Below are 55,326 nucleotides of genomic sequence, written 5' to 3' on the forward strand. Positions count from 1 at the left end.
GCGCAGGAAATCCTCGCCAAGCACGACGAGAATTACGAGCCCAAGGAAATCCGCGAGGCGCTCGAGGGCGCGCGCGGGGCAACGAACGGTGAGGCAGTCACGAATTAACCGTCATCAGGCAGGGTTGCCGCGGGTTTCAGCGGGGGCTGCCATGAAGACGGTACGGGACATTGCGGTCGAGATCGTGGCGCGGGAGGGCGGCTACGTGAACGACCCGGACGATCCGGGCGGGCCGACCAAGCACGGCGTGACGATCCACACGATGCGTCGCCTCGGGCTCGACCTCGACGGGGACGGCGCGATCACGGCAGGCGACGTGCGGCGTCTGACCCCGGAGCAGGCGGCGGAGATTTTCGAGCGGCACTATTTCCACGGGCCCCGGATCGGCGAGCTGCCCGGTCCACTTCAGGCCTCCGTGTTCGACATGTATGTCAATGCGGGTGCCAGCGCGGTGCGCATCCTGCAGCGCTTGTTCCGCCAGATGCGTATGGAGATCGCCATTGACGGCATCATCGGCCCCCAGACGATCAGGGCGGCGGCCCGGGCCATCGCGGCGGCGCCGGATCACCTTGTCGATGCCTACGGGATCGCGCGGCGCAACTACTACTACGGCCTCGCCGACAATCGCCCGGCCCTGCGCAAGTATGCGCGTCGGCGAGATGGCGGGAAGGGCGGCTGGATCCGCCGGGCGGAGGAGTTCATCTCGCCCCGGTTTCACCTGACGGACGCCCAGCACCGGGCGCGGGTGGCCGCATGGGACTGATATCGAAGGGCATGGACGTGATGTTCGGCGACGGGCGCAATGTCGTGGCCGACACCGTCGGCATCTTCCGCGAATCCGCCGAGAATGCCGGTGCCCGGGAGGCGGCGATGAAGGATGCCGCGCTCGGCCAGTTCGCCGCGGAGTTCGCACGTCCGCGCAAGGGGCTGTTCGACCGGGTGATCGACGGGCTCAACCGGCTGCCGCGTCCGCTTCTGGCCTTCGGGACGATCGGCCTTTTCATCGTCGCCATGGTCGATCCGATCTGGTTCTCCGGCCGGATGCAGGGGCTAGCGCTGGTGCCGGAGCCGCTCTGGTGGCTGATGGGCGCGATCGTCAGCTTCTATTTCGGCGCGCGCCACCAGGCGAAGGGGCAGGAGTTCCAGGCGTCCGTGGTCGAGAGCGCCGCCCGGGCGGGGACGGTTCAGCAGAGCATCCGCGCCCTGCGCCAGATGGAGGACGCGCCGGAGCAGCCTGCCACGCCGGGCGAGCCGAACCCGGCGCTCGAGGAATGGTGGCAGGCCCGATGACCGACTGGGCGACACAGGCCGAGCGGCGGATCGGGACGCTCGAGACGCGCAGCGCGGTCGAGGACGTCCACCGCGAGAATGTCGAGAAGCGCCTGACGGAGATCGAGGACACGCTCAAGTGGCTGGTCCGGCTGGTGATCGGCGCACTTCTGACCGCCGGAGTGGCGTTGATCGTCGGCGGGCCGCTGGCGGGCTGAGGCGATGCGTCTCGCCCGCTTGTGATTGCCGCCTGCCGTGCTGCTGCGGTAGGACGGGACCATGCTTACAGAACTCGGCCATTTCGCACTCGTCCTCGGTTTCGGCCTCGCGCTGGTGCAGATGGTCGTGCCCCTGATCGGCGCCCACAAGGGCTGGCGCGGCTGGATGGCGATCGGCGATCCGGCGGCGGTCAGCCAGCTGATCCTCGTCGGCTTCTCCTTCGCCACGCTGGTGCATGCCTTCGTCGTCTCCGACTTCTCGCTGCGGCTGGTCTACGAGAACAGCCACTCGGCCAAGCCGATGATTTACAAGATCGCGGGAACCTGGGGGAACCACGAGGGCTCGATGCTCCTGTGGCTGCTGATCCTCGTGCTGTTCGGCGGCGCGGCGTCGCTGTTCGGGGGCAACCTGCCGGCGACACTCAAGGCTAGGGTGCTGGCGGTGCAGGCGTCCGTCTCCGTCGCCTTCTATGCCTTCATCCTCTTCACTTCGAACCCGTTCCTGCGGCTGGCGGTGCCGCCGCTCGACGGGCAGGACCTGAACCCGCTGCTGCAGGACCCGGGGCTCGCGTTCCATCCGCCGTTCCTCTACCTCGGCTATGTCGGGCTATCGATGGCGTTCTCCTTCGCGGTCGCCGCCCTGATCGAGGGAAAGGTCGACGCCGCCTGGGCACGGTGGGTGCGGCCCTGGACCCTTGCGGCGTGGGTGTTCCTGACCGTTGGCATCGCGCTCGGCTCGTGGTGGGCCTACTATGAGCTCGGCTGGGGCGGTTTCTGGTTCTGGGATCCGGTCGAGAATGCCTCTTTCATGCCGTGGCTCCTGGCAGCGGCACTGCTTCATTCGGCAATCGTTGTCGAAAAGCGCGAGGCGTTGAAGAGCTGGACCATCCTGCTCGCCATCCTCGCCTTCGGGTTCTCGCTGCTCGGCACCTTCATCGTGCGCTCGGGGGTGCTGACCTCGGTCCATTCCTTCGCGTCCGACCCCACGCGCGGGGTCTTCATCCTCGCCATTCTCGGCGTCTTCACGGGTGGCAGCCTCGTGCTCTTCACGATGCGGGCCGGCGCAATGGAAGCGAAAGGCCTGTTCGGGATGGTCAGCCGGGAAAGCGCGCTGGTGCTGAACAACGTGCTGCTGGCGGTTGCGACCTTCGTCGTCTTCATCGGGACGATCTGGCCGCTGCTGGCGGAGATGGTGTTCCAGCGGACGCTCTCCGTCGGGCCGCCGTTCTTCGACGCGGCCTTCACGCCCTTCTTCGTGGGCCTCGCCGTGATCCTGCCGGTCGGCGGCATGCTGGCGTGGAAGCGGGGCAAGATCGGCCGGGCGATGCGTCCGCTGATCCCGGCGCTGGCGCTGGCGCTTGCGGCGCTGCTGCTTGGCTATGCGCTCGGGACCGGGCGGTCGGCGGTTGGCCCGATTGGCGTGATGCTCGGCACCTGGGTCGTCGCGGGCGCCGCGATCGACCTGTGGACCCGAACGGGACGCGGCCCTGTCGCGGGCCGCGTCGGCCGGTTGCGCCGCCTGCCGCGCGCGGACTGGGGCAAGGCGGTCGCGCATTCGGGCCTCGGGATCACCATCCTGGGCATCGCCGCGATCACCGCCTGGCAGCAGGAGGACATCCGCGTCGCCAACCTGGGCGAGCCGTTCGATGTCGGCGCCTACGAGGTGACCCTGCAAGCCGTCGATGAAGTCGAGGGCCCGAACTACCTCAGCACCATGGCCACCATCACGATGGACAGGGGCGGGCGCACCGTCGCCACCCTGACCCCCGAGCGTCGGCGCTACCCGGTCGCGGGCATGCCGACGACCGAGGCCGCGATTCATAACGGCTTCCTGCGCGATCTTTACGTCGTGATCGGGGAGCCGCAGGCGAGCGGCGGCTGGGCAGTGCGCACCTACATCAAGCCTTTCGCCAACTGGATCTGGGGTGGCGCCATCCTGATGGGGCTCGGCGGGATGATCTCGCTCTCCGACCGGCGGTTGCGAGTCGCAGCGGGGGCCGCGAAGTCGAAATCGACGGCGGTGCCGGCGGAATGACGCGGCTCCTGATCCTCGTGCTGCTGTTCCTGCCGATGGTCGCCGGCGCAGTCACTCCGGACGAGATGCTGGAGGATCCGGCCCTTGAGGCGCGGGCGCGCGAGATCAGCCAGGGACTGCGCTGCCCCGTCTGTCAGAACGAGAGTATCGACGAATCGAACGCCGAACTCGCCCATGACCTGCGCGTCCTGTTGCGGGAGCGCCTCGTCGCCGGAGATAGCGACGAGGAGGCGGTGCAATATATCGTTGACCGCTACGGCGAGTTCGTGCTGCTGCGACCCACCGCAAGCGGCATCAACCTGATCCTCTGGCTGGCCGGCCCGATCCTTCTTATCCTCGCCTTGTCAGTGGGTTACATGGCAGTCCGGGCGCGAAGCCGGTCCGCGCCACAGGCCGATCTGACGGACGAGGAACAGGCCCGCCTGAAAGAACTCACCGGCGGCTGATCGAGCACGCGCGTCGATTGACGTCCCGTTCCCCTTCCTTGAACTCAACGGTTCACTAAGTTCCCCTTGGGACCCGCAGGAAAGGGATGGTCATGGAGTACGAAACGATCCGCTACAACGTGGATGGCGGCATCGCTGTGATCCGGATGAACCGGACCAAGGTGATGAACGCGCTCAATTCACAGATGCGGGCCGAGATCACCCACGCGGTCGGCGCGGCCCAGAAAGAGGCGCGCGTCATCGTACTGACCGGGTCGGGCAACGCATTCTGCTCGGGTCAGGACCTCGGTGACGGACGGGCCTCGAACCTCGACCTCGAACGGACGCTGCGCGACGAATACATGCCGATGCTGCGCGCCATCATCGACAGCCAGGTGCCGGTGATTGCCGCCGTGAACGGCGCTGCTGCCGGGGCCGGGGCCAACCTCGCGCTGGTCGCCGACGTCGTGATCGCCACGGAATCCGCTTACTTCGTTCAGGCGTTCAGCCGCATCGGCCTGATCCCCGATGCCGGTGGCACCTGGTTTCTGCCGCGCCAGATCGGCCATGCCAAGGCGCTCGGCAGCATTCTCTTCGCAGAGCCGATCACCGCCCGGCAGGCGGCGGAGTGGGGCATGATCTGGGAAGCAGTCGAGGATGACCGCTTCAATGATCACTGGGCGACCCGGGCGGCGCAACTCGCCAGCGGACCGACCGAGGCCTACCGCCATGCCCGCACGGCACTGCGCGAATCCTTCGACAATACGCTGGACGAGCAACTCGCACTCGAATCGCGTCTTCAGGGGGCCTGCGGCCAGACCCGTGACTTCCGCGAGGGTGTGGTCGCATTCCTCGAAAAGCGTCCGGCGGTGTTCGAGGGCCGGTGAGAGCATTCGTTTCCATCGACCTCCCGCCTGAGGAGACGGCGATCCTCGCGGCTCTGCAGGAGCGGCTGCCTTTCGGGCGGCGCGCCGATCCGGATACCTTCCACGTCACGCTTGCCTTTCTGGGTGAGGACGTGGCGGAGGAGGCCGTCGAGACGCTGCATGAAGAGCTGATCGCTCTGCGCCTGCCGGATTTCCCGCTGGAGGTGCAGGGAGTCTCGACGCTCGGCGCGCCAGCGGTGCTGATGGCCGATGTCATCGCCTCCGATCCGCTGGTGACCTTGCACGCTCGTGTTGCCTCTGCCTGCCGGCGCGCGGGGATCACGCTGGACCGCCGGCGGTTCCGCCCGCACGTGACGCTTGCCCGGTTTCGGCGCGATCTGTCGGCCCACGACCTCGACCGGCTGACCCGGTTCCTCGAGTCCGAGGCGCGCTTCCGCCTCGACCCGTTCAACGCGGGCAGCTTCGCGCTCTGGCAGTCGATGCTGACCCATGATGGGCCGGTGCACGAGGAGCTCGCCCGCTACCCTCTGGCGCGCTGATCGGCCGGGCGGGGCAGGGCGAAATAGACCGAATCCGTCCAGACCCCATCGACGCAATAGGTGTTCCGCGCCGTGCCCGTCTCGCGAAAGCCGAGCGCACGCAGACACCCGACCGAGGCCTCGTTCTTCGGATCGGCATCCGCCGTCAGCATCGGTGCGTCGCTGACCTGCCAGATATGCGGGACGATCGCCATCATCGCCTCCCTGACATAGCCTTTCCGCCAGTGATCGGGATGCAGGATGAAGCCGATCTCGTAAGGTCGCCACATCCCCGCATTGCCGATGGCGACGCCATCTAGATCGAGCACGAAGTAGGTGAGAGGCGGTTCAGACGCGAGCTGCCTCTCCAGCCGCTCCAGCGTCTTGTCACGCGTCCGGTCGGGCGGCGAGGACCAGAATTCCATCGCGCGCGCATTGCCGTAGATCGCGTGAAGGTCGTCGAGATCGCCCGGCCGCGCCTTGCGCAGCAGCAGCCGGGCGGTCTTCAGCATCAGCGCTTTTCGATGTCCACGTAGTCGCGCGCCGTCTCACCGAGGTAGAGCTGGCGGGGACGACCGATCTTGAGCTGCGGATCGGCGAGTTGCTCTTTCCACTGGCTGACCCAGCCGACCGTGCGCGACAGCGCGAAGATCGGCGTGAACATGGCCGTCGGGAAGCCCATCGCTTCAAGGATGATGCCGGAGTAGAAGTCGACGTTCGGGAACAGCTTGCGCTGCACGAAGTAATCGTCCTCCAGCGCGGCCTTCTCGAGATCCTTGGCGACCTGCAGGATCGGGTTGTCCTCGACGCCGAGCAGGTCGAGCACCTCGTCGGCGCTCTCCTTCATCACCTTCGCGCGCGGGTCGAAGTTCTTGTAGACCCGGTGGCCGAAGCCCATCAGGCGGAACGGATCGTCCTTGTCCTTGGCGCGGGCGAGGTATTCCGGAATACGATCCGGTGTGCCGATCTCGCGCAGCATCTCGAGGCACGCCTGGTTGGCACCGCCATGCGCGGGCCCCCAGAGACAGGCAATACCGGCTGCGATGCAGGCGAAGGGGTTGGCACCGGAGGAGGAGGCAAGCCGCACCGTCGAGGTGGAAGCGTTCTGCTCGTGGTCGGCATGCAGGGTAAAGATCCGGTCCATCGCGCGGGCAAGGATCGGGTTCACCTTGTATTCCTCGGCCGGCACGCTGAAGCACATGTTCAGGAAGTTCTCGGCGTAGGTCAGGTCGTTCCTCGGATAGACGAAAGGCTGGCCGACCGAATACTTGTAGGCCCAGGCCGCGATCGTCGGCATCTTGGCGATCAGCCGGATCGAGGCGACCTCGCGCTGGTGCGAATCCGCGATGTCGGTGGAATCGTGGTAGAAGGCGGCCATCGCGCCGACCACGCCCACCATGATCGCCATCGGGTGCGCGTCCCGGCGGAAGCCACGGAAGAAGTAGACCATCTGTTCGTGCAGCATCGTGTGATGCGTGACGAGATATTCGAACTCTTCCATCTGCTCGGCCGAGGGGAGTTCCCCGTACAGCAGCAGGTAGCAGACCTCGAGGTAGTTGGACTTCGACGCGAGCTGGTCGATCGGGTAGCCGCGGTGCAGCAGCTCGCCCTTGTCACCGTCGATGAAGGTGATCGTGCTGTCGCACGACGCGGTCGAGGTGAAGCCCGGGTCATAGGTGAAGACACCCGCCTGCCCGTAGAGCTTGCGAATGTCGAGAACGTCGGGACCAGCGGTCGGCGAATGAATGGGCAGGTCGTACTCCTGCCCGTCGATCGTCAGTTTCGCTTGGCGGTTGTCGTCGGCCATGGTCATCCCCTTCCTGAGACGCCGCCGACGGTCGTCGGACGGCGGAGTTTTCTCCGTTCGAAACCGGCTATCGTCGTTATATGACGAAAAGGTTTCAGGCGGCCTGATCCTCGAGCCGGGATATGGTTTCTTCTTTCCCCAGCACCAGCATCATGTCGAAGACCGACGGCGAAACCGAACGCCCCGCCAGTGTCGCGCGCAGCGGCCCGGCAAGTTTGCCAAGCTTCAGCCCGTGGTCCTCGGCAACCGAGGACACAATGGCCTCCAATTCGTCCCGCGTCCAGCCGGCAGTTTGCAGTCGCGGCGTCAGATCAGCGATCATGGCGCGCGCCGTGTCGTCCAGTTGGGCGGCGGACTTCTCATCCGGTTCGATCGGCCTATTGCTAAGCACAAAATGCGCCTTTTCAATAAGTTCCGGGAAGGTCTTCGCGCGTTCCTTGAGGCAATACATCGCCCTCGCCAGCCCATCCCTCTGTGCGTCCGTCAACGGGGGAGCCTGCGTCGCCGCAAGATAGCCTTCGAGCTCTTGCAGCAGTGCAGCATCGTCGGCCACGGCGATATGCTGGCCGCAGATGTTCTCCAGCTTCTTGAAATCGAAGCGCGCGGGGCTCTTGCCGATGCCGTCGAGGTCGAACCACTCCCGCGCCTGCGCGTCCGTGAAGAACTCGTCGTCGCCGTGGCTCCAGCCGAGCCGCGTCAGGTAGTTGCGCATCCCCGCGGCCGGATAGCCGAGCGCCTGGTACTCCGCCGCGCCCGTCGCGCCATGGCGCTTGGACAGCTTCTTGCCGTCGGGGCCGAAGATCAGCGGAATGTGCGCCATCACCGGCACGTCCCACGCCATCGCCTTGTAGATCAGCGTCTGACGGATCGAGTTCGCGAGGTGATCGTCGCCCCGGATCACGTGCGTGACCTCCATGTCATGGTCATCGACCACCACCGCCAGCATATAGACCGGCGTCCCGTCGGAGCGCAGAAGCACGAGGTCGTCGACCTGATCGTTCTTCCAGGTCACGTCACCCTGCACGGCGTCGGGCACAGTCGTCTCACCGTCGCGCGGCACGCGGAGGCGGATCACGTAGGGCGCATCCGGATGTTGCGCCTCGGGAATGTCGCGCCAGGGCGAGCGGAACAGCGTCGACTTGCCGTCCGCCTTGGCCTGTTCGCGAAACGCCTCGATCTCGTCCTGGGTCGAGAAACACTTGAAGGCCCGGCCGTTCGCCAGCAGCTCTTCGGCGACCTCGCGGTGCCGCTCGGCGCGGCTGGCCTGGCTGACCGGCTCGCCGTCCCAGTCGAGGCCGAGCCACGTCAGCCCGTCGAGGATCGCCTGCGCGTTCTCGGGGGTGGAGCGTGCCTTGTCGGTATCTTCGATCCGCAGCAGGAACTTGCCGCCCTTGGCGCGGGCATAGAGCCAGTTGAACAGCGCCGTGCGGGCGCCGCCGATGTGCAGCGCACCGGTCGGAGAGGGGGCGAAGCGGGTGACGACCATCGGTTCCGTTTACCTTCCACTAGCATTTCTGTGGTTTCGAGGCGGGGATACTTGGGCCACGGGGCGAGGACAAGTGCGGGCCGTCGCGAGCATCGAAGCCGTTCTGCTGGCGCAGCGCGGCCACCTGTTCGGCTGGGTGCCGGTCTGCCTCGGCACCGGCATCGGCCTGTACTTCTGGCTGAAGGTCGAGCCGACCCTTGGCGTCTATCTCGTCCTTCTCGTCATCAGCGGGCTTGCCCTGCTTTTCTCGAAGGTCGTCGGGGCCGCCATCGGACCGATCGCTGTCGGCGCCGCTCTGATCGGGATCGGCGTCACGCTCGGCGGCGCGCGGGCGCATTTCGTGGCCGAACCGGTGCTCGGCTGGCGCTACTATGGACCGGTGGAGGGCAGGGTGGTCGCCATCGACCGCTCCGCCTCCGACGCGGTGCGGCTGACGCTGGATCAGGTTCGGCTCGAAGACATCGCGCGGGAGCGAACGCCGGCGCGGGTTCGGATGTCTCTTCATGGTGACCAGGGCTTTATCGAGCCCCGGCCCGGCATGGTCGTCATCCTGACCGGGCATCTCTCGCCGCCGGCCGGCCCGGTAGAACCCGGAGGCTTCGACTTCCGCCGCCACGCGTGGTTCGACCGGCTCGGCGGCATCGGCTACACCCGCACCCCCGTGCTGGAACTCAAGGACGCAGATCGGGTGCCGTGGGTCGCCCGACAGCGTACCCGCCTGTCCGCCGCGATCCGAGCGCGCGTCGATGGGGACGCCGGTGCCTTCGCTGCGGCGATCCTGACGGGTGACCGCTCGGCCATTCCCGAAGAGGTCGTGACGGACTTGCGACGCGCCAACCTCGCCCATCTCCTCGCCATCTCGGGGCTGCACATGGGGTTGCTGACCGGCGTGGTCTTCGGCCTCGTCCGGCTGGTCCTCGCGCTGATCCCCCGCGGCGCTCTCTACTGGCCGAACCGCAAGATCGCGGCCCTCGCCGCGCTGCTGATGGGCGCCTGTTACCTCGCGCTGTCGGGCGGAGCGGTCGCGACAGAGCGGGCCTACATCATGGTCGCCGTGATGTTCGTCGCGGTCCTGTTCGACCGTCGCGCGATCACTCTGCGCGCCGTCGCGGTCGCCGCGATCATCGTTCTGTGCCGAAGACCGGAAGAACTGACCGGGCCCGGATTCCAGATGTCGTTCGCGGCGACGGTGGCGCTTGTCGCGGTCTTCGCCGCCCTACGCTCCGCCGGCAGCCCGCCCGGCTGGGTGCGGCCGCTGCTTGCCGTGGTGCTGTCCTCGGTCGTTGCTGGCCTCGCCACAGCGCCCGTGGCAGCGGCACATTTCAACCAGGTCTCGCACTACGGTTATGTCGCCAACCTGCTTTCGGTGCCGGTCATGGGCACTGTCGTGATCCCGGCGGCGGTCGCGGCTGCGATCCTCTGGCCACTCGGGCTGGACTGGCTGGCGCTTGCGGTGATGGAGGCCGGCCTGCGCTGGATCCTCTGGGTGGCGGCGCAGGTGTCCGGTCTCGACGACGCGGTCGGCCACGTGCCGACGCCGCCTGTCGCGGTCCTCCCGTTACTGGCGATCGGAGCCGCTCTGCTGGTCCTCTGGCGCGGCCGGGGCAGGTGGATCGGGCTGCTCCCGGCGCTGCTGGCCGGCTGGCTCTGGCATGACGTGCGCCGCCCGGACATCCTGATTGCAGAGACTGGTGGCCTGATCGGCGTCATGACCGCCTCGGGTCGCGCCTTGTCCAAGCCGACGGGGGACGGCTTCGCTGCCATGGTCTGGCTCGAAAACGATGGCGCCCCGATCCAACAGGACCAGGCCGCCGCCAAGGGCTACGAGGTCGCCCGTGCGCGGGTCGGCCTGCTGCACCTCACCGGCAAACGCCGCGCGGAAGCGCTCACCGGATGCGGCGGAGCCCGCCTGCTGGTCCTGAACCTCCCCGATCCAGCCGTGCGCCCCTGCGTGGTCTACGACAGCGAACGCCTGAGCCGCACTGGTGCCATCGCTGGTTGGCTGGTGGAAGAGGGGCTGCGCCTGGAAACCGCAGCCTCCCGATCCGGCCGACGGCTCTGGACGCCTCTCACGAGCAAAACGGGGCCAGACGATGCAGGCCCCGTTCTGCTGGAGTGAATGGTCTTGTTCCACGCTCAGTAGGTGCGGATCAGCCCGACAAGCCGGCCCTGGACCTTCACATGGTCGGCCGGAAGCACGCGCGTCTCGAACGCCGGATTCGCGGCTTCGAGCGCGATCGCAGTCCCTTGACGGCGGAACCGCTTCAGCGTCGCTTCCTGATCTTCCACCAGCGCAACCACAACGTCGCCGTCATCCGCCGTCGTCGTCTCCCGGATGACCACGACATCGCCGTCGTTGATGCCGATTCCGATCATCGACTCACCGCGGACTTCCAGGGCGTAATGCGCCCCGCGCCCGATCATAGACTGCGGTACGGACACGCGCCCGGCTTCTTCCGAAATGGCAGCGATCGGCACACCGGCGGCGATCCGGCCCATGATCGGCAGATCGGTTGCGGCGCTGCTTTCGACCGACACCGCGGACGGAGGCGGCGGTCCATCGGGCCGGTCGCCTTCGATCACGCGGGGCGTAAAGCCCTTCTGCGCCATCGAGTCAGGCAGCTTCACGATTTCCAGCGCGCGCGCCCGGTGCGCGAGACGTCGGATAAAGCCCCGTTCCTCGAGCGCGGTAATCAGCCGGTGGATGCCCGACTTCGACCGGAGGTCAAGCGCTTCCTTCATCTCGTCGAAGGAGGGCGGGACACCGTCGCGCTGGACACGTTTGTGAATGAATTCAAGCAAGTCGAGCTGCTTCTTGGTCAGCATCCTGCACCATCCTCATCTTACCCGTCATACGGGAGTTTGGACAATGTTCTATGGATGTTCCCGTTTTGTGTCAACCACCTGTCGACAAGTCGATGTATTCGACAGTCTCGCCGGCCTGTCGCGCCGGGTCATGCGGCGGCCTCACCAGCAGGGCATTCGCATCGGCCAGCACGGTCAGCAGCGCGCTGTCCTGGCGCTCGAATGCCGCGATGCCATCCCCGTCACGGCGGGCTCGCATGTAATGCTCGCGGGGGCCGTTCTCGGGGAGCGGCGCAGTCAGGGTCGCACGGATTCGAGGCGCCGGCGCGGCCTTTCGGCCGAGGTAGCAAGCGATCATGGGCAAGATGAAGATATGCCCGCAAACCATTGCAGAGACGGGGTTTCCGGGAAGTCCGACCAGCGCCATGTCGCTAAGCCGACCCGCCATCAGCGGTTTTCCCGGACGCATCGCGATCTTGTAGAAGGACCGCTCGAGACCCAAGTTCGACGCCGCTTCGCCGACCAGATCATGATCGCCGACGGATGCACCGCCGATCGTCACCACAAGGTCCGCACCCTCGGCCAGCGTCAGTGCAGCTTCGAGCGAGCCGAGGGTGTCCTTCGCGATCGGCAACAACCTCGGCTCCGCACCGGCGCGTGCAAGCAGAGCGTGCAGACCATAGCTGTTCGAGGCGACAATCTGGTCGGGACCGGGGTCTTCTCCCGGTTGAACCAGCTCATCACCCGTCGGGAGTATGGCGACCACCGGCCGCTTTCTGACGGGGACCGTCGCATGGTTCATTGCAGCGATCAGAGCGATGTCGGACGGCGTGAGGAGGCGGGGCGACAGCTCATCCCCTGTGTGAAAGTCGCCTCCCAACGGTCTGACGTAAAACGCTTCGTCCAGAGAATGCCCTAACGTAATGGAGTCGCCGTCGCGTTCGGCATCCTCCTGGATCACGACGCGATCCGCTCCTTCGGGAACCGGGGCTCCGGTGAAGATGCGAACCGCTTCACCGCTTGAGACTGAGCCGGAGAACGCGCGTCCGGCCGCTGCTTCGCCGATCACCCGGAAGCTCGCACCGGGGCGCACTTCGGAGGCGATCACCGCGTAACCGTCCATCGAAGACGCCGCGAATGGAGGCTGATTACGACGGGCCGTGAGGGGCTCGGCAAGCTGGCGACCGCAGGCCGCTGTAAGGGGAACGGTCTCGATGTCGGTCGGCTCGACCAGCGCGAAGAGTTGGTCGAGCGCCTCGGCGACCGAAATCATCGCGTATACCGGCCCGACTTCCCGCCCTCTTTCAGAACGAGCTGCAAGCCACCGATTTCCATATCTTTCTGTGCGGCCTTCACCATGTCATAGATCGTCAAGGCCGCCGTCGAGACGGCGGTCAGCGCTTCCATCTCGACGCCCGTCTGGCCAGACGTCTTGACGGTCGCCGTGATGCGGATGCCGGGAAGCGCCGGATCAACCTCGAGCTCGATCGCGACCTTGCTCAGCGGCAGCGGATGACAAAGCGGGATCAGGTCGGCAGTCTTCTTGGCCCCCATGATCCCGGCCAGCCGCGCGACGCCGAGAACGTCCCCCTTGCCGGCCTCGCCGTCGCGGATCATGGCGAGCGTGCTGTCGGACATCTTCACCCATCCCTCGGCGACGGCGAGGCGGGCGGTGCTCGCCTTGTCGGACACATCGACCATGTGGGCCTGTCCGGACTCGTCGAAGTGGGTGAGCTTTGCCATCTAAAGCCCTGCAGGCATTAGGGGATTGCCGATCAGCTCTCGCGTTGCGGCAGCCACGTCTTCCTGCCGCATCAGGCTCTCGCCGATGAGGAAGGCGCGGGCGCCGTAGCGCGCGAGGGCGGACAGATCGTCGGGATTGAAGAGCCCGCTTTCGGAGATGATGAGCTTGCCCGGCGGCACCAGCCGCGCGAGCGTGCGCGTCGTGTCGAGCGTCGTCTCGAAGGTCTTCAGATCGCGGTTGTTGATCCCGACGAGCGGGGTTTCGAGGACACTGGCACGCTCCAGCTCCTCTTCGTTGTGCACTTCGACAAGCACATCCATGCCCCAGCCGAACGCAGCGTCCTCGAGCTCTTTCGCCTGAGTGTCGCTGACCGAAGCCATGATGATGAGGATGCAGTCGGCCCCGATGCTCCGCGACTCGGCGACCTGGTAGATGTCGTAGATGAAGTCCTTGCGCAGCACCGGCAGATCGACGGCGGCACGGGCCGCGACGAGGAAGTCCTCGTGCCCCTGGAAGGACGGGCCGTCGGTGAGGACGGACAGGCAGGCCGCACCGCCTTCGGCATAGGCGCGGGCATGGGCTGGCGGATCGAAATCCTCTCGAATCAGTCCCTTGGAGGGCGAAGCTTTCTTGATCTCGGCGATCAGGCCATAGCCGGTCTGGCACGCGTTGGTCAGCGCCTCGGCGAAGCCGCGTGGCGCATCGGCAGCGCGCGCGGCGGCCTCCACATCGGCGAGCGGCGTCGCCTCCTTGCGGGCCGCGACTTCCTCCAGCTTGTAAGCCTTGATGCGGTCGAGAACGGTGCTCATGCAGCCTCTTTCGTGATTTTCGCGAGGGTTTCGACAGCGCTAAGCGCCTTGCCGGAGTCGATACTTTCCGCAGCGATCTCAACCCCTTCGGGGAGAGTATTCGCGCGGTCCGCAATGACCAGTGCGGCAGCCGCGTTCAACAGGACCGCGTCGCGGTAGGCGCCCGCTTCGCCAGTCAGCAGCGCACGCAGGGCCGCGGCGTTGTCTTCGGGCGTGCCGCCGACAATGTCCTTGAACGGGTGGACCGGCAGCCCGGCGTCCTCGGGGTGGATCTCGCGGCTGGTGATCTTGCCATTCTCCAGCGCGGCGACGGCGGTGGGGCCGCAGATCGTGATCTCGTCCGTGCCGTCGCTGCCATGAACGAGCCAGGCCTTCTCGGACCCGAGCTGCTGGAGCGTCTCCGCCATCGGGTGGATGAGGTCGGGCGCGAAGGCACCGGTGAGCTGACGCTTCACGCCGGCGGGATTCGTCAACGGCCCCAAGATGTTGAAGATCGTCTTGCATCCGAGTTCGAGCCGGACGGGACCTACATGCTTCATCGCCGGATGGTGCATCGGGGCCATCATGAAACCGATCCCGGCTTCAACGAGGGACCGCTCGACCACCTCCGCGCCGACCATGACGTCGATGCCGAGCACACTCTGCACGTCGGCGGTGCCGGACTTCGACGACAGGTTGCGGTTGCCGTGCTTGGCGACCGGCACGCCCGAACCTGCGACGACGAAGGCCGTCGCAGTGGAGATATTCAGAGTGTGCTTGCCGTCACCGCCGGTGCCGACGATGTCCATTGCGCCGTCGGGCGCCTTCACCGGCACGCAATGGGCGCGCATCACGGCGGCGGCGGCGGCATATTCGGAGACGGATTCGCCGCGTGCCCGCAGCGCCATCAGGAAACCCCCGACCTGTGCGGGCGTCGCCGCGCCTTCGAACAGATAGCCGAACGCTTCCTCCGCCTGAGAGCGCGACAGCGGACCTTCCGAGGCCGCGAAGATCAGGGGCTTCATGGCGTCGGTCATGCGGGCACCGGGATGCGAGAGAGGAAGTTCTTCAGCATGTCATGCCCGTGCTGGGACGCGATGCTCTCCGGGTGGAACTGCACGCCCTCGATCGGCAGCTCCCGGTGGGCGAGACCCATGATCGTGCCGTCGTCGAGCTCTGCGGTGACTTCGAACTCCGCCGGGAGGGTCGCACGGTCGACAATCAGCGAATGATATCGCGTCGCCTCGAGCGGGCTCGGCAGGCCGGCGAAGACGCCTTTGCCCTCGTGCCGGATCGAGCCGAGCTTGCCGTGGACGATCTCGTGGCATCGCACGACATCGCCGCCGAAGGACTGGCCGATCGCCTGATGGCCAAGGCAGACGCCGAACAGCGGCGTGCGCGTCTCGGCGGCGGCCTCGATCAGGGAGAGGCAGATGCCGGCACTGTCCGGGGTGCCGGGACCGGGCGACAGCACGATCGCGGAGGGCGACATGGACATGGCCTGCTGCACGTCGAGCGCATCGTTGCGCTTGACCACGACAGACGCGCCGAGCTCCCCGAGATAATGCATCAGGTTGTAGGTAAAGCTGTCGTAATTATCGATGAGCAGCAGCATATCGGGCCGGTCGGAATTGGGGGCTACCGTAACCATGTGGAAAAACGGTATGATCGGGGCCATACATGGGCCGCAAAGCGCTCGCGCGTCAAGGTCCGCAGGCAGTTAAGGGCAGGTCGAACAGGTCATGTGGCAGGGCTTCTTTTCCGGTGCGCTGTGGGGCGTTCTCGTATCCGCGGTGGGCGTCTCGGTAAGCTCCCTCATGGGGCCGCCGCCCGGCTCGACCGAGCCGCCGCAGCCGCCCCAGGTCGAGGGGCCCGAGATGTCGGGCACCACCAGCGACGCACCAGAGGGTGCCGACGTCACCTCCGCCGATCTCGGCGAGGCGCCGGGCGGGATGGAGGCTCCTGCCGTCTCTTCGCCCGAGTCTGACGGCGCGCCGACCGCCAACACAGCCGACCCCGAACGCCCGGCCGCGGAGGCGGACATGGCAGAACTCAGCGCTCCGGCAGCCGGGGGCGAGACGGGTGTCGAGTCCGCCACCGAAGAGCCCGTCCTGCCGCCACCGCAAGCCTCCGGTCCGGAGGAGCCCGCCCCGGAGAGCGACATCGCCGTCTCGACCGAGCCCGCACCACCGCCACAGGCGGACGAACCGGAAGAGGTCGCTGAGGAAACTGTCGAGGACCCGGTCGAAGAATCCCCCCCGGCAGCGGTCGAAGGGCCGACTCAGCCCGAACAGGACCTCGCGGAGGCCGACGCCCCGGACGAGGAGGCACCGGAGGCTGCGACGTCCTCGGATGTGCCGCTCGTCGTGGACATCGTGCCTGATACGGACACGGCTCCGGAAAGTGACGACGACACGGACACATCTGAGGCCGATGCGGACGCGCCAGCGGCCACCGAGGCTGAGGAAGACGCCCCCGCATCCTCCCGCTTCGCGCTGTCGTCGGAAACCGGGAACACGCTTCCGGGTCAGGCCGTCGGCGAGGAGGAGGCGGTGACCGTCACGGTCGACGACGACATGCCAGCGCTCGAAGCGCACGCCATGCCGTTCAACGCGGACGGCCGTCCGATGATGTCGATCGTGCTGCTGGACGAAGGCGGGCTGCGCGACGCGATCCCGGCGCTCGGTCAGTTGCCGGTGCCGGTCACGGTGGTCGTCGATCCGACCCGCGACGGCGCGGCAGAAGCCGCCTCCGCCTACCGGGCCGCGGGGTTCGAAGTCGGCGTTCTGTCGCCCGTTCCCGAGGGCGCCACGCCGCAGGACGTCGAAGTGGCGATGCAGTCGGCGCTGTCGGAAGTGCCCGAGTCGGTGATCCTTCTCGACGCGGGGAGCGGCCTGCAATCCAACCGCGAAGCGAGCGACCAGGCAACCGAGATCCTCGCCACAGACGGTCGCGGCCTCGTCACCCTGTCGAGCGGTCTGAACGCGGGCGTGCGCTCCGCCGAGCAGGCCGGTGTGCCCGCCGCAGTGGTCTACCGCGACCTCGACGCCGACGACGAGGAAGCCCGCGTCGTGCGTCGCTTCCTGGAACAGGCGGCGTTCCGGGCACGGCAGGAAAGCGGGGTCGTTGTTCTTGCCCGGGTCCGCCCCGATACGGTGTCCGCTCTGATCCTGTGGGGGACGGAGGCAGCCTCGGGCGCAGTCCAGATCGTGCCGGTCTCGACCCTGCTGACCGCAGACGCCGCAGAGTAGGTGAGCTTCACCGCTCAACGCCCTGAAATCGCGATAGTTATCCGATAACATTCGCCTCGTCATGCGATAGCGAACCGTCGAGATTGGTTAGCTGTCGGCTTGTGTCCAGTTTGCCTCCCAGAAGGCCGCTGCCCCCTGCTCGGGCAGGCCGCCCCAACGGGAAGGATGTAGACATGAGCATAGGCTCGACTTCGGACCTCGGCGCTCGCCGCGCCGGCCCCCGCAACCGCCAACGCCTCGCTGCCGCCGTCGGTGTGTCGTCACCCCCCGTCCGCCGTGCGCCGGCCGACGCGGTGCAGGTGTCGGTCCGGGCCGGGCAGGAGGTGCGGCTCTGGTTTCCGGGTTGGGACCTGTTCGTGGGGGCACCGGGGCAGGCCGTCTCCGTCATCGGCGGCACCGCCGGGCGCGGGACACAGGTCCTTGTCGATCTCGATGCCGTTGCGCGGTTCGAGATCGTGCTGGTCAGTGGCGAGAGCGACCGTGACCTGCGCAAGGGGGATGTGATCCGCCTGCGACGGGTCGGCGGTCCTTCGGCGGGGGACGAGCTTTGCCTGTCGCGGGAGAGCTGGGACCACGCTGTTCACAGCGCGCCGTACCAGAAACAGCAGCACGATGCCTTCGCATGGCGGATTGCGGCCGCGCCGCGCGGCGCCGTGGACGGCTCCGTCGTGTTGGAGAGCGTCGCCGACCCGCGCTGGTCGCTGGCCCCCTACAAGGGTCTGCTGGAGGTCACCTCGAACGAGGCGGACCGCTCCGCCATCCGCTTTCGCGCGGACTGAGCTCTAGCGGTTGCCGTCGCCGCGGAAGACAGAGGCATCTTCCGCCGCGCGCCGGATGGCGTTCGACTTGTGCACCGTCTCCATATACTCGGCCTCCGGGTCGCTGTCGTAGACGACGCCGCCCCCGGCCTGGATATAGAGGGTTTCATCCTTCAGGACCGCCGTGCGCAGGGCGATGCACATGTCCATGTCGCCGCCCGCGCTGAAATAGCCGACGCCACCGCCGTAGACGCCGCGTTTCTCGGGCTCCAGCTCGTCGATGATCTCCATCGCGCGAACCTTGGGCGCACCGGAGACGGTGCCGGCGGGCAGGCCCGCGAGCAGGGCGGAGAGCGCGTCATGCTCCTCGTCCAACTCGCCGATGACGTTGGAGACGATGTGCATCACGTGGCTGTAGCGCTCGACGATGAACTGCTCGGTCGGCTCGACCGTGCCGATCTTGGCGACCCGGCCGACGTCGTTGCGGCCGAGGTCGAGAAGCATGAGGTGCTCCGCCAGTTCCTTCTTGTCGGCCATCAGGTCGACTTCGTTCGCCTTGTCCTGCGCGGGCGTGGCGCCGCGCGGACGGGTGCCGGCGATCGGGCGGATCGTCACCTCGCGCCCGAAGACCCGGACGAGGATCTCGGGGCTGGCCCCGATGACCTGGAAGCCACCGAAGTTGAAGAAGAACATGAATGGCGACGGGTTCGTCCGGCGCAGCGAGCGATAGAGCGCGAAGGGCGGCTCGCGGAAGTCCTGCGCCCAGCGCTGTGACGGGACGACCTGGAAGATGTCGCCGGCGCGGATATATTCCTTCGCCGTCTCGACCGCCGCCTTGTAGCCCTCTTTGGTGAAGTTCGACACCGGCGGCCCTGCCGGCGTCGTGTCTCCAAGGGACCGCCCGGCCAGAGCAGCAACCGGACGGTCCAGCGCGCGTTGCGCATCCATGACCCGCTCCGCCGCCTGCGCATAGGCGGCGCGCGCCGACAGGCCGGAGCCGGCCCAGGCGGGAGAGCAGAGAATGACTTCGCCCTTCACCCCGTCGAGAACCGCGACCACCGAGGGGCGCAGCATCATCGCGTCGGGCAGACCCAGCGTATCGGGCGGGCAGTTCGGCAGGCGTTCGACCAGCCGGATCATGTCGTAGCCGAGATACCCGAAAAGCCCGGCGGACGCCGCCGGCAGGCCGTCGGGAATGTCGATCCGGCTCTCGGCGAGGACGGCACGCAGCGTGTCGAGCGGTGAGCCCGAAAGGTCTTCCCACGCCTCGTCGTCGTAGCGGGCGGCCCGGTTGATCCGCGAGGTCTCGCCCCGGCATTCCCATAGCAGGTCGGGGTTCATCCCGATCATCGAGTAGCGGCCGCGGACTTCGCCGCCGGTCACGCTCTCCAGCATGAAGGAATGTTTGCCGGCCGCCGACAGCTTCAGCATCAGCGACACGGGCGTGTCGAGGTCGGCGGCGAGCCGGGTGTAGACCAGCTGGTTCGCACCGGCCTCGTAGCCGGCGCGGAAGGTCTCGAACTCGGGAACCAGCGCCATGGTCAGCGGAACGAGGCGTTGACGGAATTGACCGCCGCTTCGTCGATGCGGACGTCCGTGCGGGTCTGGACGGAGCGTGCGAAGGTCTCCATCACTTCCTGCTGGATGCCCTGCTGTGCCTGCTCCGCGAACTGCTGCACCTCGTTGTCGAGCGTGTCGTCCTCCGGGTCGGCAGGGGTCACGGCCGACAGCCGCACGACCACTGCGCCTTCGCCGTTCGGCAGCGCCTGCGTTTCGCCCTCGGCCATGTCGAACACTTCGCCGAGGAAGCCGGGCGGCGTGCCACCGACGACTCCGCGCCGGTCGAGGCCGGTCTCGGCGGCCGGGGCGGGCATGTCATCGGTAAAGCCCTCTTCAGCCACGCGGTCGGCCAGTTCCTCGGCATAGGTGATGACGCGTGCGGCGGTCTCCGTCGCGGTCCAGGCGGCGGCGACATCCTCGCGGGCCTCTTCGAACGGGATCGGCTCGGGCGCGCGGACCTCGTCGACGCGCAGCGCGAAGACACCGCCGTCGCTCAGCTCGAGAAGCTCGGGGAAGTCCTCGGGCGCGGCCTCGTCGGCGGCGTTGCGGAACTCGGCATAGGCGGCGATGCCGTCCTCGGTCCCTTCGGAATAGTCGATCGTTCCGAGTTCGAGGTCGGTGCGTTCCGCCAGGTCCTCCATCGAGGCGCCGCCGGCGATCAGGTCGGTGATGCCCTCGGCGGATCCCTCGATCACCTGACGCGCGCGGACACTGCCCAGCTCTTCCGACAGCTCCTCGCGGGCCTCCTCGAACGGGGTCTCCTGCGCGGCGAGCACGGCGTTGACGCGGAACAGCGCGGGGCCGAGATCGGTCTCGAACGGGCCGACGACTTCGCCGGTATCGGCGGCGAAGACACCTTCACCGGCCGCGCCGAGCTCATCCTCGCCCATGTCGCCGAGGTCGATGTCGGCGAGCGAGAGGCCACGCTCGGTCACCAGCCCGTCGAAGTCCACCTCGTCCCGCTCCAGTCGGTCGAACGCCGCCTGCGCGGCCTCGTCGTCGCGGAACACCAGCCGCTCCACCAGCCGGCGTTCGGGGCGGACGTAGTCGCTCATCCGCTGCTCGTACATGTCGCGCAGCGCCTCTTCATCGAGGTCCAGCTCGTCGGCGATCATGGCTGGCGTGAGCGAGACATAAGTGATCGACTTCGTCTCGGGACGCGTGAACTGGTCGATATTCTCGTCATAGAACGTCTGAAGCTGTTCGTCCGACGGTTCGGCCACCGGCTCTTCCAGGTCATCGGCGGTCACTTCGATCCACTCGAAGCTGCGGGTCTCGCCAAGGTAGGCGGCGACCGTATCCGCATAAGGTTCTGGTGCGGGAATACCGGTGGACACGGCGCGCTGCAGAAGCTCGCGGGAGAGCGTGTCGCGCAGGCCGTTCTCGTATTCCGTTTCGCTCAGGCCGTTGCTGTTGAGCGTCATGCGGTAAGCCTCGCGGTCGAAACTGCCGTCGAGGCCACGGAACGGCGCGGCGGAGCGGATCGCGGCGGCGACGCGGTCATCCCCGACGGAGATGCCGAGCTGCGCCGCCTCGTTCTCCAGCGTGCGCCGCTGGACGAGGGACGAAAGCACCATCCGGTCGAGGCCGAACGCCTCCACCTCGGCAAAGCCGAGCGATGTGCCGGTCTGCTGCTGAAGCTGGTTGATCTGGCGGTTCAGTTCCCGCGCATAGTCCTGGATCGGGATGTCCTTTTCGCCGGCGGAGCCGAGCGAGCGGGAGGTTCCCGAAAGGTTGGTCGCCCCGAAGCCGATCAGACCGAAGAACAACAGCGCGAGAATGACCCACGTCGCTACGGATTTCGCGGTTTTCTTGGCCATCTCTTCCTCTGGTTTCTCCTCGTGCCGGCCTTCCTATGGCGGGCACGGTCCGGGATCAAGTCGGGCGCGTCGCCGACAGGCGCTGCGCGAGCTCGGCGATGCCGGCCCGGTCGACGTTGGCGAAGGCGATGCGCATCTCGCGCGCGCCCGCCGGGTCGTTGTCGGGGCGGAACATGGTGCCCGGCAGCATCAGCACGCCGGCCGTCTCCACCAGCCACTTCGCGGCCTGGTCGGAGGGCATGTCATAGGGATGCTCGACATAGGCGAAATAGGCACCGCAGCCGAGAAGCCGCCAGCCGGACAGGGTGGTCAGCGCCGCTTCCATCGCCATGCGCCGGTCCAGCACCTCGTCCCGCTCGGAGGCGAGCCACTGGCCGAGGTTGCGCATCCCCCAGAGCGCGGCTTTCTGGCCGACCTGCGGCGCGCAGATCGACACGGTGTCGAGGAACTTCTCCACTTCCGAAAGCAGCTCGGGTCGGGCGACCATCGCGCCGGTGCGATGGCCGGTCAGCCGGAACGCCTTGGAGAAGGAGTAGAGCTGCACCAGCGTGTCGGGCCAGTCGGGGTCGGTGAACAGGTCGTGCGGCGGCGTCGGGCGGCTGTCGAAGTCACGGTAGGTCTCGTCCAGCACCAGCGTCAGCCCGCGAGAGCGCGCCAGCTCGAAGAAGGCGCGCACCAGTTCGGCGGGGTATTCCACGCCGCCGGGATTGTTCGGCGTGACCAGCACGATGGCCTTCGTGCGCTCGGTGATGAGGCTCGCCGCTTCCTCCGGATCGGGCAAGAGACCCGCGCGGCAGGGCAGCGGGACGAGGCCGAGCCCCTCCATCTGAAGCCACATCGCGTGGTTGAAGTAGAACGGCACAGGCAGCAGCACCTCGTCGCCCTCGTTGCAGAGCGCCGAGATCGCCGCAGTGAAGGCCTGGTTGCAGCCTGCGGTGATCGCCACCTGGTCCGGGCGGACGATACCGCCGTAGTCCCGCGTCCAGGTCTCTGCGATCTCGGTGCGCAAATCCGGGAGGCCAAGCACCGGACCGTAGAGATGCGAGGAGGTGTCGTTCATCACCATCTCCGCCATCGCCTGCCTAAGCGGTTCGGGCGGCGGCTCGACAGGCGCGGCCTGGCTGACGTTCAGGAGTGGCCGGTCTTCGGAGAAGACGGCGTCGAGGACCCAACGGCGGGCCTCCATCACGGGCGGGGCGAAGGTCTGTTCGGTGCGCGAGCTCATGTGGTCTTTTCAACTGCAAGGGCAGGCGGCGCAAGGGCATCCATTGCGCTCGTTTTCCTGACGGGCGACACCTTGGGCCGAATGGAGGGTCAGACATGGATCTGAAGCTGGATGCAGAAGCGCTCACCGCGTTCCTGGAGCGCCATTTCACCCAGGTCGCCGACCAGTTCGAGATCGTGAGCGTCGCGCCGATGGAGCTCGACCTGCGGCTCAACGTGACGGAGCAGCACCTGCGTCCGGGTGGCACCGTGTCGGGCCCGGCGATGTTCGCGCTCGCCGATGTCGCGGTCTATCTGTCCATACTGTCAATGATCGGCCCTGTGGGCCTTGCGGTCACGACCAACTGCTCGATCGACTTCATGCGAAAACCTGCGGCGGGGCAGGACCTCATCGCGTCGGTGCGCCTTTTGAAGCTCGGCCGGGCGCTGGCGGTCGGCGACGTGCTGATCCGATCGGTCGGGGTAGAGGATCCGGTCGCGCGGGCGAGCCTGACGTACTCGCTGCCGCCCGCGCGACCCTCGGCCTAGCGCCAGAAGGGCTCGTTCGATTCGGACTCGGCCTCGAACCGGGTGAGGCCGATGTCACGAAGCTGATCGTCGTTCAGCCGCTTGAGGTCGCGCCGTGTCTTTCGGCGCACTTCCCACGCCATCGCCACGACCGTCAGCTTGTAGAGCACGGCAGTCATCGGCGGCAGGCCGGATTGCGCGGGAAGCTGGTGGATCGTCTGCATGGCCATGGTGGACCTCGTTTGTATTGATACAATTTCTGAGTTGTGATAGTGAAATCCTGATACAAAGCGGATTGTGCGCCGTCCAAGGAAGAATTGTGATGAATACAATTTGGTCTCCTGATCTCTCTGACGGCGCGAGCGGCCCGAAGTATCAGGTCCTGCTGCGCAAGCTCCGCTGTGCCGTGGACACCGGCGATCTGCCCGTCGGACATCGCCTGCCGCCGGTGCGGGAGCTGGCGTTCCAGATCGGCGTGACGCCGGGCACCGTCGCGCGCGCCTACCGCACCGCCGTCGAGGAGGGGCTGCTCGAAGCGCGCGTCGGGCGCGGCACCTTCGTCGCGGGGGCGGGCATGGCCGAGGTCCGGCTGGACCCGCCGCTCTACGATGCGGCACCGGACGGGATCGTGGATTGCCGAAGCGTACAGGTGCCCGATGTCGGACAGTCGCCCGCGTTGGAAGAACTCTGGCAGCGCGCCTCGACCGAGGGAATCCTGAACTACCCGGTGGACGAGGATGACGCCGCCTTCCGCTCCGCCGTGATCGACCTCGTCGGGCAGGCGCATCTTGGCGTGGCGGACGCCGACGACGTCACGGTCTCGTTCGGTGCGCAGCACGGCGTGCTGCTCGTGCTGCAGCACCTGATCGCGGGGCCGCATCCCGCCATCCTGACGGAGGATCTGTCCTATCCCGGCGTGCGCCGGGCCGCCGCGCTCCAGCGTGCGGCGGTGCGGGGCGTGGCGATGGACCAGCACGGGCTGATCCCCGAAGCGCTCGACGAGGCCTGCTTCAAGACCGGCGCGCAAATCCTTGTCACGTCGGCGGAAGTCCACACGCCGACCACGATCCGCACGCCGGACTGGCGCAAGGCGCAGCTGGTCGAGGTCGCCCGCAAGCATCGCCTGCACATCGTGGAGGACGATTGCCATCGCCTCGCCGATGCGGGCGCGCCGAGCTATCGCAAGCTCTACCCGGAGCGGAGTTGGTACGTCGGCTCCCTGTCGAAATCCGTCGCCTCGGGTCTCAGGCTCGGCTACATTGTCGGGCCGCGCGGGGACGGGCCGGGGCAGCGGCGCGCGGCGGCTGCGAACTTCTACGGGATTCCGACGCCCTTCATCCGCTACGGGGAGCTGATCCTGACCTCCGGCCTTGCCGAGCAGACCCGCGCCAAGGTGCTCGAGGCGACACGGACGCGGGTCGGCCTCGCGATGTCGCGGCTCGGTCACTGGCGCATCGACTCGCGCCCCGAAGTGCCCTTCGTCTGGCTGACGCTGCCGTCAGGATGGCGGGCGGCCCGCTTCCTCGTCGCCTGCGAAAGCGCCGGGATCCGGATCAAGCCGGCCGACGAATTCGCGCTGAGCGACACCGGCGCGCCCCATGCCGTACGGCTGACAGTTAACGCACGGATGCCCGACAGCGCCTTCTCGGACGCGATGGCGCGGATCGACGGCCTGCTCGCCCGACCGCCGCACGACATGGAAGGCTAGGGCGCCGAGTTCCGCACATTGTCCCGGTGCCGCCCGAACAGCCAGACACCCAGCGCGACCGTGGCGAACCCCGCGCCGATCAGCATGATGACGTCGAACGCGAGGTCAGACGCGGCCTCCAGCGTTCCGGTGAAGACGTAACCGAGGCCGAGGTAGATCGACAGCCAGACGATCTCTCCCGCCGTGCCCCATGCGACGAACTGCACCCAGCGCTTGCCCGACGCGCCGGCGGCAAAGTTCACGTAAGGACCGAGCGGCGAGAACAGCCACCGCGACAGGAAGATGAAGACGCCGCCCCGCCGCGCCAGCGCCTCCCGCGCGCGCTCGATCGCGGCAGCGCGCCGGCCGAGCCGACGTGCCAGTCCAGTGCCCCCCTTGCGCCCCAGCAGGAACATCGCGTTGTCGCCGAGCCAGAGCCCGGCGAACGCCGCCACCACCACCGTCCAGAGCACGAGGTCACCGGCCGAGGCAAACCCGCCCGCCGCCAGCAGCAGCGCCGAGGCCGGGATCGGCAGCGCGAAGCAGGACAGGAAAATCGCGAGCGCAAGCAGCGGCGGCCCGTAGAGCGGGACGAGGGTCAGAAGCCATTCGGTCACTGGTCGGGCTGCTCCCCATCGGCGGAGAGGCGGGCGATGGCAGCGTCGACCTCGGCGATGATCTGCTCCACGGGAACACCGCGCGCCGCGGCATGTTCGGCCAGCGTGCGGGGACCGTCGCGGCCGGGCAGGGGCAGTCCGGCCGCGATGTCGAGCTCCTGGGGGCTGAGTCCGTGCATGTGAGCGATCAGGCGCATGGTCATCCAGGGTTCGACCGGGCGCGGACCGTGGGGTTGCCAGTGCATCGCGTCGATCAGAACCTGCACGGCGAAGAACCCGGTCAGCAGCAGCGCGACCGCGAACAGAAAGGCCGCCCGGGGGCGTCGGCGGAAGGTCAGGATCAGGCGCTCCGGCAGCATCTGGGTCACGGTCCTCAACGAGTCATGTCGACCTTACCGTCGCGACCTGGCGCGCGACAGTGACGAAACGGCGCAACAGAAGTGGGGTAAATAAATACCGTAATTGCAAGTCACTGTTTTACAATGATTTATACGCGCGTAGCGGCCTTGACTGGCGCGCCGCGATGCTTATAACCCGGCCATCCGAATGACATCGCGCGTCTCTTTACCGGGGCGCGCTTCGCTTATCTCAGGAAGACCGATGAAAACCTACACCGCGACCCCGGCGGACATCGACAAGAAATGGATCGTGATCGACGCCGAAGGCGTCATCCTCGGCCGTCTCGCCTCGATCGTCGCCATGCGTCTGCGCGGCAAGCACAAGCCGAGCTTTACGCCCCACATGGACATGGGTGACAACGTCATCGTCATCAACGCCGACAAGGTTCAGCTCACCGGCAACAAGCGGATGAAGCCGAACTACTGGCACACCGGCTACCCGGGCGGCATCAAGTCCCGCACGACCGGCCAGATCCTCGAGGGTGACCACCCCGAGCGCGTGGTGATGCAGGCCGTCAAGCGCATGCTTCCCGGCAACCGCCTGTCCCGCAAGCAGATGACCCACCTGCGCGTCTTCGCCGGTGCCGAGCACGGCATGGATGCCCAGAAGCCCGAGGTTCTGGACGTCAAGTCCATGAACAAGAAGAACACGAGGACCGCGAAATAATGGCCGATCAAGTCACCTCTCTCGAAGAGCTCGGCCAGGTCGCCGAAGGCCTGCCCGCCGCCGAGCCCGAAACGCCCCGTGAGCCCGTCCGCGACGAGTACGGCCGCTCCTACGCGACCGGCAAGCGCAAGGACGCCGTCGCGCGCGTCTGGATCAAGCCGGGGTCCGGCAAGTTCCTGATCCGCGACAACAAGGGCAACTTCATCGACTACACGAAGTACTTCGCCCGTCCGGTGCTGCAGATGATCCTGCGCCAGCCGTTCCAGGTTGCCGGCGTCGAAGGCCAGTTCGACGTGCAGGCCACCGTCAAGGGCGGCGGCCTCTCCGGTCAGGCCGGTGCGGTCAAGCACGGCATCTCCAAGGCGCTGCAGCTCTATGATCCGTCGCTGCGCGGTGCTCTGAAGGCCGCCGGCTTCCTCACCCGCGACAGCCGCGTGGTCGAGCGGAAGAAGTACGGCAAGGCCAAGGCCCGCCGGAGCTTCCAGTTCTCCAAGCGCTGATCCGCTTGCGACATCGCGAAGGGCAGGGCCGGTCACGCCGGTCCTGCCCTTTGTTTTTCGCGGATACTGTTTTCACGGAAGGATGTGTCGCGTGATCGTCTGCCACCCGCACCGGCTGATCTACCTGAAGACCCGGAAGGTGGCCGGAACCTCGTTCGAGATCGCCCTGTCGGGCGCGTGCGGCCCGGAATGCATCATCACGCAGATCTCGCCTCGCGACGAGGAGACGCGACAGGCGCTCGGCCTGCCGGGACCGCAGAACCATACGGCTGTCCGGAACGGGTCGCTCGTCCGGTTCTACAACCACATGCCCGCCGCCGAGGTGCGCGCCGCGCTGCCGGCGGAGGTCTGGGAGGGCTACCGCAAGATCGCGATCGTGCGGAACCCGTTCGATGCGGCGATCTCTCTCCATTACTGGCACGGCGGGCACCGGAAGGGCGTACCCTTCGACCGGTTCGTCGCCGAGAGTTCCGAGCTCGAGGACACGTTGCGGATCGCGCCGCTCGACGGGCCGGACCGGATCGACCGGCACCTGCGCTACGAGGCGCTCGCCGATGAGCTGGCGGCCATCGGGCTGTCCTCGGTGGCCGAGAGGTTCGACGGCATCCGCACCAAGGCCGGACGCCGCCCCGCAACGGGCGCGTCGGTTCATGAAATATACCGGAAGTTCCCGCAGGCTGCCGACATCGTGGCGGATCGTTGCCGGGCCGAGATCGCGGCCTTCGGATACGCCCGCCCCGGGGATGGCGCTTCGCGGGAACTCGATTAGAAAGAAACGATGATGAAACTGACATTCACAGCCGGCCTCATTCTGGCCCTCACCGGATGCGGAGGAGGACTTGGCTCCATCAGCGCGATGCCCTTCGACACCAGCCAGCCGATCCGCACCGCCGGCGCGGCGACGCCCGACATGACCAACCGATTCACGCCCGACACGCAGATCGTCATGCTGGGCGACAGCATCACCGCCGGGGGCGACTGGCAGGAGTATTTTCCCGCCGCCCGCATCACCAACCGAGGAATCAGCGGCGATTCGACCGATGACATCCTTGAGCGGATGGACGGCGTCCTGTCGGACGGACCGGAGGTGACCTACCTCATGGTCGGCATCAACGACGTCTACAACGGCGCGTCCTCGGACGAGATCTATGCGAATTACGTGCAGATCGTCGACATCCTGCAGGCCGCCGGCAGCGATGTGGTGCTGAACAGCACGCTCGAGTGCAGCGCCTCGGCCTGTGGGGCGGAGAAGCTCGCCACGGTGCGCGCGCTGAACGAGCGGCTGGTCGCGCTCGCCGCGGCCCGGGGCTTCGACTACATCGACATGAATGCCGAGTTCTCCGGCCCATCGGGCCTGCTGGCGGAAAACACGTTCGACGGCGTGCATATGAACGGGCAGGCCTACATGCGGTGGGTCGGGCTGATCGGCGATCACATGTCGTCGGTCGGGCTGCGGTCCTGACCGGAGGCGCCCGTGACCTCGGCCCGATCCAGCGGAGCGCGCTGACGCGCGCACCCGATCAGCCCTCCCTTGCGGTCGGGCGGAAAAGGGGGCTGTCTGCCCCCTCCGGGCCTGCGGCCCGTTCACCCCCGAGAGGTATTTGAGGCCAGATGAGCGAGCCTTGGGGCGCCCCTCGGGCACAGGGCGCCGCAACTTGATGCAATCGCGCGCCGCGCGGCCTTCCCTTGGGAGGGATATGGAAATTTCCCATTGTCCTTTCCGGTCACACATTGAAGCATGGCGGCGGACGACGGGAGACGGGCACGTATGAACCTGAGGCTGGACCGGGACCAGAGAAGCAGCGCGCTCCTGCTGTCTCCGCCGTTCCTCTATGCCGTGGTGCTGCTGGCGCTGCCGATCGTGGCAGTGCTGCTGTTCAGCTTCTGGACGCAGGATTTCCTCGACATCGACCGGACGTTCACGCTGTTGAACTACAACGACGCGCTGACCCAGCCGATCTACCGCACGCTGATCCTGCGTAGCCTGCTGATCTCGGCCAGCGTTACCGCGATCACAGTTCTGCTGGCCTTTCCGATCGCCTATTACGTCAGCTTCGCCGTGCCACCGCACCGGAAGTCGCTGTGGCTGTTCCTGATCACGATCCCGTTCTGGACCAGCTACCTGATCCGGGTGTTCCTGTGGAAGGTGATCCTCGGCTACAACGGCGTGCTCAACACCTCTCTGCAGGGCGTGGGGCTGATCGACGAGCCGCTGACCTTCATCCTCTACAACGCCAACGCCGTGGTCATCACACTGGCCCATGCCTTCGCACCCTTCGCGATCCTGCCGATCTTCGTCTCGCTCGAGAAGATCGACCGGGCGCTGCTGGAGGCGAGCCGCGACCTCGGCGAGAGCCGGGTGACCACCTTCTTCCGGGTGACGCTGCCGCTGGCGATGCCGGGCGTGGTGGCGGCGATCCTGATCGTCTTCATCCCCACGATCGGCGACTACGTCACGCCCGAGCTGATGGGCGGCGCGGGTGGCAAGCTGATCGCCAACATGATCCAGACCCAGTTCTTGGCGCTCAACAACGCACCGCTCGGCGCGACGCTGGCGCTCATCGCGATGCTCTGCGTCGGGCTGGTGCTGCTCTGGCTTTTCTCGCGGCTCAGGCTCTGGACCTGGCTCGGGGAGCGGGGTCACTCCGCACTCGCCGGGGCGGGGCTGGTCGCCGCGCTGATGGTGGCCGAGTACGCGCTGCTGATGGCGGTCCTCTGGATCGTGCCGGGGGCGTTCGGTCTGCCGGCGACGTGGCTCACCATCGCGGGGGTCATCATCCTGACCTCCGGGATCGTCTTCGCGCGCCTGCCGCGGGGAAGGTGGGGCGTATGAGGTTCAGCTGGCTCGGTCTCTACGCGGTTCTCTACCTCGTCTTCCTCTATGCGCCCGTGGTGCTGCTGCCGATTTTCGCCTTCAACGACGGCACGATCATCGCCTTCCCGCTGCAGGGCTTCACGACCGAGTGGTTCGGGGAGCTCGGCCGCACGGCGGCACTGCATGACGCGGTGCAGGCCAGCCTGCTGATCGCGGTGACCTCGGCAATCCTGGCGACCTGCCTTGGCATGTGCGCCGCGCGGGCCAGCACGATGTCCCGCTTTCCCGGCAAGCAGGGGGCCATCGGATTCGTGATGATCCCGCTGGTGCTGCCCGAGATCATCGTCGCGGTGTCTCTCCTGATCGTGGTGCGGCAGGTGCTTGGCCTGTCACTGTCGAACTGGACGATCATCCTCGCCCACACGCTGATCTGCGTTCCATTCTGCATCGCGGTGCTGAACGGCGCGTTCCAGAACCTGGATCCGTCGATGGAGGAAGCGGCGATGGACCTCGGCGAAAGCCGCTGGGGCGCGTTCCGCAAGATCACGCTGCCGCTGGTCGCGCCGGGGATTGTCTCCTCGCTGCTGATCTCCTTCACCATCTCGCTCGACGAGTTCATCATCGCCTTCTTCCTCAGCGGCAACACTCCCACCATGCCGGTCTATATCTGGGGCCTGTTGCGCTTCCCGGAGAAGCTGCCGGTGGTCATGGCGCTCGGCACCATCCTCGTCGCGCTGTCGGTGATCCTGCTGACCATCGCCGAATATTTCCGTCGTCGCGGCCTCGCGCGGGCGGGCCTGAAAGACACCGGAGGTTTCCTGGGATGAGCCTGATCTCGCTCGAGGGCGTGCACAAGTACTACGGCGACTACCACGCGCTGCGCGGCATCGACCTCAAGATCGCCCAGGGCGAGTTCTTCTCGCTGCTCGGGCCCTCGGGCTGCGGCAAGACCACGCTGCTGCGCACCATCGCGGGGTTCGAGGATGTCACCGACGGGATCCTCAAGATCGACGGCCGCGACATGCGGCGTGTCCCTGCGAACCATCGTCCGACCAACATGGTGTTCCAGAGCTACGCGATCTTTCCGCATCTCTCGGTCGCCGAGAACGTCGGCTTCGGCCTGCGGCGCGATCCCCGGAGCCGGGCGGAGAAGGTCCGCGCGGTGGGCGAGGCGCTGGAGATGGTGGGCCTTGCCGGGTACGGCGAGCGGCGGGCGCATGCGCTGTCGGGCGGCCAGCGGCAGCGAGTGGCGCTCGCGCGCTCGCTGATCCTGAAGCCGAAGGTCCTGCTGCTGGACGAGCCGCTGTCGGCGCTCGACAAGAAGATGCGCGAGCAGATGCAGGTCGAGCTTATCAAGCTGCAGCGCGAGGTCGGGATCACCTTCATCCTTGTCACCCACGACCAGGAAGAGGCGCTGGTGATGTCCGACCGGATCGCGGTGATGTTCGAGGGCGCCATCGGCCAGCTGGGCGATCCGGAATCGCTCTACCGGCGTCCGAACAGCCGCCGGGTGGCGGGTTTCATCGGGATGATGAACTTCCTCGACGGCCGGGTCGGCTCCGCCGGTCCGACCATCGCGGTCGATGTCCGTGGCCTCGGCCGGGCTGAGGTTCCGGCGGAGCAGGCGCCCGGCGGTGTGGCCGAGGGGGACGTCACGATCGGCATCCGGCCCGAGACGCTGTCTATCCTGTTCGAGGGCGAACAGTCCGAGCGGCGCGTGGTCGACGGTGTGGTGGACGAAGTCGTCTATTACGGCGACATGACCTATTACGACGTGCGGGTCGACGGGCTGGACCAGCCGCTCAACATCTCGATGAAGAACCTGATCGGGCGTCCCGTGCTCGATGTCGGGACGCCGACGCGGATCGCGTGGGATGAACGGTCGCTGGTGCTGCTGGACCGGTAGGATGGGGCAGGCCCCATCCTGTGCCCGGCATCAGTTCAGCGGGATCGAGTAGCGCACGCCCCAGGTCTCGAGCCCCGGGTTCAGCTCCCGGATGTCGCCGTTCGAGCGGTGGTCGTAATAGACGCCGAGCCGCGAGCCGCCGAAGAACTCGTAGCTGAGGCCGAGGGACGAGCGGAACTGCAGCCCGCCGCCGAGGTCCTCGCCCTGGCCCATCGAATAGTAACCCGGCATCAGCGAACCTTCCGCCACCACGCCCGTGTTGAAGAGCGCGACATCGCTGCGCACGCCGAAGCCGATCCAGCTGCTGTTCTCGGCCGTGGTCGACACGCCGACAACCGGCTGGAACGGCCCGTAAGACGTGTGGATCGCGTAGTCGAGGTAGACTTCGCTCGAGATCGTCTCTTCCTGGAAATCCACCGCGCCCAACTGGAACGACAGCCGCTCGGTCGCGGCTTCCGGTGCGATGCAACCGCCCTGTGGGCAGTGGTTCACGCCCATGTCGGTAAAGCTCATGATGAGGTAGATCAGCGCGATCTTGCCATCCATCTTGATTCTCCTGCTCGTTTGTTTTGTGGCAGGCTAACCGCTGCGGGGGGCTTGCGTCGAGGGAAAGCCGTCGGCTTGCACTCATCCACCCTGCCGCATAATGGAAGCGGGCGTCCGGACAGCGCGCGGAGGGACTTTTGAACGCCACCACGACCAGCGCAGAGGCCCTGCGGATCGGCATTTTCGTCCCCTGGATCACGCTCGGACGTGGCGGGACGGAGAACGTCGGACAGATGATGGCGAACGCCATGCAGGCGCGGGGTCACCGGGTGACCGTCTTCACGTTCGACGACAAGGCCGGACCCTCCCGCTGGCCGCTGCAGGAGGGGATCGAGCTTGTCCATCTGCCTGAAGCCGCAGGTGTTCCGGGGGATCGTGCGATGGCGGTGGCGGTCGCGTCGCGCTCGCTCGACCTGCTGGTCGGTCTCCACATGAACCGCACGCTGCTGCGGTACGCCGCCGTCGCTCAGAAGGTGGGTATTCCGCTGGTCCTGTCGGAACATATCGACCCGCGGTTCCCAGAATGGCACGGCTCCAACAGCGCGACGGAGCGGCAGGCCGCCTTCTTTGGCGCGACGCTGGTGCATCTGCTGGTCGATGCCTTCACCGCCACGGTCACGCCGTTCCTGCAGGACCGCGTCCGCGTCATTCCCAACACCATCGCCGAGCCGGAGGCGCTGGCGGCGCCCGGGCGTGAAGATGCGAAGACGCGGACCATCCTCACGGTCGCCCGGCTCGTGCCGCGCAAGAACGTCGCCGCGCTGGTCGAGGCCTTCGCCAGGGTCGCACCCGATCATGCCGACTGGACGCTCAAGATCGTCGGCACGGGTCCGGAGCGGCGCGCCTTGCAGCGGCTAGCGAAGACGCTCGGCGTCAATGGACAGGTCGACTTCGCCGGGGCGACGGACGATCCCTATCCCGATTATGCCGCCGCCGAGATCTTCGTGCTGCCGTCCTTCTTCGAAGGTTTCCCGATGTCGACGCTCGAAGCGATGGCACATGGTTTGCCGCTGATCGGCATGGCGATCTGCAACGGCGTGAACGAACAGGTCGTGCCCGGCGAGAACGGTTATCTCTGCGGCGAGAACGGACCCGACCTGTCGACCGCGCTGGCGGCGCTTATGGCGGACCGGGGCGCACGGTCGCGGATGGGGCAGGCGTCGCGGGACCGCTACCTCGCCAACTACAGCAACGACGTGATTTTCGATCGCTGGGACGCGATGTTCCGCGAGGCGGTCAGCCTCGGCCCCGTCTCGGCGACCGCCGGGCCGGCCGAAATCCTGTCGGTACGGCTGGCGGAAGCGACGTGGGGCACCGACGACCTTCTTCTGCCGGCAGCCAGCGGGGGCGGCGCACGTGTCTGATCATCAGCCACTCTACCTTCGCTTCGCCGAGTTGCTCGAATTGGCGCAGGCCGATCACCTGCCGGGGCGCGACATCCGGCAGCACGTGCTCGAGGCCCGCGATCGCCCGGTGACCTTCGGCTTCACCGGCGACAACCTCCGCACGGCCTACCCGGCGAACCTGCCGCTGCTCTGGACCGACGCGCGCGGCTTCGACGCGGCGGACGCGGACGCCTCCGATACCTTCATCGCGCCGGGCACCGTGACGGCGGATCCGGCGACCTCGCACAAGGGGGTGCTCGGCCTGATGGGGCGGCTGCCGAACGGCAAGCGGCCGCTCTTCATGGAGCAATGCTTCCTCGCCTCGACGCACAGCTGGTCGCATGCCTTTCGTACCAAGACGGCCGAGCACGCCTGCCTTGGCTACGTCTACGACGACATCGCGCACTATTTCATGGCGGACTATCCGAACCGCCTGACGGAACGGCTGAACAGCGCCGAGACCCCGACGGACGACGAACTGGCACGGGCGCGGGGGCTGATCGACCGGCTCGTCTCGCGCCGGATCAGCAAGTATAACGCCCAGCCCATGCGTGCGCCCGAGATGACCGAGGGCTACAGCCGGCGGGTCCTAGTCTGCGACCAGGCCTTCGCCGATGCCTCGACGCTTTTCGGACGGGTGTCTGAGGCTGACTTCGAGCGGATGGTCCTCGCCGCGTTGCGCGAGAATCCGGACGCCGAGGTGATCGTGAAGACCCACCCCGACACGTCTTGGGAAAGCGAGCGGCGCACGGGCTATTACAACGACCTGACCTCAACGGGGCGGATGCGGATCCTGCGGGACCCGGTGAACCCCTTCGCGCTGTTCGAGCATGTCGACAAGGTCTACGTCGGCACCAGCCAGATCGGGCTCGAGGCACTGTTTGCCGGCAAGGAGGTCGTCTGTTTCGGCGTGCCGTTCTTCTCCGGCTGGGGGCTGACGGACGACCGCAAGCAGGTTCGCCACCGGACGCGGACCCGGTCGCTGGAAGAACTCTTCCACTATTTCTACGTCTGGTATTCGATCTATCAGGTGCCGGGTCAGGCTGCGCCCGCCGAAATCGAACAGGTGCTCGACTTCATCGAGTCTCACCGCCCCGAGACGGCGCCGGGCACGGCGGAAGAAGCCGCGCGGCCGCCGAAGGTGTCCGTCATCATCCCGGTTCACAATGTCGCGCCCTACATCGGCGCCTGCCTCGACTCGATCCGCAAGCAGACCCTGCGCGAGATCGAGATCCTGCCGGTCAACGACAAAAGCCCCGACGACAGCCAGACAGTGATCGACCGTCACGCGGCGGACGACCCGCGGATCCGGCCGATCGTGCTGTCCGAGAACGTAGGGCAGGGCATGGCCCGCAACCGCGCCATCGACGAGGCGCGCGGCGACTACATCCTGTTCATCGACGGTGACGACTGGCTGGTGGATGCGACCGCGCTTGCCCGGCTGGTGGAGCGGGCCGAGGCCGACGACGCCGACATGGTCCGAGGCCGAAAGGCCTTCGAGGCGGAGGTGGCCGACGACGGTCGCATCCTCGCCAAGCGTGACGATGTCACGGAAGCGCTGATCCCCGCGCGCGACGGGGCGGTCAGCCATGCCGACGCGCCCGAGCTGCTGAACAACCGGCACTTCTGGACCTTCCTCTACCGCCGGTCTTTCCTTGGCGATCGGATCCGTTTCGTGACCCGGCAGTGGGAGGAGCGTGCCTTTCTCGTAGACGCGCTGGTGTCGGCCGAGCGGATCTCGATCACCGACATCGACCTGACCGCCTACCGGATCCGGCCGGGCTCCACCGCGCGTCGTCAACGCACGCGCGACGACTACGAGCTGATGCTCACGAACTTCGGCCATGTCTTCAAGGTCTTGGCCGCCGCAGGCGCGGTCGAGCGCGACTCGCCGTTGCGGCAGCACCTCGTCTTTCACGTCACGCAGTTCCTCGACCATATCGTGATCGGGATGCCCTACCGCTCCTGGCGTGGTGGGCCGGAAGAAGCCGCTTTTCAGGATCGGATCGCCGGTATCCTGCGGACCTACGATATCCGCCCCCTCGATATCGACCGTAGAAACATCCGCCTCAGCCGCGCGCACCGCGATGCAAGTGCACATGCGCTCGTCGCGGCGGCGCTTCTGTCGGGCGATGCGGAGCTTCTGCATCATGCCGTGGACCTCGCCCCGATCCCGCAGGAGGCGCTGCACGCCCGTTTCCTGAAGGCGCCGACGTCCGAGGTGGAGACCGACCTCGAAGCCGCACTCAACAGGTTCGCCCGGAACGACATGGTCACCGCTGGACGATCCGCGCGGCCCGCGAAACGGCCGCGCTTGATCCTGCATATCGGCGCGACGAAGACCGGCTCCACCTGGCTTCAGGGGCACATGGAGGTGAACCGCCCGGCGCTTCTGCGCAGCGGCACCTGGTATCCCGAAGTCGGCCTGTTCTGGCAGACCGACCGGGACAAGCAGGCGGGCCACGCCGGCTTCCTGCCTGCCATCCGGCGAGGCGAGACAAACCTGCGCCACTACCTCGATGCGGGCGTCGCCGCGCTCGGCGAACGGGTGCACACCGTTGTGCTGTCGAGCGAGGCCTTTTTCCTCCATGCCGAACCGTCGGTCATGGCGAACTGGTTCGCGGGCTACGACGTCGAGGTCGTGATGTACCTCCGCCGACAGGACGACTGGGCCAACGCGCAGTATTGCGAGTTCGTCGCGGGCGGTGCCGTGGGTCGGGTCGATGTGCCGGTCGAGGAGTGGCTGGAGACCGACCAGGTGCGGCGCTGGCTGGACTACGAGGGCCGGGTTGCCGATTGGGTGTCCGCTTTCGGACAGGAGGCCGTGACGGTGCGCCGCTTCGAGAGCGGACGGCTGGCCGGCAACGATCTGCTGTCCGATTTCGTTCAGGCGACCGGGATCGAGGCGTTGTCGGATCTGCCAAGGCCCGACGGCGCGGCCAACGCCGCACAGCTGCCCGGGCCTCATGTCGAACTGATCCGCACGTTCAACGAACGACCCTTCAAGAACCGCGATGCCTATTTCGCCTTCATCGACGAGGTGAGCCGCGGGATCCGCTCGCTGCGCAAGGCCGAGGGCCGACCGCTGCCGAAGCCCCGCGTTCTGACCGAAGCGCAGTCGCGCAAGCTGCTCAGCGATGCGGCGGAGGGCAATGCGAAGCTCGCCGCCGCGCGGTTCGGGGGAGAGCCGTTGTTCAGCGACGCCGCGCCCGACACGCCCGAGCCGGTGACCGTCGAGCCGGATGAACGCGCCCTTGCCGAGGCGGCCTATCCGAAATACGCGCCGCTCGAACTGACCGAGGACGGTGGCCGCGACTTCGGCGGTACGCTGGAGAATTACGGGCTGTTCGGCTGGCGGCTCTGGGGGCTGACGCCGGTGCTCGACCGCGCGCTGAGCAGCCGGGTCGGCCCGGACGAGCGTGCGGCGCTGCGACGGGACCCGGCGGCCTTCGTGCATGGCCGCTGGTCGGGCACCCGCCCGCGCCTTGCGTCGGCGCTTTATCCGCGCGGCAACATGTTCGGCCCCGGCGGGCTGTTCCGCCTGTCGATTCCGGTGATGGCGAAGATCGTCGCGCGGAGCGGGCGGCCCGACCTCGTCGACAGCTACCGGCGCGATCCGATCCGCTTCGCGCGCGAGATGCGGTCGCCCTCGCGGCGGCTGATAGGCCGGATCCTGTTCCCGATCGGGGAGCTGCGATGAGCGGAGATCGCGATGTCGACGTGATCCTCGAGGTGCCGGTCACATGGCTCGGCAATGCTGCCGATGGCGACCGGCACCGCCAGCTTTCCGCCTCCATCCTGATCGCGCTCGCCCATCTCGGCGTGACGGTGCGGCCGGTGCAGCTGCAATTCGGCGCGGACCGTGCGCCCCGGCTTGCCCGGCCGGATCAGCTCGTCATCAGCTACCATTCGCTCGGAGCCGGCGACAATGTGCTGCGATTCAAGGAAAGCTACGTCCCGCCGTACTACACGGTCGATCCGCTGGGCTATTCCGGATATTCGGAACTCGGCCAGTCGCCCGAGACGTTCGTGTCGGAGGTGGAGCGCTTCGATCTGATCCGCGCAGTCGAATTCGTGTCCGACCTGCGGGAGCGGATGATCGAGGGGAACGCCTCCAAGTACCGGCAGGACGATGTCGAGGAATGGCTGCCCGAGGATTACGTCTTCTTCCCGCTCCAGACGGTCGAGGACACGGTGGCGGAACTTGCCCGGTTCGACCAGCTCGACGCACTCCATGCGGTCGCGGCGCACGCCGGTCAGTCGGGCCGATGGCTGCTGGTGAAGAGGCATCCGCAATGCAGCTCTCCGCGGGTGACCGCGGCGCTGGAAGAGATCGGAGCGCTGGAGCGCGTGCAGGTCGTCACCGGCTCGATCCACAGGCTGATCGCGGGTGCCGACGTCGTGGTGGGCTGCAACTCCGGCGTGTTGTTCGAGGCGCTGATCCATGGCGTCCCGGTCGTGTCCTTCGGGCGGTCCGACTTCGCGATGGCGACAGCAGAGGTGGAGACGCTGGCCGACCTGTTGGGCGCGATCGAGGGACGGGGCAGAGCGGACGCGGGCTTCGTCCAGAAATTCGTCGCGTGGTATCTGCTCGACTATTGTGTCGCGGCCGGAGACCTCGACGCGGTGCAGCGGAAGATCGAGGGTGCGCTCGCAACGCTCGACATCAAGAGCGACGGGGGCAGTGCGGCGCAGCTGCGGCTGTTCGACCGGGCGGCAAGCGCGGAGCGGCTGCGGCGGGGACGGGCGCTTCGGCGGACCTGATCCGGCGGAGCACCTGCGGTGCGCTTTGTCAGCCCTCCCTCCGGTCGGGCGGAACAAAGGGGCTGTCTGCCCCCTCTGGGCCTGCGGCCCATTCACCCCCGAGAATATTTGAAGCCCAAAGAAGCCTTGGGCGGCGCGTCCTGTCAGGCGTCGTGCGTGATGAGGCCGAGGCCACGCAGGTAGACGCCGATCCCGGTCTCGAGCAAATCCTCGGGCGGGAAGGGGGAGCGGGTGCCCGGTGAGCCGCGCGCGAAGAGTTCGACCACGCCGTGCGACATCGCCCAGATATGGGCGGAGAACATCTGCGGCGGCGGGCGGCGATCCTCGGGGATATGCCGGGACAGGTCGGTCGCGGCCTTCTCGAAAACTTTCATCGCGCGCGTGGCGACGTCGTGGAGCTCGGGCGTGCGCTGGATCGAGATGCCGCTTTCGAACATCGCGACGTAGTGGCCTGGATACTTGCGGGCGAAGGCGAGGTAGGCGCGCCCCGTGGCCTCGAACGAGGCGAGGGCGGACGGCTGGCCCTTCTCGTAGGCGTGTTCCATCAGGTCGCCGAAGATCTCGTAGCCCTGTCGGGCCGCCTCGGAGATCAGGTCCTCTCGGCCCTCGAAATGGCGATAGACGGCAGCGGGGGTCACGCCGGCCTGCTTGGCGGCTTCCGACAGGGTGAAACCGGTCGGGCCCTTCGCCTCGATCAGGGTCAGGCTGGCATCGACCAGCGCCTGGCGCAGGTTGCCGTGATGGTAGCCGCGCTTAGGCATCCCAGACGTCGGGGCCCCCGCAGATCGCCGCGTCGATGTCGCCGATCTTCTCGGGGCGCTTTCCGGCGTATTCGACCCGGGACAGCACGGTGCGGATGGCGGCGAGGCGCGCGCGTTTCTTGTCGTCGGAGCGGATCACCGTCCAGGGCGTGATGGGAGAGTGCGAGCGCAGCAACGTCTCGCCGATCGCCTCGCTATAAGCGTCCCAGAGTGCGAGGCCCTCGACATCTATGGAGGACAGTTTCCATTGCTTGAGCGGGTCCTTCTCGCGTTTCAGGAACCGGCGGAGTTGCTCGGCGCGGCCGACGTTCAGCCACAGTTTAATGAGCACGATCCCCTCGTCGACGAGCATCTGCTCGAACGAGGGCAGCTGGCGGAAGAAGCGCTCGCGCTGCTCGTCGGTGCAGAAGCCGAAGACCTTTTCGACGACCCCGCGATTGTACCAAGACCGGTCGAAGATCACCATCTCGCCCGCCGTGGGCAACTGGTCGACGTAGCGCTGGAAGTACCACTGGCCGGCTTCGGTGTCGGAGGGCTTCGGGAGGGCGACGAGGCGGGCGACGCGGGGGTTCAGGTTCTCGCGCAGGCGCTTGATGGTGCCGCCCTTGCCGGCGGCGTCGCGGCCTTCGAAGACGATGACCAGCCGCTTGCCGGTGGCCTTCACGTCGGCCTGCAGACGAACGAGTTCCTCCTGCAGGTCTTCGAGCGCGTCCTTGTAGTCGTCCTTGTCGATCGGGGAGTCGTGCGGGTAGGCGGGGTCGAGAATGTCGTGCTTGTCGGCGTCCTTGATCGCCTCGCGGATCTCGTCCGGGGCGTCTTCCTCAAGATACCTCGTGATGGCGCCGTCGAAGGGCAGTGTCATTGTTCGTCTCCGGTCATCTGCCGCCACTATCGCGGTGCGGAGAGGTCAGCGCAATCCGGCGCGCTCCGCGGCGCGATCTATTGCGGCGATCACATCGTCCGGGACCGTGTTGTGGGGCACGTGTCCGATCCCCTCGAGCGGCACGAGATGGGCGGTTTCGACCTGCTCTGCAAGGGGCGTGGCGTGGATGTCGAAGGGAACGGTGTCGTCGGCGGTGCCGTGGACGATCTCGACGGGCACGGTGATCGCGTCGTACCGGGGCACCAGGGCGCGGAGTTCTTCCTTGAGGCCGGCGCGCTGGACGGCATTGGCGCGCAGGGATTCACGCCGCAACGTCAGCGGAGCGCCGATGTAGTCGGCATAGCCTTCGGGCATGTCCTGCGGCGCGAAGATGCTCTCGACCTGGGCGCGCACGTAGGAGGCCGGGGTCCAGGCGGTGATGAGCGGCACGGCCACGCGACCGCCGAGGATCGAGGAGTTCATCGCGTAGAGCCACGGCAGCCCGCCCTCCCAGACCTGGCTCGGCGAGGAGACGGTGACGAGCGCGGAAAGCGCGTCGGGCGTCTCAACCGCCCAGGCGAGCGCGACCGCACCGCCGTAGCTCTGGCCGAGGACGATGGGCTTGTCGGCACCAAGCTTTTCGGCGGCGGCCTGAAGCAGCCGGGCCTGCCCGGTAATCGTTTCGCCGACCGCGCCGGTCCGCTCGGTATAGCCGAGGCCGGGCCGGTCGAAGGTGATGACGCGGTATTTCTTCGCCAGCATCGGGGCGAGGCGGAACGTGAAATCGCGCGTGTTGCCGGACGATCCGTGGATGAGCACGAGGTCGGGGCCGTCGCCGCTGACGACGGCGTGGACGCGAGTGCCGTCCACGTCGACGAACTTACCCTCGGGCGGAAAGGCGGCTTCGGCCGCGTCTTCCCGCGCGGTGGCGCGGATGCGGGTCACGATGGTGACGGCCGCGATGAGGGCGACAAGTATCAGCAGAATGCGGAGTGTCATGACGGCAGACACGACAGGACCGGCCCGGAAGTTTCTAGCGCCTCAGATCGGTGCTTTCGCGACCGATCCGGGTCATGTCGAAGGGCGTCGTCAGGTAGATCTCCGAGATCCAGTTGCCGTAAAGCAGGTGCGCCGTACTGCGCCAGCGGTTGAGCGGCACCTTCGTCGGGTCGTCGTCCGGGTAGTAATCGTGGGGCAGGGCGATCGGGTCGCCCTTCACCGCGTCCCGTTCGTACTCCTGGCCGAGCGTGCCGCTGTCGTATTCGAGATGGTTGAAGATATAGAGCGCCCGGTTCTCGCGGTCCTCGACAAGGCAGGGGCCGGTCTGGTCGCTGTCGATGAGCAGCTCCAGCCCGTCGCGTTCGGCGATGTCGTCGCGCGAGATTTCGGTCCAGCGCGAGACCGGCACGACGAAATCGTCGGCGAAGCCGCGCAGGTAGGGGCTGTCCTGCGATAGCATCCGGTGACGGAAACAGCCGAATGCCTTTTCCTCCAGCCGATGTTTGGGGACGCCGTGGAAATGGTTGATCATGGCCATGCCACCCCAGCAGACGCCGAAGGTGGAGTGGACGTGTGTGCGGCTCCACTCGAAGACCTCGACCAGCTCGTCCCAGTAGGTGACGTCGTCGAACTCGAGGTGTTCGATCGGCGCGCCGGTGATGATGAGCCCGTCGAACGTCTCGCCCGACGCCGCGACCTCGGCGAAGGGGCGGTAGAACTCCTCCATATGCTCGAGCGCGGTGTTGCGGGTCTGGTGCTCGGTCATGCGGATCAATTGGAAGTCGATCTGAAGCGGCGTCGCGCCGATCAGCCGGGCGAACTGCGTCTCCGTCGTGATCTTCATCGGCATCAGGTTGAGCAGCCCGATGCGCAGCGGACGGATGTCCTGCCGGTTGGCCAGATCTTCGTCCATGACCATCACGCCTTCCCGGGACAGGACCTTGTAGGCGGGGAGGGTGGACGGGAGTCGAATGGGCATGAGCGAAAGCTCCGGGTCGGGAAGGTGGCTTTGAATTAGGTGTCGAGGGGCCTGGCCTCAAGTCAGGCGGGGGGCTCTCTCGCCTCGATGGCGCGGGCGATCATCCGGTCGACGTCGGAGACGTCGCGGACCGCGGCGACCTCCTCCGCCGGAACGGTGACGCCCCAGTCCGACATTCGCGCATAGAGCGGCTGGCGGTGCGCGAGCGCGCGGGCGTAGGTCCAGCGGATGAAGGCGTCGGGGTCGACCGCGTCCTCGGCCTTGCCGGTCTCGTCGAGGTAGGCGGCCCAGCTGTCGGCGAGGAACTCCGGCTGGTAATACATCGGCTTGGGCGCGCGGTCGAAGCGGCGGATCAGCTCCTGCGTGTGAGCGTCCGTGCCCTCGATCCAGACCAGCAGCAGATGCTCGGCCAGGTGGGTGAGGATCGGGTCCTCGGGGTCGGAGGGATCGACGACCTCGCAGATCGAGCCGCCGGAATCGCAGACGAAGTGCGGATAATCGTAGAGCTCGCGACTGCGTTCGATGAAGTGGCCGGTGTCGAGCAACGCGTAGGTTTCCGCCGCGCGGTGCTGATCCTGCCGCTTCACGTATTCCTGGAACGGCAGTCCGCCCTTGTCGGGATCGCCGGGCTTGCCGAGGTAAGTCGACAGCGGCGCGAGGTTCTCGAACGTGATGTTGGAGCCGATGTAGATCGAGTCCGACATCAGCAGCTCCTTCAGGAGCGGCACCTTCATCGCCTCGCGTTTGGCGTTGTCGGCGATCAGCTCGCCCATGTAGCGGGTGCCGATGCGGTAGTCGATCGAGTAGTGGAACCAGCCGCCTTCCTCGCGAAGCATGGAGGCGAGCCGCGTCTTGCCGAGGCCGGACATGCCGAAGAACAGCACGCGTTTCTGCTCGGCACCGAGCCAGTCTGAGGCGGAAGAATAGATCATGGGGCGAGGGTTAGACGCAGCCGCCTGCCGGCGCCAGCCCCCGCGGGGCGGGCGGGGCGCTCTGTGGCAGGGTTAGGACGCCCGTTTCTCCCACTGTGCCGCGATCCTGGGCATCGAGACCTCGATCCAGTCGGCGAGTTGACGGACCTTGCTCGCGGCTTCCGCGCCGAGCGGCGTCAGACAATAGTCGACGTGCGGCGGAACGACGTCGTGCGCGGTGCGCAGAACCATGCCGTCCTCTTCCAGGTGGCGCAGGGTCTGGGCCAGCATCCGCTCGCTCACCCCGCCGATGCGGCGGCGCAGCTCGGCGAACCGGTGCGTGCCGCCTTCGAGCGCGATCAGCACGACCACCCCCCAGCGGGACGTCATGTGCTTGAGCACCTCGCGCGACGGACAGTTGGCCGCCATGAGATCGCCGCGTCCGATCCTTTCGGAAAGTTTCTGCATACTAACAAATCCGTTCGTACTTACGAAAGATAAGTGACCCCATTAGGTCTCGGTTTCAAGGTTAGACAGACAGGAGATTCCACCATGACCATCGCCGTCACAGGATCCACCGGCCAACTCGGCCCGCTCGTCATCGAAGAGCTGAAGTCCCGCACCGACGAAGAGATCATCGCGCTTGCCAGGTCGCCCGAGAAGGGCAGCAGCCTTGGCGTCACCGTGCGCGAGTTCGACTATGACCGGCCCGAAACACTCGGCCCCGCGCTCGAAGGCGTCGAGACGCTTATCCTGATTTCCGGCAGCGAGGTCGGCCAACGCGAACGGCAGCACAAGGCCGTCATTGCAGCTGCGGAGGCCGCTGGCGTGACGCGGATCCTTTACACCAGCCTGCTGCGCGCCGACACATCGCCGCTCGCCCTCGCGCCGGAGCACGTGGCGACCGAGGCGGCACTCGCCGAGTCCTCGCTTAACGTGACGATCCTGCGCAATGGCTGGTACTTCGAGAATTACGCCGGCTCTGTCGCCAGCGCGCTGGAGCATGGTGCGCTCGTCGGTGCCGCGGGTGATGCGAAGATCAACGCCGCGACGCGCGCGGATTACGCCGCCGCAGCCGCCGGTGCGGCGACTTCGCCGGACACTGTAGGCAAGACCTACGAGCTTGCAGGTGACACCGGCTTTACCATGTCCGAGCTCGCGGCCGCGCTCACCGCGAAGACCGGGCGCGACATTCCCTACAGCGACATGCCTGTGGCCGAATATCAGAAGGTGCTCGAAGGTGCCGGCCTGCCGGCGGAGACGGCCGGCTTCGTCGCCGGGCTCGACGCGGGGACGGCGGAGGGGGCGCTCGCCAGCTACAGCAAGGATCTCTCGACGCTCGCTGGCCGTCCGACGACCTCGCTCTCCGACTGGGTCGCCACGGTCGCCTGAAGCCGCGGTGGCGGGGGTCAATACCCCCGCCAGATCCAGCCGCCGCCGAGCACGCGGCTGGTGCCGTTTTCATAGAACACGCAGGCCTGGCCGGGGGAGATACCTTCCTCGGCCACCAGCAGTTCGACCTCCGCCTCGGTGGCGGAAAGTGGGCGGATCACCGCCTCGGTCGGCGGGCGCGTGGAGCGGACCTTGACCGAGACGTGATGCTCGCCCGCGTCGGCGAAGCCGCCGTTGCCGAGCCAGTTGATCTCGCGCACCGGGACGGTCCGGGTCGCCAGCATCTCCTTCGGGCCGACGACCACGCGCCGGTTCTCGACGTCGAGGCGGACGACGTAGAGCGGTTCGTTCAGCCCGCCGATGCCGAGGCCACGGCGCTGGCCGATCGTGTAGTGGATGACGCCGCGATGCTCGCCGAGCACGCGCCCGTCGGCATGGACGATCTCGCCCGGATCCGCCGCGCCGGGACGCAGCTTCTCGATCACGCTGGCGTAATTGCCGTCCGGCACGAAGCAGATGTCCTGGCTGTCGGGCTTGTCGGCGACCGACAGGCCGTGCCGCGCGGCGAGCGCCCGCGTCTCCGCCTTGCTTCGAAGGTGGCCAAGCGGAAAGCGTAGGTAGTCGAGCTGTTCGCGCGTTGTCGAGAACAGGAAGTAGCTCTGGTCGCGGTTGGCGTCAGCGGCGGAGTGGAGCTCTGCCCCGGTCGCGCCCATCTTGCGCTGGATGTAATGGCCGGTTGCCATGCAATCTGCGTCGAGGTCCTTCGCCGTCTCGAGCAGGTCCTTGAACTTCACCCGCTCGTTGCAGCGGATGCAGGGGACGGGCGTCGCCCCGGCCAGGTAACTGTCCGCGAACTCGTCGATCACGGCGTCCTTGAAGACGTTCTCGTAGTCGAGGACGTAATGCGGAAAGCCCATTTCCTCGGCCACGCGGCGGGCGTCGTGGATGTCACGTCCCGCGCAGCAGGCACCCTTCTTGGCGAGCGCCGCGCCGTGGTCGTAGAGCTGAAGCGTCACGCCGACGACGTCGTAGCCCTCCCGGGCGAGTTCCGCCGCCACGACGGAGGAATCGACGCCACCGGACATGGCGACGACGACGCGGGTTTCCGCAGGCGGCTTGGCGAAGCCGAGCGAGTTGAGCTGGGTATCGAGGGGCATGGCGACTCCGGCTGAGTGCGAGCGCGCAATATAGGAAAATCCGAGCTATTCTCAACCCCTGCCTTCACTCTCGATTAAGGCCGCCACGTCAGATTGATCGTCAACAGAACGGTCAATCGCGGGTGTGAGAGATGTATTTGCGAAAGGTGGACGGCCCGAGGTCCGTCAGGCTCCCGGACGGGTCCGTCATGACCCGGGCCGACCTGCCGCCGGCCAATACCGGGCGGTGGGTCGCATCACGAAAGGCCGCCGTTGTGCGGGCCGTGTCGTTCGGCCTGATCTCGCGCGACCATGCATTGGCGACCTATTCCTTGTCGGAAGAGGAGTTCTCGGAGTGGGAAACCGCCGTCGACAAGCACGGTGAGGCCGCGCTCTGCACCACGGCCCTACAAAGGTATAGACAACCCTAGGTTGTTCATGCAACTTCGTTCCCGTAGCGTAACGGGGGCTTAACTTTTGCGGGTATACGGTTGCGCTGGTAGGAGAACATCGGAGAACCTTGATGCGCATTCTTTTGGTTGAAGACGATCCAACGACCTCCAAGAGCATCGAGTTGATGCTGACCCACGCAAACCTGAACGTCTACGCGACCGACCTCGGGGAAGAGGGGATCGACCTCGCCAAGCTCTATGATTACGACCTGATCCTTCTCGATCTGAACCTGCCCGACATGAACGGGCTGGAGGTGCTGCGTCAGCTCCGGCTGGCCCGGATCGACACGCCAATCCTCGTGCTAACCGGCGACGATGACACGGAAAGCAAGCTGCGCAGCTTTGGCTTCGGTGCCGACGATTACCTGACCAAACCCTTCCACCGGGAAGAGCTGGTCGCGCGCATTCACGCGATCATCCGCCGCTCCAAGGGTCATGCGCAGTCGGTGATCAAGACCGGGCGCATCCTCGTCAATCTCGATGCGAAGACGGTGGAGGCGGATGGCATTCCGGTTCATCTGACCGGCAAGGAATACCAGATGTTTGAACTTCTCAGCCTGCGGAAGGGCACGACCCTGACGAAGGAAATGTTCCTTAACCACCTCTATGGCGGCATGGACGAACCGGAGCTCAAGATCATCGACGTTTTCATCTGCAAGTTGCGCAAGAAGCTCGCCCAGGCGACCGGCGGCGAAAACTATATCGAGACGGTCTGGGGGCGTGGTTACGTGTTGCGCGATCCCGAACCGGCCGCTCTGGATCCCGAGCGGCTGGCCATCGGTGCCTGATGTGTTTTTCGGATCTTCCCCCAGACACCAGATCCGAGCGCACTTCAGGCATCGATGGCACCATAACGGACATTCAGCACCGCATGGGGGAAGGAGTGAGTGGGGTTGGATGGCTCTGGCGGTGAGTTCGATTGGTTGAGGCTCGTTCGAATTGCCGATGGTGTGACCACTCACGGAACCAAGGCAAGACGGCGATCGGGTCGGGACTGCGGAAATCGGCCGTTTGATCGCGGGCGTTCGGTGGGTTGCGCCAGCACAGGGCTGAACGGGCACATGCGACGATAGCGAAGCTTCACGGTCGGCGGCTCCCGCAGATCGAATGCAGCGGGTCGGAACCGGGCTGGACGGAACCGGGACAGCGACCTAACAGTTGGCCGGCGGTCGGTGTGACGACCGTTCGGGCCGGCTCCGATGCAGGGGCCCATTGCCGCCGGGTGCGGGGTCCGCTCCCATAGCGGATGGAGGCGACGGTGGCCGCGGCCCGGGACAAGGACATCGAAAAGCTCACCTCGAAAGAGGCGGAAGCCGAGCTCGAGCGCCTCGCCGGCGCCCTGGCCGAGGCGAACGACGCCTATCACGCCGCCGACAATCCGACCTTGTCCGACGCCGACTACGATGCGCTGAAGCGGCGCAATGCCGCGATCGAAGATCGCTTTCCCGAGCTCATGCGCCCGGACAGCCCAAGCGACCAGGTCGGCGCAGCCCCGGCCTCCGGCTTCGAGAAGGTCACGCATTCGGTGCGTATGCTGTCCCTGTCGAACGCCTTCGATGCGGACGACATTCGCGACTTCGACGATAGTATCCGGCGCTACCTGAACCTGTCCGCGTCCGATCCGCTGCAATACACCGCCGAGCCCAAGATCGACGGCCTGTCGCTGTCGCTGCGGTACGAGAACGGCGAACTCGTGCGCGCCGCGACCCGTGGTGACGGGTCGGTCGGTGAGAACGTGACCCGCAACGCCCTGACCATCGACGACATTCCCAACCGTCTGGCGGATGCCCCCGACATTCTGGAGGTGCGCGGCGAAGTCTACATGAGCCACGAGGATTTCACGGCCCTCAACACGCGCCAGCAAGAGGCGAACGGCAAGACTTTCGCCAACCCGCGAAATGCCGCCGCCGGATCGCTCCGCCAGCTCGATCCCGAGGTGACGAAGCAGCGCCCGCTGCGCTTCTTCGCCTACGCCTGGGGGGAGGTCTCTGCCCCGCTCTCCGACACGCAGATGGGCGCGATCGAACGGCTGCAAGCCCTTGGCTTCCAGACCAATCCGCTGACGCGCATCTGTAACGGCCCGGACGAGATGCTCGCCCACTATGCCGAGATCGAGGCGCAGCGCGCCACGCTCGGCTACGATATCGACGGCGTCGTCTACAAGGTGGACGACCTTGGCCTGCAGGGGCGCCTTGGCTTTCGGTCGACCACGCCCCGCTGGGCCATTGCGCACAAGTTTCCGGCTGAACTCGCCTGGACCACGCTCGAGCGGATCGAAATCCAGGTCGGTCGCACCGGCGCGCTCAGCCCCGTGGCACGGCTGACGCCGGTCACGGTCGGCGGCGTCGTCGTGTCCAACGCGACGCTACACAACGAGGATTACATCGCCGGGCTGGACAGTCGCGGCGCCCCGATCCGGGACGGCAAGGACATTCGGGAAGGCGATTGGGTGCAGGTCTACCGCGCCGGCGATGTCATTCCGAAGGTGGCGGACGTCGACCTGTCACGCCGCCCCAAGGACGCACAGCCATATGTTTTCCCGGACACCTGTCCAGAATGTGGATCCGAAGCGATCCGCGAGGAAGGCGATGCGGTGCGCCGGTGCACTGGTGGCCTCGTCTGTCCCGCGCAGGCGGTTGAGAAGCTGAAGCACTTCGTCTCGCGCGCGGCCTTCGACATCGAAGGGCTGGGCGCGAAACAGGTCGAAGCGTTCCATCAGGACGGCTGGATCGCGGAGCCTGCCGACATCTTCACACTGAAGGACCGCTACGGGCCGGGCCAGCTGACGCAGCTGAAGAACCGCGAGGGGTGGGGCGAGAAATCGGCGGAGAACCTGTTCGACGCGATCGACGAGCGGCGGCGTATTCCGCTGGCCAAGATGATCTTCGCGCTCGGCATCCGCCATGTCGGGGAAGTCGCCGGCAGCGACCTCGCCCGGCATTTCGGCGCCTGGGAGCCTTTCGCGCGAACCGTCGACCTCGCGGCCCCGGCCGCCGAACGGGCGAGTGCCGCCGAGGCAGCAGTGCTTGCCGAACGCGCGACCGCGGCCGAGGAGGGCCGCCGTGCCCGGATCACGGAGACGCGCGAGAAGATCTGGACCGATCCGCCCCTCGATCCGGACGCGCGTGCCGCCTGGGAGGAGATCGTCGGGATCGAGGGGCTCGGCACCACCGTGGCGCAGAGCCTCGTGACCACCTTCGCGCAGGAGTCCGAGCGCAAGTCGATCGACCGCCTTGTCGCGCATCTCCGGATCGAGGAGGCCGAAGCGCAGGCGACCGACAGCCCCGTCGCGGGCAAGACCGTCGTCTTCACCGGCTCGCTCGAGAAGATGACGAGGGCCGAGGCGAAAGCTCGCGCTGAATCGCTCGGCGCCAAGGTTTCGGGTAGCGTTTCGGCCAAGACGGACCTGCTCGTCGCGGGCCCGGGCGCAGGATCGAAGGCGAAGAAGGCCGCCGAGCTGGGGGTAGAAACGATCGACGAGGACGCGTGGCTCGCGCTGATCGGCGCGGGATGACGGGGCGACCCGAACGCCTCTTCCCGCTGTTCGGCCCCTTGTCGACCCTCGCGGGCATCGGTCCGAAGTCGGAAAAGACGCTGGCCGCCAGTGGGACGGAGAAGCCGCGCGACATCCTGTTCACCCTGCCTTACGCCGGGATCGACCGGCGGCTGCGCAACTCCGTCCGGGACGTCGTACCGCCGGCGACCGCGACGGTCGAAGTCACCGTGGGCCAGCATGTCGCGCCGCCTTCGCGCAGCCGGCCTTACCGGGTGGCGGTGAAGGACGCGGAGACGGAGTTCAATCTCGTCTTCTTCCATGCGCGCGGCGACTGGCTTCGCCAGCAGCTGCCGACAGGGCAGAAGCGCATCGTGTCGGGCAAGGTCGAGATGTTCGACGGCATCATTCAGATGGTCCACCCCGAGCATATGGTGCCGCCCGGCGAGGCGGACGAGATCCCGGCGTTCGAGCCGATATACCCGCTTCATGCCGGGATTACGCAGAAGGCGATGTGGAAGGCGAGCCGCTCCGCGCTCGAACTCGCCCCCGAGCTGCCGGAATGGATCGACGCCGAGCTGATGAAGCGACAGGGCTGGCCCCGCTGGCGCGAGGCGCTCTTCGCGGCGCATTCGCCGGAAGAGCAGGCCGATCTCGGGCCGACCGCCCATGCGCGGCAGCGGCTGGCTTATGACGAGTTCATGGCGCATCAGCTCACCCTTGCGCTGGCCCGGTCGAGTCTAAAGCGCGGCAAGGGCCGGTCGACGGAAGGCACGGGGCAGTTGCGGGACAAGGTGCTGGCCGCCTTGCCCTACAGCCCGACCGGCGCGCAATCGCGTGCTATCGCGGAGATCGCGGCGGACATGGCGGCTGCCCATCGGATGAACCGGCTGCTGCAGGGCGATGTCGGCGCGGGCAAGACGCTGGTGGCCTTCATGGCACTTCTGACCGCGGTCGAGGCCGGCGGGCAGGGCGTGATGATGGCGCCGACGGAAATCCTTGCGCGGCAACACCTCGAGGGGTTGCAGCCGCTCGCGGCAGACGCGGGCGTGCGGCTGGAGTTGTTGACCGGCCGCGACAAGGGAGCGGAGCGGGCGACGAAACTCGCCGCGCTTGCCTCGGGCGAGATCGAAGTGCTGGTGGGCACGCACGCGGTGTTCCAGCCCGACGTGCAGTTCCACGACTTGCGACTCGCCATCGTGGACGAGCAACACCGTTTCGGCGTCGCGCAGCGGATGGAGCTTGGAGCAAAGGGCTCGCGGGCGGACGTGCTGGTCATGACCGCGACGCCGATCCCGCGTTCGCTATCGCTGGCGCAATATGGCGACATGGACATCTCGGTGCTTGACGAGAAGCCGCCGGGGCGGAAGCCGGTGACGACGGCGCTCGTCTCTGCAGGGAGGATGGAGGAAGTCGTCGCGCGGTTGCAGAAGGCTGTGGCGGACGGCCACCAGGCTTACTGGGTCTGTCCTCTGGTGGATGAAAGCGAAACCTCGGAACTGACGGCGGCCGAAGCCCGCTTCAAGCACCTCAGGGCGCGCTTTGCGGAAGGTGAAGTCGCTTTGGTTCATGGCCAGATGCCGCCCGCGCAGAAGGACGCGGCGATGGCGGACTTCGTCGCGGCGCGGGCCAAGGTGCTGGTGGCGACGACGGTGATCGAAGTCGGGGTCAACGTGCCGAACGCGTCGATCATGGTGATCGAGGGGGCGGAGAGTTTCGGCCTTGCCCAGTTGCACCAGCTGCGGGGCAGGGTGGGGCGCGGTGCGGCGCAGTCGACCTGCCTGCTGATGTACCAGGCGCTGAGCGACAGCGGGCGGCGGCGGCTCGAGATCCTGCGCGATACGGAGGACGGGTTCCGGATCGCGGAAGAGGATCTGGCCATGCGCGGTGCGGGCGATCTGATCGGCACGGCGCAATCCGGGCTGCCCCGGTTCCGAATTGCCGACATGGAGAGCCAGTCGGCGCTGATGGCGCTTGCGCAGAGTGACGCGCGAAAACTGCTCTCGGACGATCCGACGCTCGAGGGGCAACGCGGAGCGGCGGCGCGAACTCTTCTTTGGCTCATGGAGCAGGACAAGGCGATCCGTTTGTTGTCAGTCGGTTAGCCTGTCGCGGAACATTTTGTTCACGTTTGTTCTCAAAAAGTTCTTGCCACGTTAACTTGGTTATGAGAACAAAGGAGCAACAAAGAGCAACGCAAGACAAGGAGACATCGGATGGCGAAAGAGCTGAAATCTGCGATCACCCGCTCCCGGGACACGATCCTCGGCGATGCCATCGGTGCGGTGTCCCTTGCCGTGATGCTGTTTGTTGGTCTGTCCCTGCCAGGATTGATCTGATCTGCCCGGCCAATCGCGCCGATCCGCCATTCGCGTCCACGCCTGTCCCGGACGCTGACTTCGAACTGGTCTTGCCTGTTTCCGGTTCGACGGGGTTGCCTCCCCCGCTGGCGGGTTATCGGGTCCCACGCGACACGGCCTCTGCCTGCCGCCGCCATCCTGTCCCGGATGTGCGGCGGTTTTTCTTTTTGCGACCAGCGGTATTGGGCAGCGATTTTTCTGACGAAAAATCAGCGTCGTCCGACCGTCACGCGTGATAGGCGAAGCGCAGTCCGCCCCAGTGGCGACCGCGCGCGCGGATCGGAGCGGACAGATCCTTCATCAGTTTGAAGCTGCCGCCGCCCATGTCCCGCCGGTAGACCTGAAGGAGGAAGGGCTGCTGGTTCCTTCCCGCCTTCAGGCCCACGCGGTCGTCGAACAGCCGCCTGTTGCGACAGTTCGCCGTGTTCCAGACAGGATCGGACCCCTGCGGCTGCGAGAATTTCCGGTTGTGGGTCGGCAGGTAGCCATTGCGGTCGACCGCGGCGCAGAAGACGACGCGCGGGTCGAAGCGCAGCGCCTCTTCCTGGATCGGCGGCAACACGCGATCGGTGAATGCCGTGAAGGGGGCGATCAGCTGTGGCGGATCGGTGCCGGGGATCGGGTCGTAGCGGTGATCGAACAGCGCGGCCTCGGTAATGGCGCCGCTGTCGATGCCATCTTCGAACGCCTCGCAGACGCGGGCGGAAAAGCCGAGAAGTGCCTCGATGAAATGGCTGTCTTCCCCCGCACCGCCGATGCGGACGGCGCGTTGCACGAGCGCTTCGCTCTGATCGATAAGACCGTGCACGCGGTCGCGCGCATCGCCGACCCCGCCGGATGTTCGCTGGGCCGCCCCAGCGATCCCTTCGAAGGCCGGACGGAAGAGTTCGACCGCATCGCTTACCCGCCCGGCGGCGTCGGCCATGCCGGCGGTGGTGACGGCGCTGTCGCGGACCCGATCATCCAGTTCGGTCAGGGCCGTTTCGGTGACCGCGCTGTTCTCGATCACCGCGCGGGCGAGGGACGCGATCTCCGTCGCTTCGTTGCATAGGACGGAGATCACCTGCTCCAGCCCCGCGACGGTGCCTGTGATCGACTGTGCCGCGGCGCCGGTTTCCTGGCTGAGCTGCTTGATCGCGTCGGCGACGACGCCGAAGCCGCGACCGTCGTCGCCGGCGCGGACCGCTTCGATCTTGGCGTTGATGGCGAGGAGGTTCACCTGCCTTGCGATGGAGGTGATCTGGTCGTTCGTCCGTGTCACCGCGTCGAGCTGCGTGACGACGGCCTGCATCCGATTGTCGACTGCGCTGACCCAGCCGGCGACCTGCTGGTTCTGGCGATCGGACGCGCGCAGAGCCTCGGCCGTGCCGGCCATCTTCAGGCGCGTTTCCTCCGACAGTCGGTTTACCCGGTCGATGGCGACCCGCATGGCGCTATTCGCCGTCTCGATGGCCGAAGCGCTTTCGGTCACGGTGCGCAGCGCGCCCACCTGACCGCGGGCGTGGGCCTCGACATCGTCGAGGAAGCCGGCGACATCGACGATGTCGAACCCGATCTTCGAGGCGCCCGCCGCAATGGCGTCGAGGTCCGCCTTGTCAGGGACGGCAATACCGCCATCCGGCCGAGGGGTGTGCTGGTTCATGGTCTCTCCGCTCGTCAGAGAGACTAGACTGGCGACCTTTCCATTCCGTGAACGCCGCTCAGGAAACCTTCACTTCGCCGAGCGCGGCGAGCGTCGCCTCGAGCGCGAGCATGATCGAAGCGTGGCGGTTCTTGTAGTCGCGGGCGGGCTCCAGCACTTCGAGCCCGTCGAACGGGGCGGAGGGGGGCGGGCCGCCCTCCTTGAGCATCGCGAGCATTTCGTCCCGGGCCCGGCGGATCTCCTCCTCGGTCCGGCCGACGACGTTCGCGCCGACAACGGCGGCTGCCGCTTGGCCGAGGGCGCAGGCCTTCACATCCTGCGCGTAGTCGGTGATCACGCCATCCTCGACCTTCAGATCGACCGTGATGGTGGAGCCGCACAGCGGCGAGCGCTTTCGGACCGACGCGTCAGGCGCCTCCAGCCGGCCGGTGCGCGGCATGTCGGCGGCAAGCGCGAGGATCTTGCCCGAGTAGAGCTTGATCATGTCGGTATCGTCGCTCATGTCGTGGACTCCTGTTGGCGTGACCCCGTAGATAGGCCCGATGCGGCCCGGTGCAAAGGAAATCGACCCATGTCCTTCGATCCCTCGACGCTTCGTTACAACGAGGCCGGACTGATCCCCGCGATCGCGCAGGAGGCCGAGACCGGCGAGGTCCTCATGATGGCCTGGATGAACGCCGCCTCGATCGAGCGCACGCTGGAGGAGGGCCGCGTCGTTTACTGGTCGCGCTCGAGGGGCGAATTCTGGCGCAAAGGCGACACCTCTGGTCACGTGCAGGAGCTGGTCGAACTGCGCTTCGATTGCGATGCGGACTGCCTGTTGCTCCAGGTGCGACAGGTCGGCGCGGCCTGTCACACGGGCCGCCGGAACTGCTTCTACCGCGCGGTGCGGGACGGGGACGTGGTCGAGATCGCCGCGCCGCTCTAGCGGGAGGCGGCGACCAGCGCATCAAGGGTTTTGACCGGGTCCTCGGTGCTCCAGATCTCGTCGCCGAGGCCGAGGAAGTCGGCAAAGGGCGCGAGCGTGCGGATCAGTCCCTCATCGAGCGCGCCTTCTGCGACGACGGGCACCTCGATCATCTGGGACCACCACTCGAAAAGCTCCCTCTCCGCCAGCCTGCCGTCGCCGAGCGCGGTCGCCCCGACGGGGCCGAAGGAGACATAATCCGCGCCGAGTTCGCCCGCGGTCATGCCGTCGTGCCGGGAGGTGCCGCAGAAGGCCCCGACGATCGCATCGTCGCCGAGCGCCTTGCGCATCGACTTCACCGAGCGGGCGGAATCCATCAGGTGGATGCCATCGAGGCCGAGCCGTTCGGCCAGCAGCGCATGCGTGTCGATGACGAGCGCGACGTCCCGGGCGTGACAGACTTCGCGCAGTGCATCGGCGGCGCGGGAGATACGGTCCTCGTCCCGGGTGGCGAGGGCCAGCCGCACGCAGGCCACCGGCGTGGCGTCGAGGCAGGCGGCAAGCCTGTCGGGATAGCTCGAGAGTTCGAATTCCGGCGGGGAAATCAGGTAGATCTGCGGCTGGTCCGGCGTGTCGTCGGTCATGGTCTTCCCGGCGGGCTGTCTGAAGTCGCGCCCTCCTAGCAGGGAACGTCGGGGCAGGGAAGCGGGCTACTTCGGCGGCAGCGTGGCGAGGTTGGCGCGTACCAGCGCCATCAGCCGGCCCCGCCGGTCGTCGTCGGCGATACAGTCGAGGTCGGCGCGCACGAAACCGCCCATGCGGCGCCCCGCGTGGATCATCGGGATGACGCCGTCGATCGCGGCCGCTTCGTCCTCGTGCTGCTTGCCGACCCGGAACATACCGCGCTCTGCGGTGATGCCGCAGGCCATGTTGCCGTCGACCATGAAGCACAGGCCGCCGAACATCCGCTTCTCCGTGAGGCCGGGCAGGTCGGCGAGGTCCTCGCGCAGCGTTTCGGCAGAGCCTTCGTCATGGGCCATGCGGG

56 protein-coding genes and 1 pseudogene (1 of these 57 cut by a window edge) are annotated in these 55,326 nt (G+C 66.9%); 30 read left to right on the top strand and 27 right to left on the bottom strand.

The window, feature by feature from the left end:
• From ccmE to thpR, 8 genes are all read left to right on the top strand, one after another.
• On the top strand, window positions 1-108 hold the 3' end of the coding sequence (gene ccmE, locus I8N54_RS08525; protein WP_140192972.1) for a cytochrome c maturation protein CcmE. Its footprint begins 345 nt before the window's first position; only the last 108 of its 453 coding nucleotides appear in the window; the start codon falls outside the window, past its left edge; the stop codon is at window positions 106-108.
• A 43-nt stretch (window positions 109-151) separates the two neighbouring features.
• Window positions 152-763 (top strand): holin-associated N-acetylmuramidase, encoded by a 612-nt coding sequence (locus tag I8N54_RS08530; protein WP_140192971.1) that lies wholly within the window; start codon window positions 152-154, stop codon window positions 761-763.
• Entirely contained in the window at window positions 754-1,290 is a 537-nt protein-coding gene (locus I8N54_RS08535) for a holin family protein (RefSeq protein WP_140192970.1), read from the top strand. The genes I8N54_RS08530 and I8N54_RS08535 overlap by 10 nt, the downstream gene beginning before the upstream one ends.
• Window positions 1,287-1,487 carry a hemolysin XhlA family protein gene (locus I8N54_RS08540; RefSeq protein WP_140192969.1) on the top strand — a complete coding sequence of 67 codons (201 nt, stop codon included), beginning with the start codon at window positions 1,287-1,289 and terminating at the stop codon, window positions 1,485-1,487. Before I8N54_RS08535 ends, I8N54_RS08540 begins: the two co-directional genes overlap by 4 nt.
• Window positions 1,488-1,548: 61 nt before the next feature.
• Complete coding sequence (locus I8N54_RS08545; protein ID WP_140192968.1) at window positions 1,549-3,522, top strand: heme lyase CcmF/NrfE family subunit; 1,974 nt, start codon at window positions 1,549-1,551, stop codon at window positions 3,520-3,522.
• Window positions 3,519-3,968, top strand: a complete 450-nt coding sequence (locus tag I8N54_RS08550) for a cytochrome c-type biogenesis protein (RefSeq protein ID WP_140192967.1) — start codon at window positions 3,519-3,521, stop codon at window positions 3,966-3,968. The genes I8N54_RS08545 and I8N54_RS08550 overlap by 4 nt, the downstream gene beginning before the upstream one ends.
• Window positions 3,969-4,060: 92 nt before the next feature.
• Window positions 4,061-4,834: an enoyl-CoA hydratase-related protein gene (locus I8N54_RS08555; protein WP_140192966.1), complete on the top strand. Its 774-nt coding sequence runs from the start codon at window positions 4,061-4,063 to the stop codon at window positions 4,832-4,834.
• Complete coding sequence (thpR, locus tag I8N54_RS08560) at window positions 4,831-5,373, top strand: RNA 2',3'-cyclic phosphodiesterase (RefSeq protein WP_197097449.1); 543 nt, start codon at window positions 4,831-4,833, stop codon at window positions 5,371-5,373. The genes I8N54_RS08555 and thpR overlap by 4 nt, the downstream gene beginning before the upstream one ends.
• Here thpR and I8N54_RS08565 read toward each other — a convergent pair.
• The 3 genes from I8N54_RS08565 to gltX form a co-directional block, all read right to left on the bottom strand.
• The gene (locus I8N54_RS08565) at window positions 5,355-5,864 is read right to left on the bottom strand and encodes a GNAT family N-acetyltransferase (RefSeq protein ID WP_140192964.1); all 510 of its coding nucleotides are present in this window, start codon (window positions 5,862-5,864) and stop codon (window positions 5,355-5,357) included. The two genes, thpR and I8N54_RS08565, sit on opposite strands and share 19 nt — an antisense overlap.
• Window positions 5,864-7,159: a citrate synthase gene (gene gltA / locus I8N54_RS08570; RefSeq protein WP_140192963.1), complete on the bottom strand. Its 1,296-nt coding sequence runs from the start codon at window positions 7,157-7,159 to the stop codon at window positions 5,864-5,866. Before gltA ends, I8N54_RS08565 begins: the two co-directional genes overlap by 1 nt.
• Before the next feature lie 94 nt (window positions 7,160-7,253).
• Window positions 7,254-8,645 (bottom strand): glutamate--tRNA ligase, encoded by a 1,392-nt coding sequence (gene gltX / locus I8N54_RS08575; RefSeq protein WP_140192962.1) that lies wholly within the window; start codon window positions 8,643-8,645, stop codon window positions 7,254-7,256.
• Window positions 8,646-8,718: 73 nt separating this feature from the next.
• On the opposite strand from gltX, the gene I8N54_RS08580 reads away from it, so the two are divergent.
• Window positions 8,719-10,764 carry a ComEC/Rec2 family competence protein gene (locus I8N54_RS08580; protein WP_140192961.1) on the top strand — a complete coding sequence of 682 codons (2,046 nt, stop codon included), beginning with the start codon at window positions 8,719-8,721 and terminating at the stop codon, window positions 10,762-10,764.
• A gap of 17 nt (window positions 10,765-10,781) precedes the next feature.
• Here I8N54_RS08580 and lexA read toward each other — a convergent pair whose 3' ends face one another.
• The 6 genes from lexA to I8N54_RS08610 all read right to left on the bottom strand — a co-directional run bounded on the left by lexA (window position 10,782) and on the right by I8N54_RS08610 (window position 15,597).
• Entirely contained in the window at window positions 10,782-11,471 is a 690-nt protein-coding gene (lexA, locus tag I8N54_RS08585; RefSeq protein ID WP_140192960.1) for a transcriptional repressor LexA, read from the bottom strand.
• A 70-nt stretch (window positions 11,472-11,541) separates the two neighbouring features.
• Entirely contained in the window at window positions 11,542-12,723 is a 1,182-nt protein-coding gene (locus I8N54_RS08590) for a molybdopterin molybdotransferase MoeA (RefSeq protein ID WP_140192959.1), read from the bottom strand.
• Complete coding sequence (moaC, locus tag I8N54_RS08595) at window positions 12,720-13,193, bottom strand: cyclic pyranopterin monophosphate synthase MoaC (protein ID WP_140192958.1); 474 nt, start codon at window positions 13,191-13,193, stop codon at window positions 12,720-12,722. Before moaC ends, I8N54_RS08590 begins: the two co-directional genes overlap by 4 nt.
• Window positions 13,194-14,003, bottom strand: a complete 810-nt coding sequence (gene trpC / locus I8N54_RS08600; RefSeq protein WP_140192957.1) for an indole-3-glycerol phosphate synthase TrpC — start codon at window positions 14,001-14,003, stop codon at window positions 13,194-13,196. It abuts the gene before it with no gap.
• Complete coding sequence (trpD, locus tag I8N54_RS08605) at window positions 14,000-15,019, bottom strand: anthranilate phosphoribosyltransferase (protein ID WP_140192956.1); 1,020 nt, start codon at window positions 15,017-15,019, stop codon at window positions 14,000-14,002. The genes trpC and trpD overlap by 4 nt, the downstream gene beginning before the upstream one ends.
• Window positions 15,016-15,597, bottom strand: a complete 582-nt coding sequence (locus tag I8N54_RS08610) for an anthranilate synthase component II (RefSeq protein WP_140192955.1) — start codon at window positions 15,595-15,597, stop codon at window positions 15,016-15,018. Before I8N54_RS08610 ends, trpD begins: the two co-directional genes overlap by 4 nt.
• 127 nt (window positions 15,598-15,724) lie before the next feature.
• Here I8N54_RS08610 and I8N54_RS08615 point away from each other — a divergent pair, with 127 nt between their 5' ends.
• Together I8N54_RS08615 and I8N54_RS08620 are read left to right on the top strand one after the other, a co-directional pair.
• Window positions 15,725-17,233 carry a divergent polysaccharide deacetylase family protein gene (locus tag I8N54_RS08615; protein ID WP_140192954.1) on the top strand — a complete coding sequence of 503 codons (1,509 nt, stop codon included), beginning with the start codon at window positions 15,725-15,727 and terminating at the stop codon, window positions 17,231-17,233.
• A gap of 173 nt (window positions 17,234-17,406) precedes the next feature.
• Window positions 17,407-18,012: a hypothetical protein gene (locus I8N54_RS08620; protein ID WP_140192953.1), complete on the top strand. Its 606-nt coding sequence runs from the start codon at window positions 17,407-17,409 to the stop codon at window positions 18,010-18,012.
• 3 nt (window positions 18,013-18,015) lie between these two features.
• On the opposite strand, the gene trpE is transcribed toward I8N54_RS08620, so the two are convergent.
• From trpE to I8N54_RS08635, 3 genes are read right to left on the bottom strand one after another with little or no spacing between them, the layout of a single operon-like run.
• Window positions 18,016-19,530: an anthranilate synthase component I gene (gene trpE / locus I8N54_RS08625; protein ID WP_140192952.1), complete on the bottom strand. Its 1,515-nt coding sequence runs from the start codon at window positions 19,528-19,530 to the stop codon at window positions 18,016-18,018.
• 2 nt (window positions 19,531-19,532) lie between these two features.
• Entirely contained in the window at window positions 19,533-21,371 is a 1,839-nt protein-coding gene (locus tag I8N54_RS08630; RefSeq protein WP_140192951.1) for a peptidylprolyl isomerase, read from the bottom strand.
• A 55-nt stretch (window positions 21,372-21,426) separates the two neighbouring features.
• On the bottom strand, window positions 21,427-22,596 hold the full coding sequence (locus I8N54_RS08635; protein WP_140192950.1) for an aminotransferase: 1,170 nt from the start codon (window positions 22,594-22,596) through the stop codon (window positions 21,427-21,429).
• A 95-nt stretch (window positions 22,597-22,691) separates the two neighbouring features.
• Between I8N54_RS08635 and I8N54_RS08640 the strand changes: the two genes are divergently transcribed.
• Window positions 22,692-23,123 carry a PaaI family thioesterase gene (locus I8N54_RS08640; protein WP_140192949.1) on the top strand — a complete coding sequence of 144 codons (432 nt, stop codon included), beginning with the start codon at window positions 22,692-22,694 and terminating at the stop codon, window positions 23,121-23,123.
• Here the strand turns inward: I8N54_RS08640 and I8N54_RS08645 are convergent.
• Window positions 23,120-23,332 (bottom strand): DUF1127 domain-containing protein, encoded by a 213-nt coding sequence (locus I8N54_RS08645; protein ID WP_140192948.1) that lies wholly within the window; start codon window positions 23,330-23,332, stop codon window positions 23,120-23,122. The genes I8N54_RS08640 and I8N54_RS08645 overlap by 4 nt on opposite strands.
• A gap of 92 nt (window positions 23,333-23,424) precedes the next feature.
• Here I8N54_RS08645 and I8N54_RS08650 point away from each other — a divergent pair, with 92 nt between their 5' ends.
• Window positions 23,425-24,810, top strand: coding sequence for an aminotransferase-like domain-containing protein (locus I8N54_RS08650; protein ID WP_140192947.1), 1,386 nt, complete (start codon window positions 23,425-23,427; stop codon window positions 24,808-24,810).
• On the opposite strand, the gene I8N54_RS08655 is transcribed toward I8N54_RS08650, so the two are convergent.
• Together I8N54_RS08655 and I8N54_RS08660 are read right to left on the bottom strand one after the other, a co-directional pair.
• Complete coding sequence (locus tag I8N54_RS08655; RefSeq protein WP_197097448.1) at window positions 24,807-25,406, bottom strand: DedA family protein; 600 nt, start codon at window positions 25,404-25,406, stop codon at window positions 24,807-24,809. The genes I8N54_RS08650 and I8N54_RS08655 overlap by 4 nt on opposite strands.
• Window positions 25,403-25,783: a hypothetical protein gene (locus I8N54_RS08660; RefSeq protein WP_232790453.1), complete on the bottom strand. Its 381-nt coding sequence runs from the start codon at window positions 25,781-25,783 to the stop codon at window positions 25,403-25,405. Before I8N54_RS08660 ends, I8N54_RS08655 begins: the two co-directional genes overlap by 4 nt.
• Window positions 25,784-26,006: 223 nt before the next feature.
• Between I8N54_RS08660 and rplM the strand changes: the two genes are divergently transcribed.
• The 7 genes and pseudogenes from rplM to I8N54_RS08695 all read left to right on the top strand — a co-directional run bounded on the left by rplM (window position 26,007) and on the right by I8N54_RS08695 (window position 31,692).
• Window positions 26,007-26,471 (top strand): 50S ribosomal protein L13, encoded by a 465-nt coding sequence (rplM, locus tag I8N54_RS08665; protein WP_140192945.1) that lies wholly within the window; start codon window positions 26,007-26,009, stop codon window positions 26,469-26,471.
• Window positions 26,471-26,971, top strand: coding sequence for a 30S ribosomal protein S9 (gene rpsI / locus I8N54_RS08670; protein ID WP_140192944.1), 501 nt, complete (start codon window positions 26,471-26,473; stop codon window positions 26,969-26,971). Before rplM ends, rpsI begins: the two co-directional genes overlap by 1 nt.
• Before the next feature lie 91 nt (window positions 26,972-27,062).
• On the top strand, window positions 27,063-27,740 hold the full coding sequence (locus I8N54_RS08675; RefSeq protein WP_140192943.1) for a sulfotransferase family protein: 678 nt from the start codon (window positions 27,063-27,065) through the stop codon (window positions 27,738-27,740).
• Between the two features lie 12 nt (window positions 27,741-27,752).
• The gene (locus I8N54_RS08680) at window positions 27,753-28,433 is read left to right on the top strand and encodes a GDSL-type esterase/lipase family protein (RefSeq protein ID WP_197097446.1); all 681 of its coding nucleotides are present in this window, start codon (window positions 27,753-27,755) and stop codon (window positions 28,431-28,433) included.
• Window positions 28,434-28,739: 306 nt separating this feature from the next.
• A pseudogene (locus tag I8N54_RS08685) lies at window positions 28,740-29,591 on the top strand (ABC transporter permease); the annotation flags it as partial.
• Between the two features lie 209 nt (window positions 29,592-29,800).
• Window positions 29,801-30,613, top strand: coding sequence for an ABC transporter permease (locus I8N54_RS08690; RefSeq protein ID WP_140192941.1), 813 nt, complete (start codon window positions 29,801-29,803; stop codon window positions 30,611-30,613).
• A complete protein-coding gene (locus I8N54_RS08695; protein ID WP_140192940.1) occupies window positions 30,610-31,692 on the top strand; it encodes an ABC transporter ATP-binding protein in 1,083 nt (360 codons plus the stop codon). Before I8N54_RS08690 ends, I8N54_RS08695 begins: the two co-directional genes overlap by 4 nt.
• 30 nt (window positions 31,693-31,722) lie before the next feature.
• Here the strand turns inward: I8N54_RS08695 and I8N54_RS08700 are convergent, their stop codons facing one another.
• Window positions 31,723-32,238: an acyloxyacyl hydrolase gene (locus tag I8N54_RS08700; RefSeq protein WP_140192939.1), complete on the bottom strand. Its 516-nt coding sequence runs from the start codon at window positions 32,236-32,238 to the stop codon at window positions 31,723-31,725.
• Between the two features lie 137 nt (window positions 32,239-32,375).
• Here I8N54_RS08700 and I8N54_RS08705 point away from each other — a divergent pair, with 137 nt between their 5' ends.
• Genes I8N54_RS08705 through I8N54_RS08715 form a run of 3 tightly spaced genes read left to right on the top strand, consistent with a single transcriptional unit; the run spans window position 32,376 to window position 38,387 of the window.
• Entirely contained in the window at window positions 32,376-33,602 is a 1,227-nt protein-coding gene (locus tag I8N54_RS08705) for a glycosyltransferase (RefSeq protein ID WP_140192938.1), read from the top strand.
• Entirely contained in the window at window positions 33,595-37,323 is a 3,729-nt protein-coding gene (locus I8N54_RS08710; protein WP_140192937.1) for a glycosyltransferase, read from the top strand. Before I8N54_RS08705 ends, I8N54_RS08710 begins: the two co-directional genes overlap by 8 nt.
• On the top strand, window positions 37,320-38,387 hold the full coding sequence (locus I8N54_RS08715) for a capsular polysaccharide export protein, LipB/KpsS family (protein WP_140192936.1): 1,068 nt from the start codon (window positions 37,320-37,322) through the stop codon (window positions 38,385-38,387). The genes I8N54_RS08710 and I8N54_RS08715 overlap by 4 nt, the downstream gene beginning before the upstream one ends.
• A 143-nt stretch (window positions 38,388-38,530) precedes the next feature.
• Here I8N54_RS08715 and I8N54_RS08720 read toward each other — a convergent pair whose 3' ends face one another.
• From I8N54_RS08720 to I8N54_RS08745, 6 genes are all read right to left on the bottom strand, one after another.
• Window positions 38,531-39,148, bottom strand: a complete 618-nt coding sequence (locus I8N54_RS08720; protein ID WP_140192935.1) for a TetR/AcrR family transcriptional regulator — start codon at window positions 39,146-39,148, stop codon at window positions 38,531-38,533.
• Complete coding sequence (gene ppk2, locus I8N54_RS08725; RefSeq protein ID WP_140192934.1) at window positions 39,141-40,010, bottom strand: polyphosphate kinase 2; 870 nt, start codon at window positions 40,008-40,010, stop codon at window positions 39,141-39,143. Before ppk2 ends, I8N54_RS08720 begins: the two co-directional genes overlap by 8 nt.
• 45 nt (window positions 40,011-40,055) lie before the next feature.
• Window positions 40,056-41,009 carry an alpha/beta fold hydrolase gene (locus tag I8N54_RS08730; RefSeq protein ID WP_197097445.1) on the bottom strand — a complete coding sequence of 318 codons (954 nt, stop codon included), beginning with the start codon at window positions 41,007-41,009 and terminating at the stop codon, window positions 40,056-40,058.
• 34 nt (window positions 41,010-41,043) lie between these two features.
• Complete coding sequence (locus I8N54_RS08735; protein ID WP_140192933.1) at window positions 41,044-41,988, bottom strand: homoserine O-succinyltransferase; 945 nt, start codon at window positions 41,986-41,988, stop codon at window positions 41,044-41,046.
• A 62-nt stretch (window positions 41,989-42,050) separates the two neighbouring features.
• Window positions 42,051-42,920 carry an ATPase gene (locus tag I8N54_RS20170; RefSeq protein WP_231592397.1) on the bottom strand — a complete coding sequence of 290 codons (870 nt, stop codon included), beginning with the start codon at window positions 42,918-42,920 and terminating at the stop codon, window positions 42,051-42,053.
• Between the two features lie 72 nt (window positions 42,921-42,992).
• Window positions 42,993-43,367 carry a winged helix-turn-helix transcriptional regulator gene (locus I8N54_RS08745; protein ID WP_140192932.1) on the bottom strand — a complete coding sequence of 125 codons (375 nt, stop codon included), beginning with the start codon at window positions 43,365-43,367 and terminating at the stop codon, window positions 42,993-42,995.
• Window positions 43,368-43,451: 84 nt separating this feature from the next.
• Here I8N54_RS08745 and I8N54_RS08750 point away from each other — a divergent pair, with 84 nt between their 5' ends.
• The gene (locus tag I8N54_RS08750) at window positions 43,452-44,291 is read left to right on the top strand and encodes an SDR family oxidoreductase (protein ID WP_140192931.1); all 840 of its coding nucleotides are present in this window, start codon (window positions 43,452-43,454) and stop codon (window positions 44,289-44,291) included.
• Window positions 44,292-44,308: 17 nt separating this feature from the next.
• On the opposite strand, the gene mnmA is transcribed toward I8N54_RS08750, so the two are convergent.
• Window positions 44,309-45,448, bottom strand: a complete 1,140-nt coding sequence (gene mnmA / locus I8N54_RS08755; protein WP_140192930.1) for a tRNA 2-thiouridine(34) synthase MnmA — start codon at window positions 45,446-45,448, stop codon at window positions 44,309-44,311.
• Window positions 45,449-45,579: 131 nt separating this feature from the next.
• Between mnmA and sciP the strand changes: the two genes are divergently transcribed.
• From sciP to I8N54_RS20265, 5 genes are all read left to right on the top strand, one after another.
• Complete coding sequence (gene sciP, locus I8N54_RS08760; protein ID WP_140192929.1) at window positions 45,580-45,858, top strand: CtrA inhibitor SciP; 279 nt, start codon at window positions 45,580-45,582, stop codon at window positions 45,856-45,858.
• A 92-nt stretch (window positions 45,859-45,950) separates the two neighbouring features.
• Window positions 45,951-46,667 (top strand): response regulator transcription factor CtrA, encoded by a 717-nt coding sequence (gene ctrA, locus I8N54_RS08765; RefSeq protein WP_140192928.1) that lies wholly within the window; start codon window positions 45,951-45,953, stop codon window positions 46,665-46,667.
• 470 nt (window positions 46,668-47,137) lie between these two features.
• On the top strand, window positions 47,138-49,393 hold the full coding sequence (ligA, locus tag I8N54_RS08770) for an NAD-dependent DNA ligase LigA (protein WP_408635361.1): 2,256 nt from the start codon (window positions 47,138-47,140) through the stop codon (window positions 49,391-49,393).
• Window positions 49,390-51,477, top strand: a complete 2,088-nt coding sequence (gene recG / locus I8N54_RS08775; RefSeq protein ID WP_140195526.1) for an ATP-dependent DNA helicase RecG — start codon at window positions 49,390-49,392, stop codon at window positions 51,475-51,477. Before ligA ends, recG begins: the two co-directional genes overlap by 4 nt.
• Window positions 51,478-51,588: 111 nt before the next feature.
• Window positions 51,589-51,711: a hypothetical protein gene (locus tag I8N54_RS20265; protein WP_269434054.1), complete on the top strand. Its 123-nt coding sequence runs from the start codon at window positions 51,589-51,591 to the stop codon at window positions 51,709-51,711.
• A gap of 247 nt (window positions 51,712-51,958) precedes the next feature.
• On the opposite strand, the gene I8N54_RS08780 is transcribed toward I8N54_RS20265, so the two are convergent.
• Complete coding sequence (locus tag I8N54_RS08780) at window positions 51,959-53,374, bottom strand: methyl-accepting chemotaxis protein (protein ID WP_140192926.1); 1,416 nt, start codon at window positions 53,372-53,374, stop codon at window positions 51,959-51,961.
• A gap of 58 nt (window positions 53,375-53,432) precedes the next feature.
• The gene (locus I8N54_RS08785) at window positions 53,433-53,876 is read right to left on the bottom strand and encodes an iron-sulfur cluster assembly scaffold protein (RefSeq protein WP_140192925.1); all 444 of its coding nucleotides are present in this window, start codon (window positions 53,874-53,876) and stop codon (window positions 53,433-53,435) included.
• A 69-nt stretch (window positions 53,877-53,945) separates the two neighbouring features.
• Between I8N54_RS08785 and hisI the strand changes: the two genes are divergently transcribed.
• Window positions 53,946-54,302 carry a phosphoribosyl-AMP cyclohydrolase gene (hisI, locus tag I8N54_RS08790; RefSeq protein WP_140192924.1) on the top strand — a complete coding sequence of 119 codons (357 nt, stop codon included), beginning with the start codon at window positions 53,946-53,948 and terminating at the stop codon, window positions 54,300-54,302.
• On the opposite strand, the gene I8N54_RS08795 is transcribed toward hisI, so the two are convergent.
• Window positions 54,299-54,925 carry a thiamine phosphate synthase gene (locus tag I8N54_RS08795; RefSeq protein WP_140192923.1) on the bottom strand — a complete coding sequence of 209 codons (627 nt, stop codon included), beginning with the start codon at window positions 54,923-54,925 and terminating at the stop codon, window positions 54,299-54,301. The two genes, hisI and I8N54_RS08795, sit on opposite strands and share 4 nt — an antisense overlap.
• Window positions 54,926-54,991: 66 nt before the next feature.
• Window positions 54,992-55,321, bottom strand: coding sequence for a TfoX/Sxy family protein (locus tag I8N54_RS08800; protein WP_140192922.1), 330 nt, complete (start codon window positions 55,319-55,321; stop codon window positions 54,992-54,994).
• Between the last annotated feature and the right edge of the window lie 5 nt (window positions 55,322-55,326).

It is taken from the genome of Pelagovum pacificum (assembly GCF_016134045.1).
Lineage (GTDB): Bacteria > Pseudomonadota > Alphaproteobacteria > Rhodobacterales > Rhodobacteraceae > Oceanicola > Oceanicola pacificus_A.

Coding starts and splice junctions, on each gene's coding strand:
- recG (WP_140195526.1), top strand. CDS start 49,390: ATGACGGGGCGACCCGAACGCCTCTTCCCGCTGTTCGGCCCCTTGTCG.
- gltA (WP_140192963.1), bottom strand. CDS start 7,159: ATGGCCGACGACAACCGCCAAGCGAAACTGACGATCGACGGGCAGGAG.
- I8N54_RS08650 (WP_140192947.1), top strand. CDS start 23,425: ATGAATACAATTTGGTCTCCTGATCTCTCTGACGGCGCGAGCGGCCCG.
- I8N54_RS08700 (WP_140192939.1), bottom strand. CDS start 32,238: ATGGATGGCAAGATCGCGCTGATCTACCTCATCATGAGCTTTACCGAC.
- ctrA (WP_140192928.1), top strand. CDS start 45,951: ATGCGCATTCTTTTGGTTGAAGACGATCCAACGACCTCCAAGAGCATC.
- I8N54_RS08690 (WP_140192941.1), top strand. CDS start 29,801: ATGAGGTTCAGCTGGCTCGGTCTCTACGCGGTTCTCTACCTCGTCTTC.
- I8N54_RS08530 (WP_140192971.1), top strand. CDS start 152: ATGAAGACGGTACGGGACATTGCGGTCGAGATCGTGGCGCGGGAGGGC.
- I8N54_RS08715 (WP_140192936.1), top strand. CDS start 37,320: ATGAGCGGAGATCGCGATGTCGACGTGATCCTCGAGGTGCCGGTCACA.
- I8N54_RS08750 (WP_140192931.1), top strand. CDS start 43,452: ATGACCATCGCCGTCACAGGATCCACCGGCCAACTCGGCCCGCTCGTC.
- mnmA (WP_140192930.1), bottom strand. CDS start 45,448: ATGCCCCTCGATACCCAGCTCAACTCGCTCGGCTTCGCCAAGCCGCCT.
- I8N54_RS08615 (WP_140192954.1), top strand. CDS start 15,725: ATGTGGCAGGGCTTCTTTTCCGGTGCGCTGTGGGGCGTTCTCGTATCC.
- I8N54_RS08640 (WP_140192949.1), top strand. CDS start 22,692: ATGGATCTGAAGCTGGATGCAGAAGCGCTCACCGCGTTCCTGGAGCGC.
- trpE (WP_140192952.1), bottom strand. CDS start 19,530: ATGGCGCTGGTTCCCGAGTTCGAGACCTTCCGCGCCGGCTACGAGGCC.
- trpC (WP_140192957.1), bottom strand. CDS start 14,003: ATGAGCACCGTTCTCGACCGCATCAAGGCTTACAAGCTGGAGGAAGTC.
- I8N54_RS08720 (WP_140192935.1), bottom strand. CDS start 39,148: ATGCCTAAGCGCGGCTACCATCACGGCAACCTGCGCCAGGCGCTGGTC.
- I8N54_RS08610 (WP_140192955.1), bottom strand. CDS start 15,597: ATGCTGCTGCTCATCGATAATTACGACAGCTTTACCTACAACCTGATG.
- I8N54_RS08645 (WP_140192948.1), bottom strand. CDS start 23,332: ATGGCCATGCAGACGATCCACCAGCTTCCCGCGCAATCCGGCCTGCCG.
- trpD (WP_140192956.1), bottom strand. CDS start 15,019: ATGACCGACGCCATGAAGCCCCTGATCTTCGCGGCCTCGGAAGGTCCG.
- I8N54_RS08590 (WP_140192959.1), bottom strand. CDS start 12,723: ATGATTTCGGTCGCCGAGGCGCTCGACCAACTCTTCGCGCTGGTCGAG.
- I8N54_RS08630 (WP_140192951.1), bottom strand. CDS start 21,371: ATGGCCAAGAAAACCGCGAAATCCGTAGCGACGTGGGTCATTCTCGCG.
- I8N54_RS08780 (WP_140192926.1), bottom strand. CDS start 53,374: ATGAACCAGCACACCCCTCGGCCGGATGGCGGTATTGCCGTCCCTGAC.
- I8N54_RS08785 (WP_140192925.1), bottom strand. CDS start 53,876: ATGAGCGACGATACCGACATGATCAAGCTCTACTCGGGCAAGATCCTC.
- I8N54_RS08565 (WP_140192964.1), bottom strand. CDS start 5,864: ATGCTGAAGACCGCCCGGCTGCTGCTGCGCAAGGCGCGGCCGGGCGAT.
- hisI (WP_140192924.1), top strand. CDS start 53,946: ATGTCCTTCGATCCCTCGACGCTTCGTTACAACGAGGCCGGACTGATC.
- lexA (WP_140192960.1), bottom strand. CDS start 11,471: ATGCTGACCAAGAAGCAGCTCGACTTGCTTGAATTCATTCACAAACGT.
- I8N54_RS08635 (WP_140192950.1), bottom strand. CDS start 22,596: ATGAGCTCGCGCACCGAACAGACCTTCGCCCCGCCCGTGATGGAGGCC.
- I8N54_RS20265 (WP_269434054.1), top strand. CDS start 51,589: ATGGCGAAAGAGCTGAAATCTGCGATCACCCGCTCCCGGGACACGATC.
- moaC (WP_140192958.1), bottom strand. CDS start 13,193: ATGGCAAAGCTCACCCACTTCGACGAGTCCGGACAGGCCCACATGGTC.
- I8N54_RS20170 (WP_231592397.1), bottom strand. CDS start 42,920: ATGATCTATTCTTCCGCCTCAGACTGGCTCGGTGCCGAGCAGAAACGC.
- I8N54_RS08800 (WP_140192922.1), bottom strand. CDS start 55,321: ATGGCCCATGACGAAGGCTCTGCCGAAACGCTGCGCGAGGACCTCGCC.
- I8N54_RS08680 (WP_197097446.1), top strand. CDS start 27,753: ATGAAACTGACATTCACAGCCGGCCTCATTCTGGCCCTCACCGGATGC.
- I8N54_RS08545 (WP_140192968.1), top strand. CDS start 1,549: ATGCTTACAGAACTCGGCCATTTCGCACTCGTCCTCGGTTTCGGCCTC.
- I8N54_RS08735 (WP_140192933.1), bottom strand. CDS start 41,988: ATGCCCATTCGACTCCCGTCCACCCTCCCCGCCTACAAGGTCCTGTCC.
- I8N54_RS08555 (WP_140192966.1), top strand. CDS start 4,061: ATGGAGTACGAAACGATCCGCTACAACGTGGATGGCGGCATCGCTGTG.
- I8N54_RS08620 (WP_140192953.1), top strand. CDS start 17,407: ATGAGCATAGGCTCGACTTCGGACCTCGGCGCTCGCCGCGCCGGCCCC.
- I8N54_RS08795 (WP_140192923.1), bottom strand. CDS start 54,925: ATGACCGACGACACGCCGGACCAGCCGCAGATCTACCTGATTTCCCCG.
- ppk2 (WP_140192934.1), bottom strand. CDS start 40,010: ATGACACTGCCCTTCGACGGCGCCATCACGAGGTATCTTGAGGAAGAC.
- rplM (WP_140192945.1), top strand. CDS start 26,007: ATGAAAACCTACACCGCGACCCCGGCGGACATCGACAAGAAATGGATC.
- I8N54_RS08535 (WP_140192970.1), top strand. CDS start 754: ATGGGACTGATATCGAAGGGCATGGACGTGATGTTCGGCGACGGGCGC.
- I8N54_RS08550 (WP_140192967.1), top strand. CDS start 3,519: ATGACGCGGCTCCTGATCCTCGTGCTGCTGTTCCTGCCGATGGTCGCC.
- gltX (WP_140192962.1), bottom strand. CDS start 8,645: ATGGTCGTCACCCGCTTCGCCCCCTCTCCGACCGGTGCGCTGCACATC.
- I8N54_RS08730 (WP_197097445.1), bottom strand. CDS start 41,009: ATGACACTCCGCATTCTGCTGATACTTGTCGCCCTCATCGCGGCCGTC.
- sciP (WP_140192929.1), top strand. CDS start 45,580: ATGTATTTGCGAAAGGTGGACGGCCCGAGGTCCGTCAGGCTCCCGGAC.
- I8N54_RS08745 (WP_140192932.1), bottom strand. CDS start 43,367: ATGCAGAAACTTTCCGAAAGGATCGGACGCGGCGATCTCATGGCGGCC.
- I8N54_RS08540 (WP_140192969.1), top strand. CDS start 1,287: ATGACCGACTGGGCGACACAGGCCGAGCGGCGGATCGGGACGCTCGAG.
- rpsI (WP_140192944.1), top strand. CDS start 26,471: ATGGCCGATCAAGTCACCTCTCTCGAAGAGCTCGGCCAGGTCGCCGAA.
- I8N54_RS08695 (WP_140192940.1), top strand. CDS start 30,610: ATGAGCCTGATCTCGCTCGAGGGCGTGCACAAGTACTACGGCGACTAC.